A 41,398-nucleotide genomic window follows, 5' to 3' on the forward strand; every position below is an offset into this window, starting at 1 on the left:
GAATGCTGATCGCGTTCATTTCGGGCACCACCGCGGCGTAGACCGAGGTTGAAAGGATCAGGGCGTCCAACGAACCACCCTGAAGGCGGGTGACGGCGGCGTTCTGGTCACCACTGAAGCTGGTCCCGTTCGGAACGACGGTGACAACCACCGATCCGTTGGAGGTTTTCTTCACCTGGTCCGCGAAGTGCTGGGCAGACACGCCTACTGAGGAAGTGAGCGGATCAGGAATCGACAATTGGATCTTGGCGACCGGTGCGGCCTGGCCGCCGCTGGATGCGCCGGCGGCGGCACATCCGGCAAGGGCAGTTGCAGCCAGGCTGCAGGCTAACACTCCGGTGATGGCGCGGGTCTTGGTGTTCATGCGATGCCTTTCTTCATTGGAAGGATGCGATCCGGATGACGGAAGCAAGGGGTTGGTCAGGCGCCGACGGGGGCGGCCTGGGCGATGAACGCTTCGGTTTCGCGGCGCAGCTCAAGGGCCTGGGACAGCGAGTCATCAATGATGACGTCGTCCCAGCGGACGAACGCTCCCTTCGCGACGTCGTTGCGCAGTTCCACGTGGTGGGCCAAGGCCACCGGCAGGGCCCCGGTAGCCACCGAATGCTTGGCCGAAACCAGCTTGCCCCACACCGTGAATCCGCCCTCGCCGTCGAGGAACTCGCCGGCTCTGAGTTCCTTCTTTGCGGTGGCGACCACGTCGCCGAAGAAACCCACGGGTGCGCCGGTCGCAATTCCCCGGAGCGCCGCATTTGCGATCGATACGTTCAGTTCGAGGCCGACGTAGTGATACGGGCGGTACAGGGCTGCGTACTGGCCGGTCGGGTCCGGGTGCCACGGATATTCGTTGAAGCAGCCGGAAACGTAAGCGTTTGTCGCCTTGACGACGACGAAGACGCCTTCCTGGGTGTTGTGGCTGATCCAGCTGCCATCACGGTTCACGCTGGACATGACATCCACGCTGCCTTCATGGGCGAGGGAACCCCCGACCTCGTTCGGCCGGCAAATCGTGGCGATCTCCTCGACGTTGCCCGGCGTGAAGCTGAGCCCGGAGTCTGACGGCGCCAGGCCCGCACCGTTGGCGACGGCGGCCATCTCAATTGCCGCTTTCGTACCGTCGCGGAACGAGGTGTGCATGTACGGGTTGAGCTGACCGGAATCCGTGAGTTCCTTCGAGAATTCCCAGTTCTCCCAGACGTTGTCCGGATTCATCTCATGGTAGTGCTCAAGGTACTTGGCACCCTTGCCCGCGCAGACCACGTCGAATCCGCTGGTACGTGCCCAGTCCACCAACTCCATGATGAGGGCCGGCTGGTCGCCGTAGGCCATCGAATATACGACGCCGGCAGCTTCTGCACGCTTAGCCAGAGCCGGGCCCGCCAACGCGTCAGCCTCAACGGTCACCATGATGATGTGCTTCTTGGTTTCGATGGCGCGCAGGGCGTGCTTGATTCCCACGATCGGGTTGCCTGTGGCCTCCACGATCACGTCAATGTCTACGTCGAACAGTTCGTCGGCGTTGGCCACAATTGCCGTGGTGCGGTCCTTGAGTGCCGTGGCAATGTCCGGGGCGATCTGCTCGGCCGGCCATTCGACAAGGGCGAAAGCGCCTTCCGCGCGCTTCACGTTGATGTCGGCGATGGCCACCACGTGGATCCCGGGAATGTTGTTGGACTGGGCAAGATACATCGTGCCGTAGCGCCCAGCGCCAATGAGGCCAACCCTGATGGGACGGCCTTCCTGCTCGCGGTCGACAAGGAGTTTGTGAAGGTTCACTGGAGTCTCTCTTCATAGGAGTGCGATGAGAAGGAAACCTGGCCGCTTGAGCGGCGGGACAACTTCTTTGTCGCGTTTTGCGTGAAAACTATCCGGAGTGGAACCGGTTCCACTTTTGTACCACCCGGTGCTAAGCTGTGTCAACGACTCCAAGCAAAGTGCCTTCATGAAGATGACGGCGGGCGGTAAGGAGCCGAAGCATAAGACTTACGCCCAATGGATTCCCTCAAGGAGGAGCGGTGAAGAAGGCCCCGACCATTCGCGATGTCGCGGCGACCGCGGGCGTTTCCGTCTCCGTGGTGTCCCGGGTATTGAACCCGGACTCAGGACCCGTGGCGCCGGCCAAGCGACAGGACGTCCTCAGGGTGATCGATGAACTGGGTTACCGTCCCCGGGCCGCAGCCCGCGAACTGAGCGCAGGACACGCTCTCACCATTGGCCTGGTGGTCACCGACCTGTCCAATCCGTTCTTTGCACGGCTCGCGGACCGCATTGTCTGGGAGGCCCGCAGTCACGGGATCCAAGTGGTGTTGATGACAACCCAAGAGGATCCGCACCTGGAAGCCGATTCGCTCGACACCCTCCTCGACCGTTCCGTCAGCGGGGTCATAGCAACTCCCACTGGAGGAAACATCGAAAAGTGGGCGCGCCTGCAGGACCTGGGCGTGAATGTGGTGTTCGTTGACCGCACCATAGACGAACTCGCCGATGTGGACGTCGTCAGCATCGAGAACTTTGACTCCGCCAAGCGCTCCACGGAGTACCTCATTGGCCTCGGTCATAGACGGATATCCCTGGTGACAGGTCCGCTTAGCACGTCGACGGGACGGGCAAGAATCAACGGCTACAGGGCCGCGCACGAGGATGCGTCTCTCGCTGTCGATCCGCTCCTCATCCGAGATGTGCCGTTCCGCGGCGACTCGGGCGGGGACGCCGTCGGATCCCTCCTTGCCATGCCCCAGCCACCAACGGGCCTCATCGTGGCGAACACTGCCCAGGTCCAAAGCTCGATCCGGCGGCTGGTCCAAGTCGGCATCCGAATCCCGGAGGAACTCTCCGTGATCGTCTTCGATGACAACCCTTGGACCGAACTCATGTCACCGCCGCTCAGCGTGATCCGGCAGCCCTTGGACATGCTCGCAGTACACTCCCTCGAACTGGTGCTGGGCAGGATGCAGGGCAAACTGCCAGACGGCCCCCGGCTCATCGAAGTCAAAGCAGATTTCCTGGCCCGCAACAGCTGCGCGCCTCTCGCCCAAACCGCCATTCACTAAGGAGAACCCATGCCCGTCGTCGTCACCGCCACGTTCACCCCCAGGGAAGGATCGTTCGACCAGGTCGTCGCCGCCCTGTCCCCGGCCATCGCGGAAGTCCACCAGGAGCCCGGCTGTCTGCTCTACGCCATCCACGACTCACCGAACGGCCAGATCCTCATGATCGAGAAGTGGGAGTCCGCCGAACTGCTCGACGCCCACGGCGACGGCGAACCGGTCAAAAGACTTAACGCGGCCCTGGACGGGCTCCTTGAACGCCCGGTCGACGTGATGCGCCACGAGCCGATCCCTGCGGGAACGCCGGCCCAAGGCGCCCTCTAGGAAAAACGAGGAACACGAGACGACGACGGCGGGAGGCTCCCGCCGTCGTCGTCCTGCTTTAACATGCGCGCTACAGCGCTGACCAGCCGCCGTCGGACACGAGGATGGCCCCGTTGACGTTGGTGCCGTCGTCGCCGAGCAGGAAGGTGATGGATGCCGCCAACTGCGCGGCTGTCGCCGGAGCGGGGACGGTGGCTTGCACGCTTATTTTCCTCTGGGCCACTCAATTTTCCGCTTCGGACCACTCAATTTCCCTCTTCGGGCCACTCAATTCGGGAACATCAACCTCCTAATGGCCGATTCAGCCCGTAGCCTTGCTCACACGCCGGTTATCTCTCTTTCGGTTTGAGACCTGTCCGGTCGCTGGTGCTCGGCTGCCCAATGGACGCCGAGCAGATGTGGAAAGACATCTCTTATTCGAATTGAGGGGATTTCAATGAACATGAAGAAAGCATTGGCCGGACTCGCGCTCACCGGAGCGCTGTCCTCCCTCGCCGGAACCGCTGTCGCGGCCACGCAATACCCGGTCCAGGGCGGCCAGTGGAACTACGGCTTCAATGGCGTCGGCATTTACTCCGACTACTTCCATGGTTCGCGGTGCCACGGATCTTCGGTTTGGAACGACTGGGGAAACAATCGGAGCGCCGATATCGCCGCCGGGCAGTGGTCAAATTCTTGGCTCGGGGCAACGCCCTGGACACATAACAAGTATTACTACCGGGTCTGTTAGGACCTCAACCGCGCCAATCCAGTTGAGTTCCACCCAGTGGGCCTCGTTCCAGGACCCCACTGGGCGAAACTCAACGCTCTGTGAGGAACCGCCGTAAATGCTGAAAATCCTGGTACGAGTCACATCGTTTGGACTTGCCATATTCCTGTCCGTGCTCGCGGGCATATACATACAGACCACTGAAGAGGCGTTTCCGCGCGACGCCGAGTTCAGGGCAAGCCTCGATTTCTCCCAGACTCGGTTGCCCAAAGCCCAAATCATTTCGGAGCTGGATGCGCTTGCGGATGCCTCAGGGCTTCATCTGGCCAAAATAGTGGCCGATCCTGAAGACTTCTACAACGCTCGCTCACTGTATGCATTCGGTAAGGACGCGACCGACGCGCCGCGGGGGCTCGAGTGGTTCGACGCCGGGATGCACGGAGAGCTACGCTCCGCCCACGAACTTGGCAGCGCCAATCTCAACGGCCCCTACGTCTATTCAGGGCCAGAGACTGCGGTGGCGCAGCTCGCGAAATGGTTCGATGCTCGTGGGTCAAGAACGCTGTCATCGCCAAGGTCCCCGCCGCGGTGCTCCAGCAGGCGGTGTTTTCTACCGGAGCTTGGTTGACGTTTCTGACCTGTCTCGTCCTGCTCATCGCGCTCGTCATCTCGTGGTACGCCCTCCGGGCCCGGGCCCGGTCCCTCAAGCTCTTGTGCGGAGCAACGGCGGCCAAAGTAGTTGGTGAGGACCTTCTTTCGCTCGTCCAGGTCGTGGTTCTCCCCGCAAGCGGGGGCCTTCTCACGGCCCTCGTGGTGGTTGCGGTCCAAGGCAAGGCGTCCTACCTACTGCCGTTCGCCCTCGCGAGCGCGTTCTTCCTAGCCTCGGCTTTGGGTGTGATGCTGCTCTGCGCCTTGATCGTCAGTGCCATAACGTGGCCGTCTGTCTCCGAAATCGCCTCCCGCCGGCCCCCGGAGAAACACTTCCAGTGGATTAGCGAGGTACTCAAGGGCGCAACACTTGTCCTCATCACAGTCACGCTGCCGATCGTCGGGGCATCGATCGCCGAAGCGACGAATCTTTCAAACAAAAACGCCCAGTGGGAAGTCCTGAAGAACAATGTCTCGGTCCGGATCAGCACTGGCTCAGAGACTGAATTCGAACGACGGCTAGCGGAAATGCGCGATTTGGCCGTCGCAGCATCCCGCGCCGGCAAGTTGACATTCTCCTATTCCTTCAAACCCGCGAATATCATTTCGCTGAACGAAGGAGCGTCCACCGACCTTGGCGGATATGACGGCACAGTCCTGGTGAACCCTAGCTACTTGAGGGCGATTTCAACCCTCATTGATTCAACGCCCTTAGCCGGGAATCCGTTAGGCACTCGTGCAGAGCGGATTTCCCCAGATCAGCTGCCAGCCGCACTCAGGGAGCATCTGGAGGGTCAGTACCCGCTCTGGACCAGGGTGGGCACTCTTGACGGATTCGCGAACGCGTTCAAGACGTACCGCTACACCGGCCACAAAAACTTTCCTGGGTTGCCTCCCAGACTTGGAGAAATGGCCCACTTCGAGAACCCACTCATTGTTCTAGTTGATGATCCGGCAGAAATCTTCGATGACGGCACAATTGGCGCCTTCCTCACCAGCGGAAACCTCACATTCAGCGATGCTCGCTGGGTACGGGATTACCTCGCTGGCCACCCCTTGGGGAACGTCGTCCTTTCGGTGGATCGTATCTCCGACGCTGGCTTGTACAACAGCCAGCTTCAGAACCAGTCTGCAGGCATGAAAACCCTCTCCTTCACGCTGGTCCTGCTGGCCCTGACCATGAGCACTGCCGTCTCGGCGCTCGTCTACGCCGTTACCAAGGGCCGTCGCCACTTCGTGCAGCGCACTGCCGGGTGGCCCTGGGCCAAGTCGCTCGCGCGACGGCTCGCATGGGAAGGCACGCTGGCTGTCGTCGTCGCCATGGCGATGTTCCTGGCTCTTGGAGCGGGAAGCGGAGGCGATGCCTGGTGGGCCCTGGCGGCAGTCCCGCTCTACGCGGTCATAAGCGGCCTCCTTCACATCACGTCTGCCAACGGAGTCTTCGCACAACTACTCGCCCGCCGAGCGTAGGCCAACGAAGGTATTGGGGAAGGGAACTCAATGGATATCAAAGCAGAGAACATCACAGTGACCATCGACGGCAAGGACGTTCTCAAGGGACAAAGCGTCCACGCGACCCCCGGGGAAACCCTAGCGTTTGTTGGGCCCAGCGGGTGCGGGAAGACAACCCTCCTCAATGTCCTGGGGCTCCTGCGCCGTGTCGACGGCGGGCAGGTGCACGTCGGGGGCCTGGACGCCACGCGCTGGGACGACCGGCGTCGTCGTCGGTTCTGGCAGCAGCACGCCGCCTTTGTCTTCCAGGATTACGGCCTCATCGATGAAGAATCCGTCGAGTACAACGTTGCCCTCTCGCAGATGCCCATCTTCGGACTTTCGAAGCGCCACAGGGCGGGCATTGAAAGTGCGTTGGACCGGGTGGGACTTGCAGGCCGGGCCCGCGAGAAGGTTTCAACTCTGAGCGGCGGCGAGAAACAACGCGTCGGCCTAGCGCGGGCGATGTTCCGCTCCGCCGATGTCATTTTTGCGGACGAGCCGACCGCGTCCCTCGACCTCGACAACCGCAATCTCGTGACACGCTTCCTGCTGGAAGAGGCAGCCCGCGGTGTCGCCGTCATCATAGCCACCCACGACGAGGCGCTGATCAAGGCATGCGACGTGTCGCTCCGACTTGGCTCTGCGGTCGAACCGCTCCCCTCCGGCTGAACCCCTCCTCGCGAAGATCCGTACTACAGCGCCGACCAGCCGCCGTCGGATGCGAGGATGGCACCGTTCACGTTGGTGCCGTCGTCGCTGAGCAGGAAGGTAATGGACGCCGCCAACTGGGCGGCCGTCGCCGGGTGGGGACGGTGGCCTGCATGAGCGGACCGAGGCGTTCGGCCGCCAGCTGGGATCCCCACACCGCCTCGATGTTCGTAATCGTGGGCCCGGGGGCAACGGCGTTGAAGCGTAGCCCCTTCGGTCCGTACATTACGGCCGAGTTCTTGGTCAGGCCGACGATGGCGTGCTTCGACGCCGTGTAGCTGGCACCGGCGGCGGAGCCGCGCAGCCCGGCTTCGGAGGCGACGTTGACCACGGAACCCGTGCCGGCCTCCAGCATTAAGGGCACCACCGCGCGGGTCAAGCGCATGAGGGCTGTGACGTTGATCCGGAAGACCCGCTCCCGCATGGCGTCGTCCACTTCGTGGATCGGGGCGAAGTTATCCATGATGCCGGCGATGTTGGCGAGGGCGTCTACGCGGCCGCCGGCGGCAACGACGACGGCGGCAACAGTCTCCTCGGTGGAGATGTCGCCGGCCACGGGCAGGAGGTCCAGGCTTCCGTTTTCGTCCACCAGGGCGTCCAGACGCTCCTTGCTGATGTCGGCCGCGATGACCCGCCCGCCTTCCTTCGCGACGCGCAGGGCCGTAGCCCGGCCGATGCCCGAGCCCGCCCCGGTGACGATCACTGTCTTCCCGGCAAAACGGCCATTGATGGCGGCTTCCTGCCATGCAGTCTCGTTGCCCATGTTGTTCCTCCCGAAGGTGTTGGTGGCGTTTCCTTCACCTTATGACACTCCGTGTCATTATGTAAGAGTGGATACTGGAGAGATGCCCTCAGACCATACGAAGCCCGGCGTCGGGCGCTCCACCGGACGCCCGGCGACAATTGATCCGGACGCCGTGGCCGGCGTCGCGCTCCGGCTTTTTGCCGAGAACGGCTACGAACGGACGTCAATGGAGGAGATCGCGCGCGCGGCGGGAATCGGACGGAAGAGCCTGTACCGCTACTTCCCCGGCAAGGCCGACCTCGTCTGGGGCGGCATGGAACCGGTGGTGGAAGCGTCGGGACAAGTACTCGAGAGCGCTCGCACAGCAGCCGCGACCGACGGCGACACTTCCGACAGCGGCATCCTCGCGGGACTGCGGGCGGCCGCCATCGCCGGGGTTTCGGCGATCCCGGACCTTTCCGTCACGCGCGGGCGCCTGCGCCTGATTGCAGACCACCCTGAGCTGGCGAGCAGAAGCTACGATGCCCTGGCTCCACAGCGGGAGCGGGCGCGGCTTTACCTCGTGGCGCAAGGCATCAGCGAAAGCGCGGCAGGCTATCTGTGCGCCGCCTATCTCGGGGCGACGTTCGAGGCGTGGATGCAGTGGGCCGCGGGGACGGATGCGGATCCGGTCCCCTACTTAGTCGAGGCCCTGGGAGTGCTGCGGGTTCCGACCGTCCGACCCGGCGGATAACCTATGCCTGGGAGGGCAAATGACAGTTCGAAGCGCGGGCATTCTGTTGTACCGTCGGAATTACGCGGCGGAATTGGAAGTGTGGATAGCCCATATGGGCGGACCCTTCTGGGCGCATAAAGATGCACGTGCCTGGTCCATTCCCAAAGGCGAATACCTCGAAGACGAGGATCCCCTGGTGGCCGCCAAACGTGAATTCGCCGAGGAGATAGGCTCTCCCCCGCCCGTCGTCGAATATCACCAGCTGGGCATCTTCCGGCAACCGTCGGGCAAACTCGTGGCGGCGTTCACGGCGGAGTCGGACTTCGAGCCCGAGAGAATCGTGAGCAACACCTTCGAGCTGGAATGGCCGCGAGGATCCGGCATTGTCCGGAGCTACCCGGAGATCGACGACGCGGTTTGGGCCACGGAGGACGTTGCCCGCGCCAAACTGGTTGGCGGGCAGGTGCCGATCCTCGACGCGTTGATCCAGCACCTCGGGAGCCACTAGGCCTGGACGATCGACTCGATCGTCCGCGCGGAAAGTATGGGATCCGCGTGACGGTGGAGGACCTTCCACTCACCTTCTTCCCGGCGGAAAATCGTCGTCACCCGAAGGGGTATCGGGGACACCTCATCAGATCCGCCAACCTTGGCCCGTGCCCATTCAATTTCGACGATGTACGCAAGCTCCGTCCCGACATACCCGGAGATTCGCTCGAATCTGATGGGCTCGCCCTCCCTCAGCCCGGAAGACGCCCGATCCATGGTCGCCTCGACCGCATTCGAGCCCCGCGCAGGCGGGCCGAGAGGATTAGCGAGAGTGACGTCGTCGCTCTTTGAGAACAGCTTCTTCTGCTGCTCCGGGTCTCCCCTGACGAACGCATCGAGCGCTCGATGGTACGTCTCCACCATCAGATCGAGATCGGAATCCGACATTGGTTCCTCCAGCCTCGCTTCGCCCTGGCGCGGTACGCCAGGGGCCATGTTCGGCCATCGTGGCACCGCTCAACAGGGATGTCCATAGAACGAATCTCCCGGCCCCAGACCGGTCAGGAATGGAGAAGCGCCGCTTTCGGGCCGCGCCTAGAATGGCGGTCATGGACAACACCGTCCACGCCAGCTTCGTCCCGTAATGACTTCAGGAGTGATCATGAGCGACTCTTCCAACGAGGGAATCAAGACAGTGCTGCATCCCGTTTCCGACCTCGCCGCGGCGAAGGCTGTGTACACGGCTTTGCTCGGCATACCGCCGCAGGCCGACGGGCCGTATTATGTCGGCTTCGACGTCGCGGGTCAGCACATCGGGCTCGTTCCGGGAGGCGGACCGCAGGCCATGACCTCGCCCGTTGCTTACTGGCACGTTTCGGACATCGAGGCGAAGCTGGCCGAGGTGACTGCCGCCGGCGCTACCCTGAAGGAAGCAGCCCGCGACGTCGGGGGCGGCCGTCTGGTTGCCACCGTGACCGACCCCGACGGCAACGTCCTCGGGCTGCTTCAGGATCCTCAATAGCCAACCAGACGCCGACGAAGACCGCGAAGACAACCCCGCGTAAAAGATGGAGACACGATGAGCACGGCCACGAGCACGGACACGCAGTCGCCTGAGCTGCATACTGCCGACACCCACGATCTGATTCGCGTCCAAGGCGCACGGGAGAACAACCTCAAGGACATCAGCATCGAGCTGCCGAAGCGCCGGTTGACCGTGTTCACGGGCGTCTCCGGTTCGGGCAAGAGCTCCCTCGTATTCGCGACGATCGCCGCGGAGTCGCAGCGCATGATCAACGAGACGTACAGCACCTTCGTGCAAGGGTTCATGCCGACCATGGCGCGGCCGGATGTGGACCTGCTCGAAGGACTCACGACGGCGATCATCGTCGACCAGGAGCGGATGGGCGCGAACACCCGCTCCACCGTCGGGACCGCCACCGATGCGAACACCATGCTGCGCATGCTCTTCAGCCGGCTTGGCCAGCCACACATCGGATCGCCCCAAGCGTTCTCGTTCAACGTCGCTTCGGTCTCGGGCGCGGGCGCGGTCACTTTCGAGCGCGGTGGCACGACGACGAAGGAGCGGCGGAGTTTCAGCATCACCGGCGGTATGTGCCCGCGCTGCGAAGGGCGCGGCTCGGTCACCGACTTCGATCTGACCGCACTGTACGACGGCGGCAAGTCGCTCGCCGAGGGCGCCCTCACCATCCCCGGCTACAGCATGGACGGCTGGTACGGCCGCATCTTCAGCGGCTCCGGCTTCTTCGACATGGACAAGCCGATCAGCAAGTACACCAAGAAGGAACTCCACGACCTGCTCCACAAGGAGCCAACTAAGATCAAGGTCGAGGGAATCAACCTGACCTACGAGGGCCTGATTCCCAAGATCCAGAAATCCATGCTTTCCAAGGATCCGGAGGGAATGCAGCCGCACATCCGCGCGTTCGTGGAGCGGGCCATCACCTTCACGATCTGTCCCGATTGCCACGGCACCCGGCTTACCGAGGCGGCCCGCTCGTCCAAGATCAAGGGAATAAGCATCGCGGACGCGTGCTCGATGCAGATCAGCGATCTTGCCGAATGGGTGCGCGGCCTCGACGAACCCTCCGTGGCACCGCTCCTCAAGGGACTGCGGCACCTCCTCGACTCCTTCGCGGAGATCGGGCTCGGCTATCTATCGCTCGACCGGCCGGCAGGAACGCTCTCAGGCGGTGAAGCGCAGCGCACCAAGATGATCCGGCACTTGGGCTCCTCGCTCACCGATGTCACCTACGTCTTCGACGAGCCCACCATCGGCTTGCACCCCCACGACATCCAGCGCATGAACAAACTGCTGCTGCAGTTGCGGGACAAGGGCAACACCGTGCTCGTCGTGGAGCACAAACCAGAGGCAATTGCGATCGCCGACCACGTCGTCGACCTCGGTCCCGGTGCGGGCACCGCCGGAGGCGAAGTGGTCTTTGAAGGCACCCTCGAAGGGCTGCGTTCCAGCGGCACACTGACCGGGCGCCACCTCGAGGACCGCTCAACCCTCAAGAAGACGGTTCGGGCAGCTGCCGGCGCACTGGAGATCCGTGGCGCGAACGAGAACAACCTGCGCGACGTCGACATCGACATTCCGCTCGGGGTCCTGGTTGTCGTCACGGGCGTCGCCGGATCCGGCAAGAGCTCGCTGATCCACGGCTCGTTGTCCAAGCGAGACGGCGTCGTTTCGATCGACCAAGGGGCAATTAGGGGCTCCCGGCGGAGCAACCCCGCGACCTACACCGGACTCCTCGAGCCCATCCGGAAAGCGTTCGCGAAGGCCAATGGCGTGAAGCCTGCGCTGTTCAGCGCAAATTCCGAGGGCGCATGCCCCACCTGCAACGGCGCGGGCGTCATCTACACGGATCTCGGGTTCATGGACACCGTGGCCACTCCGTGCGAGGAATGCGAAGGCAAAAGGTTCCAGGCATCGGTGCTCGAGTACCGCCTCGGCGGCCGCAACATCGCGGAGGTGTTGGCGATGTCGGTGAAAGAGGCCGAGGAGTTCTTCTCCGCGGGCGAATCCAGGATCCCGGCAGCCCACGCGATCCTGCAGCGGCTGGCCGACGTCGGACTCGGCTACCTCAGCCTCGGCCAGCCTCTCACCACCCTTTCGGGCGGCGAGCGGCAGCGGATCAAGCTGGCCACCCACATGGGCGAAAAGGGCGGCGTGCTGGTTCTCGATGAGCCCACCTCGGGCTTGCACCTCGCCGACGTCGAACAGCTGCTCGGCTTGCTCGACCGGCTCGTGGACTCCGGGAAGTCTGTCATCGTCATCGAGCACCACCAGGCGGTCATGGCGCATGCCGATTGGATCGTCGACCTCGGCCCGGGCGCGGGTCACGACGGCGGCCGGATCGTTTTCGAGGGCACACCCGCCGATCTGGTTGCCGGGCCTTCCACCCTCACCGGAGAACACCTGGCGGCCTACGTCGGCGGGTGATCTGTCGGGACGGCTGGCTAGCTTTTAGCAGCGCCCGGTGAGTGGATAAATAGGCTCGCGAGCGCGGTGAGAAGAAGGAGTGACGCCGCGATGATGAAGCTGGTCTGCATTCCGTGGACGAAGTTGCTGCGGTCGGCGATGAGGGCACCGAAGACTGCGATGGCGACGGCGCCGCCCACTTGGCGGAAAGTATTGAAGACTGCGCTGGCCGTGCCCGCCTTTTCGCTCGGGACGCTCGCGAGCACGACGGCGGTGACCTGCGGCATCGCGATCGATCCGCCGGAACCCGTGAAAATCAGGAAGGTCCCGACGAGGAGCGGCGATCCCAACGGCGCCGTGAGAAGCATCGCGGAGAGTCCCACCACCATGGACGTCAAACCGACAACCACCGGCACACGCGTCCCGAAGCGGTTCGAGAGGGTTCCGCTGACGATGTTGCCGACGATGCTGAACGCCGCGGACGGCAGGAACGTGAAACCGGCCTGAAGCGGTGTCAGCCCGAGGTGCTGTTGAAGGAAGAGACTGACCACAAAGACGGTACCGAAGTGGCCCACCATGAACGCGAACCCCACCGAGAGCGAAATTCTCATGCCAGTGGAGCGAAACAGCTCGAGCGGCATCATCGGGTGCCGGCCGCGCGCCTGGATCAAAAGGAAAGCCGCGAGGCTGACGGCTGCCAGAACCAGGCTAGCGATGACGGGCACCGTGCCGAAGCCTTCGGTTCCTCCCGTGATGAGGCCGTACATCAAAGCGGTCAGGGCAACGATCGCCGCTGCCTGGCCTGCCCAGTCGAAAGGCGTCGGCCGCCGCGCGGATGTGGCAACGGAAGCCAGGAGCACCAGCATCGCGATGCACACGGGAAGGTTGATGCCGAACACGAGCCGCCAGTCCAACGTGGTGAGGAGGCCGCCAACAAGCGGTCCAACGGCTCCGGCAACTGCCCCGCCGACCGCCCAGATCCCGAGGGCATGTGCGCGACGGCGAGGATCGGGAAAGGCTTGCCGAATCAGCGCCATCGACGCCGGCAGCATGATCGATGCCGCACCTCCCTGGAGGAAGCGGGCAGCAATGAGGACCCCCGACGTCGGCGCGAGTGCGCACGCGACCGACGCGACGAGGAACAGTGCGATACCCCATCCCAGCGCCCTTTTCGCGCCGATCCGGTCCGACAAGTTCCCTGCGAAAAGCAGCAACGCGGCGAACATCAGCGTGTAGCCGTCGATCACCCATTGCAGGCCGGCTGTTCCGCCCCCGAGTTCCTTGCCGATGCTGGTGAGCGCGACGTTGACGATCAGGATGTCGAGGGTGATCAGGAAGAATCCCAGCGACGCAATCATGAGCGTGAGCCGTGCCCGGGGCGCATCAGCCATAGCCGAGGGAGGAACCGGAGCCGGCAAAGTGGTTTCGGGGCGAGTCATGGTTTAAGGAAACAGCGTGTTGAGAACATCAGGGAGTCTCTGTCTTGAGGGGTACTGGCAGTGACCCTCAACGGAAATGTGGAACGACACCGGCGCCACCCGACGATGCGCTAACCGGCAAGTCCAAGGAACACCAGCAAAGCTCTTTCAATCTCTACGAGCTGTGCGGATGTCAAACGGCCGACGCGGCTTTGCACGTTGGAACGCCGGACCGTCGTCAACTTGTCGATCATCACGTGGCTTTCCTGCCGCAAGCCGGACAGCTCTGAGGCTGAGACACTGACCCGAAGGAGGGGTGCGTCGATGAGGGTTGTCGTCAGAGGAAGAACCGTGACGGAATCGGTGACGTCGAATCGGTCATCCTGGATCACAAGCGCTGGCCGTGGTTTGGAGGCGTAGACGCCGCCGGCCACGGTCCAGAGTTCGCCACGGTTCACTCTTCGTCCCAAGGCGCTGACACAGCCTCGATGAACTCTTGGTCATCGGACTGGCGATCAGCGGCTGCTGCGGCAGCAGCCTGCCGGTGTGCTTCGGCGTCGAAACCGTCGGCCCGAACGTCCGGTACCCACACCTGGATTGGGCGGAAGCCGTGTTCGCGCATCCGCTTACGGTACTCACTGACCCGATCTCGAACTGCCATGGAATCAATGTTACATGTAACGTCACTGGGGCGACAGGTTCAGAGATGCCCTCACTCGAAGTCCCGCCACCGCGAAACTTGAGCGCCGCCGTCGGGCACCCGCCGTCGAGCGCTTACGCCACCAGCTCTGCGGCAGCGCTGTCCATGTGCTCGAGGATGGTCTTGCGCGCCAGGGATGCATCCCCGGTCTCGATGGCGGCCACGATGTCGTGGTGCCGCTCGACACTCATGTTCTTGACGCCCTTTTCAAGACCGGCGAACATGATGGACATCCGGATGGATCCCTCCAGCGACTCCCAAGAATGGAGCAGGGTCTCGTTGCCGGTGAGGCGGCACATGGTGCGGTGGAATTCCAGGTCGGACTCGATCCGTTCCTCGAGGCTTCCCTTGGCGGCGGCGGCCATGGCGTCAATGGCGGAGCGCAGCGAAGTGATCACCTGTTGGCGGTCCGGCAACTCGCAGAGCGTACGCGCGGCGAGGGATTCCAAGGCGGCCCGCACCGAGTAGATATCGCGGATTTCCTTGGCATCGAGGTGGCGGACGGAGAGCCGGCCGCGGGGACCGGCAGACAGCAGGCCCTCTTGCTCGAGTTGCCGCAAGGCTTCCCGGAGCGTTCCGCGGCTGATCTGGAGCATGTCCGACAGCTCGGTTTCCACCAAGTGCCGTCCAGGTTCCAACTCGCCGCTCGTGATGGCGGTACGCAGGGCGGAGAGCGCCTGCTCGCGGAGGCTCTTCTTTTCCAGTCCCAGAAGGGGTGCTGTTGCTCCGGCCATCTTGTCCGTCCTCAATGTCAGTGGTCGACTGTTTACAGTCGGTGTGTTAACTGTTGATCTTACGTTAGGAGCGCGGAACCGGCCCGCGCCTGCTCCGCGCTCCTGCCAAGGAATTACCAGGCTCAGTCGAGTTCCGCCAGGACCTTCGCCACGATCCGTTGTACCGACAATCCGTAGCGCTCGTGCAGGGTAGGCAGCGCGCCGGCGTCGAGGAACTCATCCGGAAGCGCCACGGGCACCACGCGCTTGCCCAGCCCAGCCGTGACCACGGCGGAGGCCACGGTTTCGAACAAGCCGCCCACCACGCTGTGGTTCTCCAGCGTGACGGCCAGGCGGTCGGTGTTCAGTTCCGCGAGGACGGTGGCGGCGTCGAACGGTTTGATGGTGGGTGTGTGCACGACGGCGACGTCCACATTGTGCGCGGCGAGCGCCTCCGCTGCCTGCAGCGCACGCATGGTCATCAACCCGCTGGAGACGAACACAACGTCGTTGCCACCACGAAGCACCTTCGCCTTGCCTAGTTCGAAGGTGTAGTCGTACTCGTCCAGCACAGTGGGCACGTTGCCGCGGAGGAGGCGCAGGTAGGTGGGACCGTCGCTGGCGGCCAGTTGTGGCACTGCTTGTTCGATGTCCACGGAGTCGCATGGATCGACGATGGTCAGATTCGGCATGCCGCGGAATATCGCCATGTCCTCCGTGGCCTGGTGGCTCGGGCCGTAGCCCGTGGTGAGGCCCGGGAGTCCGCCCACGATGTTCACGTTGAGGTTCGGCTCGGCGACGTCGAGGCACAGGAAGTCGTAGGCCCGGCGCGCGGCGAACACGGAATAGGTTGAGGCGAACGGCACCAAGCCGGTCTCGGCCAACCCTGCGGCCGCACCGAAGAGCAACTGCTCAGCCATGCCCATCTGGAAAAACCGCTCCGGGAACGCCTTCGCGAAGATATGCATGTCCGTGTATTTGCCTAGGTCGGCGGTGAGCCCGACGATTCGAGGGTCGGCCTCGGCAGCCTTCACCAGCGCATGGCCGAAAGGCGCTGAAGAAGTCTTCTGGCCCGGGTCCGCGAAGGACGCGATCATGGCCGAGGTTTTCAGCTTGGGGGTTGCGCCCTTCGAAGCGGTGACGGTGCTCATCGGCCGGCCTTCCCGTTGGGTCCTGCGGTCAGTTGCTTGCGGCATAGCTGCCATTCGTGTTCTTCGATGCGCATGAAGTGCGCCTTTTCACGTTCCTCGAGCAGCGGCACGCCGCGCCCCACTTTCGTGTCGCACAGGATGACGGAAGGACGCCCGACGGCGGCGGCCTGGGCGGCTGCGTTGTCGAACGCGGCCAGCAACGCACCGACGTCGTTCCCGTCCACCCGCTGTGTGTACCAGCCGAAGGCTTCCCACTTCTCCGTCACGGGTTCGGTCCGGAGGACGGTGTCCGTCTTGCCATCTGCCTGCAGGGCGTTGATGTCCACCATCGCGGTGAGGTTCCCCAGCTGGTGGTGGCGCGCGCCCATGGCGGCTTCCCACGTGGACCCTTCGTCAAGCTCACCGTCCGAGAGGAAGTTGTACACCCTCGCACTGGAGCCCTCTCCCGATTGAGCACGGTGCCGGAGGCCAAGTGCAATTCCGACAGCGATGGAGAGCCCGTGGCCAAGCGACCCTCCGGAGATTTCCATGCCCGGCGTGTACGTCGACATCCCGGACATGGGGAGGCGGGAATCATCCGAGCCGTAGCTTTCAAGCTCCTCGACGGGAATGATCCCGGCCTCGGCCAGGGCTGCGTAGTGGCCGATTGCGTAATGGCCCGTGGAGAGGAGGAAACGGTCCCGGCCCTCCCACTCGGGATCATTGGCGCGGTAGCGGAGCTGGTCCGCATAGACCGCGGCGAGCATGTCCGCCGCACCGAGTGCCTGGCCGACATAGCCCTGCCCCTGGACTTCGCCCATGTTGAGGGCGTGGTGCCGAATCCGGTGAGCGGCTGCAGCTACCCGTTCGATGCGTTCCATCGCAGTTTCTCCGATTCGTCCTGCCGTACTTTGGTCCTGCGCCACCGTCATCAGACATTCACCGACTGGGGAGTGCTTTTGGTGGCCTCATCGGCCAACTGGCGTTCCCGCTTGCCCCAGGTTTCACGGGTAGCCAAAGCCGCCCAGAGGCCGATGGCGGCGTACAGGCCGAAGAGCAATGCCGGCCCCATCCACCCCATGGCGACGAAGAGCAGGGTGGTGATGAAGGGGGTGAAGCCGGAGATCGTGGCCGAGATCTGGTAGGCCAGTGAAGCACCGGAGGCACGGGTCTTCGCCTGGAACAACTCGGGGAACCAGGCACCCTGGGCGCCGGCGAGGGAGTTCTGGCAAACGCCGTAGGAGACGGCGATCGTGGCAATGATGAAGATGAACAAACCGGTGTTGACCAGCAGGAACATCGGGATGGCAAAGAGGACCGCAAAGGCGCAGGACCAAATGTAGACGGGACGCCGTCCGATCCTGTCCGTCAGCCGCGCCCAGGCCTGGGTTGCGAAGATGCCGATGGCCGAAGCGATGCAGAGGGCCACCAGGGTCTGGGTCTTATCGGCCAAGTGCTGGCCGTTCAGGTAGGAAATCATGTACGTGATGGAGACGGCGTAGCCTGCGGTCTCGGCAATGCGGAGGCCGATTCCCTTGACGATGTTGCGCCAGTCGGTCTTCAGGACCTCGACGATGGGCGACTTCACGATTGCGCCGCTCTCCTTGACTTCGTCGAAGACCGGGGATTCCGGGACCTTGGAGCGGATGATCAAGCCGACGACAACCAACACCATGCTGGCGAGGAACGGAATGCGCCAGGCGAGTTCGCCGCCAAGCTGGACGCTGACAAGGAACGTCAGGTTGGCCAGCAGGAGTCCCACGGGGAATCCGGCCTGGACGATGCCCGTGTACTTTCCCTTGGATTTCCACGGTGCGTGCTCGTAGCTCATCAGGATGGCGCCGCCCCACTCGGCTCCGAAGGCCAGGCCCTGGACGATGCGGACGAACACGAGCAGCGCCGGCGCCAAGAGGCCCACTTGGCTGTACGTGGGAAGAAGGCCGATCAGGAACGTGGCCACGCCCATCAGGATGAGGGAGGCTACGAGGACCGGCTTGCGTCCCAGCTTGTCGCCCAGGTGGCCGCCGATGATGCCGCCGATGGGACGGGCAGCGAAGCCGACGCCGAGGGTCGCGAAAGCGGCGAGGGTACCGGTCACGGGATCGCCGGTGGGGAAGAAGGCCGTTCCGAAGTACAGGGCAGCCGCGGTGCCGAAGCCGATGAAGTCATAGGTTTCGATGACCGCGCCCACACCGGAGCCGATGGCGACGCGTCTGGCGTCCTTGGTGCCGTGGACCGGACCGCGCATGGTCAGAGCTTCTTTGCTCATTGGTGAATCCCTTTCGAAGAGCGACTGAGGCATAGGTGCTTCAGCACTGTCGACTGTTAACACATGATATGCCAGTGTGACCTGCATCATCTACTTCTGTCAACAGTCAACTTCAAGGGTTGACTGTTAACAGTTAACCTAGCTACTGTGGTTCCCATCACTACTGCCTTCGGGCACGACTGGAGGAAACGAAGATGTTCAACTCCCGACTCGGTTGCTCGTCCATCAGCTTCCGGCACCAGGATCTACCCACGGCATTGCGCACCATCAATGGCCTGGGCTTTGAGGAAATCGACCTCGGCGCACTGCCAGGCGTCTGCGATCACGTCCCCTATGAGCTTGATTCCGACGCCGTCGCGGCCGTTACTGCGGAGGTCGCCGCCTCTGGGTTGCGGGTCCGCTCAGTCAACGGCGATATAGGCGACCTCAACGCAGTGCTCGACGCCGGCCAGCGCGCCGCCCGCCAGAGCCACCTCGATGGGCTCCTGACCCTTACCGCCAACACCGGCGCGAAAGCACTGGTCCTCCCCTGCGGCGCCTTGGGACACGATCCTGTCCTCAGCCTCGACGAGGACCTGGACACCATCGCCGCCCAACTCATCGGTGCCGGACAGCGCGCGGCGGAGTTCGGCGTCGAGCTCTGGACCGAATCCCTGCACTTCCTCCGTTTCTGCTGGAACCTGGAACGCGCCGAACAGCTCGCCGCGCGACTGGCGGGCTCCGGCGTCGGGATTGTCATGGACTTCAGCCACATCGTCGCCGCAGGCGAAGACCCGCTCGAGTACATCGAACGCCATCAGGGCCGGATAGCACATGTCCACCTGCGGGACGCGGTACCGGGCAACATCAACCTCAGCATCGGAAACGGCAAGGCGGACTTTGCAGCCGGACTCAGCTCGCTGGCAGCCACCGGCTACAGCGGCCACTTCTCGCTCGAGCTCGAAACCCGCGACGTCACCCACGACGAACGCCCGGCAGCCGCCGCCAAAGCCGCCAGCTTCATCACAGACCTCATCTGACTTTTACAACAACAAACCCAAGGAGCATCATGACCACTACCATCCAGCGAACCGCCGTCCTCACCGGGGCAACCTCGGACCGGGGCATCGGCATCACCACCGCACGCCGCTACGCCAGTAACGGCTGGGCCGTGGTGATCCTGGACCTCGACGGCGAGAAGTCGGCCAAGGTCGCAGCGGAAATCGGCAACCAGTTCAACGTCCCTGCGTTCGGTTACGAGATCGACGTCGCCAACGAAGCTTCCGTCAACGCGGCGTACAACGCAGTCGCCGCGGAAATCAGCGCCGGCACCCTTCCCGCCGTCGGCGCCCTCGCCAACATCGCGGGCATCACCTCCCCTGTGCCGTTCCTTGAAACCACGCTGGAACTCTGGCACAAGATCATGGACGTGAACGCCACCGGCACCTACCTGGTGACCAAGGCTTTCCTGCCTGACATGATCGCCAGCGGCTGGGGCCGCATCGTCAACATGTCCTCCGTCTCCGCCCAGCGCGGCGGCGGCGTCTTCGGCAAGGTCCCCTACTCCGCCGCAAAGGCAGCCATTCTCGGCTTCACCAAGGCGCTGGCGCGCGAAATCGGCGCAACCGGCGTCACCGTGAACGCCATTACTCCGGGCGCCGTGGACACCAACATCCGCGTCGGCAGCACCGACGAGCAGGAAGCCGCCATCAACGCAGGCATCCCCCTGGGCCGCAATGCCACCACCGAGGAAATCGCCGCCGTCATCACGTTCCTGTCTTCCGAGGAATCCGCCTACCTCACCGGCACCACCATCGACATCAATGGTGGAAGCCACATCCACTAGCAGTCCCCACATCCGTAGCCGAAAGAGCCCACGATGACCAAAATCTTCAACGATCCCGCCGATTTCGCAGACGAAGCCCTCACCGGCTTCTGCGACCTCCACTCCGGCCTGGTGCGCCAGGTTCCCGGCGGCGCAGTGCGCCGCCACCGTCCCGAGCAGCCCAAGGTCGCGGTCCTGGCCGGCGGCGGATCCGGACACTACCCGGCTTTCGCCGGACTCATCGGCGCGGGACTGGCCGACGGCGCCGTCGTGGGCAACATCTTCACCTCGCCGTCCGCACAACAGGCTTACTCCGTGGCCAAGGCTGCTGACAGCGGTGCCGGAGTGGTCTTCACTTACGGCAACTACGCCGGGGACGTCTTGAACTTCGGCATGGCCAGCGAGCGCTTGGCTGCGGAAGGCATCGCCGTGGAAAACGTGCTGGTGACGGACGACATCGCGAGCGCGCCGCCGTCGGAATCCGCCAAACGCCGCGGCATCGCGGGTGACTTCACGGTCTTCAAGGTCATGGGCGCCGCCGCCGAAGCGGGGGCCGGGCTCGCCGACGTCGTGCGCTTGGGCCGGAAGGCCAATAGCCTGACCCGCACCATTGGCAGCGCCTTCCACGGCTGCACCTTCCCTGGCGCCGAAGCGCCACTGTTCACGCTCAAGGACAAGCAGATGGGACTCGGCCTGGGCATCCACGGCGAGCCCGGATTGTTCGACACCGATCTTCCGCCGGCCAAGGAACTCGGCCAGGAGCTCGTTGCGCGGCTGTTGGCGGAGACCCCGCACGGAGCGGGCAACCGCATCGCGGTCATCCTCAACGGACTCGGCTCCACCAAGCACGAAGAACTCTTCGTCCTGTGGCTGACCGTGGCTCCGTTGCTGCGCGCAGCCGGGTACACCTTGGTCATGCCGGAGGTCGGCGAACTGGTCACGAGCCTGGACATGTCCGGCGTTTCCCTCACCATCACCTGGCTCGACGAGGAACTCGAACCGCTGTGGACGGCGCCGGCTGAAACGCCCGCTTACCGGCGCGGCAACGCGGCGCTGTTGACGGGGGGCCAGCTTGCGGAGGAAGCGTTCGACGGCGGCCCTCTCGCCGTAGAGTTTGCGGCGACCCTCGACTCGCGCAACTACGCCGCGAGCTGCGCAAACGCGCTCGAGGCGGCCCGGAAAGCACTGCACGACGCCGAATCCCACCTTGGAGACATGGACGCGGTAGCGGGCGACGGCGACCACGGCCGCGGGATGGTCCGCGGAATCGACGCCGCCACTGCCGCAGCCGCGAAGGCCCTGGCCAATGGCGCCGGAGCCGGCGATATGTTGGCAGCCGCCGGCGACGCCTGGGCGGATAAAGCCGGCGGAACGTCGGGCGTCCTGTGGGGCGCGGGCCTCCGGGCATTCGGCGAATCGCTTGGCACTGACGAGGCGCCGGAACCGGCTGAACTTGCCGCGGCCGTGACGGCGTTCGCTGCACGGATCACTGATCTGGGCAAGGCCGAGATCGGCGACAAGACCATGGTCGATGCCTTACTCCCCTTCGCCGAAACCTTCAGCAAGCGCGCCTCCGAGGGTGTCCTTCCGGATGTTGCCTGGGCTGAAGCTGCCGCAGCGGCCACCTCGGCTGCGCAAGCCACGGCTTCTCTCCGGCCGCTCAAAGGACGGTCCCGGCCGCTCGCCGAGAAGAGCGTGGGCACAGCCGACCCCGGAGCCACGTCGCTGGCAATGATCTTCACAGTCATGGGCCCGCACCTTGTGAGTGCTGGGAAGGTCGCGGCATGACCACGAAAGGTTTCCGACTCATCCTGGGCGCCGACGAAGCAGGCGTGGACTACAAAGACCGGATCATGGCGGACTTGCGGGACGATCCGCGGGTCAGCGAAATCATCGACATCGGCGTCAACCGCAGCGACTCCTTGGAAGACTTCACCACGCCCTACCCCTACGTCGGGATCAAGGCCGGTGAACTCATCCGGGACGGCCATGCAGACCGGGCCATCTTGTTCTGCGGAACTGGAATCGGCGTGGCCATCGCCGCGAACAAGGTGGACGGCATACGCGCCACCACGGCCCACGATTCCTTCTCCGTGGAGCGTTCCATCTTGTCCAATGATTGCCAGGTGCTCACCATGGGCCAGCGCGTAGTCGGGGTGGAACTAGCCAGCAGGTTGGCACGTGAATGGCTCGGCTACGCCTTCGACCCTGGCTCGGCGTCGGCAGACAAGGTCAAGGTGCTCACGGATTTCGAGGGCTGCTGAGTCCTGTCCCCGGCCCAACTGACTGGCAGTTGTTGTCGTTCTGGAGGCTCAAAACGACAACAACTGCTAGCTAGTTGGGTCGTGCAGCGCCGGGGGTGGGCCTGAATTTGGGCTAGGCGTAGGGTGGATTTGGACGATAGGAGCACTTCATGAAGAAAATCCTCATGGTACTGACCAGCGTTTCCGAACTCGGCGATACGGGAAAAAAGACCGGCTACAACGTGGCCGAGGCTGCACATCCCTGGAAGGTCTTCAAGGATTCCGGACACTTCGTCGACTTCGCATCCATCAAGGGCGGCCAGCCTCCGCAGGATGAAGTGGACCCTCAGGATCCCATCCAGGTTGCCTTCACGAAGGACGAGACTACGCGCGCAGGTCTCTACAACACGGCCCGCGTGGACGTCGTTGATCCAGGCCAGTACGACGCAGTCTTCCTCGTGGGTGGCCACGGCACAATGGGGGACTTCCCGGACAGCGAAGGCCTGCAGAACCTGGTTGCGAGCGTCTACGACGCCGGTGGTGTGGTTGGCGCTGTCTGCCACGGACCGGCGGGTTTGGTGAACGTGGACCTGGCCGACGGGTTCCGGCTCATCGGGGGCCGGGAAGTGGCGGCATTCACCAACGACGAAGAAGTTGCCGCAGGTATGGACAAGGTCATCCCGTTCTTCCTGGCCGACCGGCTCAAGGAACAGGGCGCGATCCACGTGTTCGCCGACGTCTTCGCAGAGAAGGTCGCTGTCTCCGAGCGGTTGGTGACCGGGCAGAACCCAGCCTCCGCCGCTGGCGTTGCGAAAGAGATGGAGAAGCTCCTGGCGGTGGTCATCCGCCAGGAAAAGGCCGAGGAGCAACACGAGGCCGAGGCCCTTCGCGCAGAGAAGGACGCCAAAAAGGCTGCTGCGGCAGACACAGAGCAGTAACGACTGCAGCTTATTGATACTGGCGGCCGCCCCGATGACGGGGCCGGCCGCCATTTTCGTCGGAGCTGCCGCCAGCGTCGCCGACTGCCTAGAAACGACCCGCAAATACCCGCCAATTTCTTGTTTGCTCTTGACAATGACCGCCTGAACCGGTTCAGTAGAGATAACAAAACCGGTTCAGTGATCCCAATCACCAAGTGGCAATGAGGCAGACATGACAGTGACCATCAACGACGTTGCGCAGGCAGCCGGCGTGAGCAAGGGTGCCGTCTCGTACGCGTTGAATGGGCAGCCCGGCGTCAGTGATGACACCCGGGAGCGCATTCTCAGGGTAGCCCGGGAATTGGGGTGGAAGCCGAATCTTCGCGCCAAGAGCCTGTCTTCGGCCAAAGCTTTCGCCGTCGGGCTCGTGGTGGCAAGGGACCCCCGACTTTTGGGAACGGACCCGTTCTTCCCCGCGTTCATCGCCGGGATCGAGACCACGTTGGTTGAGCACGAATACGTCTTGGTCCTCACGGTCGCCGCCAGCGCCGACGCCGAGGAGTTGGGCTATCGGAAGCTGGCTGCCGACAGCCGCGTGGACGGCGTCATCCTTACGGACATGAGGGTTGATGACTCCCGGATCGCTTTGTTGAAGAGCCTCAAGATTCCGGCCGTCACCCTTAACCGGCCCGAAACCCCCTCGCCGTTCCCTGCTGTCTGCATGGACGATACCGAAGGCATCGCGGCCGCCGTCGAACACCTCGTTTCGCTGGGACACACCAAAATCGGGCACGTGGGCGGACCGCAGAGTTACATTCACGGCCGAAGCCGGCGCTTGGCTTGGCAAAATGCCATGTCGAAAGCCGGGCTCGAGGCCGGTTCCTTCATTGAGGCGGACTTCACGGCAGCCGGCGGATTGGCGGCTACTGCGGAACTGCTTCGCTCGGACCAGCGGCCCACGGCGATCATCTACGCGAACGACCTGATGGCCACTGCCGGACAGTCCTACGCCCAGTCCCTCGGACTGGCTGTTCCGGGTGATTTATCCATCACGGGCTACGACGACACCGAGCTCGCCAGGTACCTCAACCCTCCGTTGACCACTGTCCCGGCCGATCCCTTGCTCTGGGGCCGTGTTGCCGCCCAGCAGTTACTGAGCCTCCTCGGCGGAGCTCCTGCGGAAGACGTCTATCTGCCCTCCCCGAAGCTGGTAGTCCGCGCCTCCACCGGGCCTGCCCCCGGCACGCCGAATAACTAATCCTTACGAATACAGATTTACCCGCAATTGGGTGGGGTTATTTGCCATTCCCGTTTGAAGGCAATGTCGCCGCCGCATATTCAGTTTTCACCGCCATTGCCGATACTTCCGGCGGTAGCGCCAATGTCCAGAACGTGAGCCGCGCCCAAGCCCGCACCAACCTGGAGGGTGTCTTCGCCACCCTCCAGGGCGAGTCCGTTGCACGGGTGGTGGTTGGTTCCGGAGGGATCGACACCGCCGAAGACGCGAACGCACTGAAGGAACTGATCCAGCCGTTGGCTCCCGACGCCGTTGGCTGCCGCAGGATTCGGCACTGGAATCGCAGTGATCGCCGGCACCGGATCGGCGGCCTGGGGCACCAACGGCGAGGACCAAGCGCGTGCGGGCGGCTGGGGCTACTTGCTTGGCGATGAAGGCAGCGGTCTGGTTCGGTCGTGAAACGGTGAGGTACAGCCTCGAACGCATGAACAACGGGCTACGCCCCGACGAGTTGACGAAAGCTCTTGTGAAATCGTGTGGACTCCTCGGCCCGGAGGGTTTGATTGCCCTCTTCCATGGAGACGCGGGACGCGAGTTTTGGGCTTCCAAATCTCCGATTGTCTTCGAGTGCGCGGCCTCGGGGCATACCGCCTCCTTGGACATGATCCTCCAGGCAGGCGCCGATCTTGCCTCCTTGGCGGCGAAGTGCGCTGAGCAACTGAACATCGCGGGACCTATTGTCCTCGGTGGAGGCCTCGGGATGAACCAGCCCACCTTGCAGACAGCCATGCGGATAGCCCTTGCCGCTCGGGGCTTCGACAATTTGCAGGTCCTTAACCAGGATCCGGTCTTTGGCGCACTGCAGCTTGCATCCCACTAGACACCGCTGTGATGAGTCTCACTTGCAACAAACGCCGTTCTGGCTTGAGCAGTCCGTGCCTCGCTGTGCACTATGGAAAGGCTTGTACGGCGGCTTTCGCACTGGCGCGATAGCCGGATATCCGGATTCATGAATGGAAGCACTGAACAATGACGTTTGAAACTGCCGACTCCGTAACCCTCAAGATTTGGGACCGCTCAACCACCCACCACACGCTGGACGCGCTGGTGCACGACTTCTCGGTGCGCCACAACACTTCCAAGGCCAGCATTGCGGTCACCTGCAGCGGGCCCAACACCTTCACTGTCAGCCTGAATGGCAGCGCGGCCAAGGCCACCTCCTTCGACGCGCAGTCCCTGTAACAGCGACCTTTCAGGGCGCAAAGCGACGACGACGGCGGGAGTCACCTCCCGCCGTCGTTCCCGTATCCGGTGTTCTCCGTCCGGAGCGGCGGGTCAGGCGCGCGAGTGCTCGGAAAGGAGCCCGTCGATCTGGCCGGCCGCCTCCTGCATTCCCTCTTCCATACCCATGTCGATCATCTTCTTCATCTGCTCTTCTGATTCGAAGGTGGACAGGATCGTCATGCGGGTGCGGTCGCCGATCTCTTCGAGGGTCACGGTCGCATGGCCGGCCCCTATCTCCTCGACGGGAGCTCCGTTTTCGTCGGCAAAGCCATCGTCGAACTCCAGCCTGTTCGGAGCTTGCACGGCCGTGATGCGCCACCAGCCGCCGGCTTTCTCGCCGTCGGGACCGGTCATGTAATAGCTGGCGTTCCCGCCCGGCTCGAACTCGAACTGTTCGAACGTCGCGGGCCAGGTGGGCGGACCCCACCAGCGCTCAAGCTGGCGTGGGTCTTCCCAGATTTGCCAGACCTGTTCGGGGCTGGCATCGAACTCGGCGACGAGCGTCAAGCTCAATGCTTCGGGATTCTTGGTGGAACTGATAACCGTCATTGCGGAACCCTTCCTATTTTTCGGCGAGGATGTCTGCGATCCGATCGACGCGCTGCCGCCAGATCGCCTCGTACTCATCGAGCAGCTGACGGGCTTTCTGCAAGCCATCATGGTTGCCCCGCACGATCTGCTCCCTTCCACGCTTCTCCTTCGTTACAAGGGACGCGCGCTCCAACACCGCCACGTGCTTTTGAACGGCGGCAAAACTCATGGCGTAGAGGGCTGCCAAACCGGACACCGAATACTCCCCGACCGTTACCCGACGGACGATGTCCCGGCGCGTGGCATCGGAAAACGCCTGAAAGAGGCGGTCAAGTTCGGTTTCGCTGAGCTGATCTACAACCATTTGGTTGTAGGATATGCCAATGGCGAAACGGAGTCAACGGGCATAGATACCTCGCACTAGTCGAACTTCAGCGGAGTCCAACCGAACGGAATCGGGCCGCGTACCCGTGCCCGTTCGCGGTCGGATTCGGCGGACCAACCCTGCGCCGAGCTTGCAGCCGGAACACCACAGGCGCCGCGTGCCACCCGGAAACCCACATCTTCCAGGATGGCATCGGGAGCACTGCCCCGCCGTACCGACGCACGCACATTCCAGGCTTCGTCAGCCCACCCACCGCCACGGAAGGTCCTGTACTCGCCGTATCTCGCCGGATCCGCATAGTCCCAGCACCACTCCCAGACATTGCCGAGCATGTCGTAGGCGCCGAAATCGTTGGGTTTCTTGAGTCCGGCCTCGCCGGGTGCCGCGGCTCCGTCCTTCGCGGTCCATGCAATCTCGTCGAGCGGACCATAGTGCGGACCATCCGATCCGGCGCGGCAGGCATATTCCCATTCCGCTTCGGTGGGTAGCCGGTAACCGTTGGCCGCGACGTTCCATTCGACGTTTCGTCCGGTGCGGGCATATGCCGGGCTGAGCCCTTCGGCTCCCGAGGCCGCGTTGCACCAATCGATTGCCTCAAACCACGTGACGGCGTGTGCTGGCGCCCGTGGAAGGTCCACCAGCTCAGGCCCGGCAATTGCAGCAAACTCTGCCCCCGTTACTGCTGTTCTTCCAATCTCGAAGGCAACAAGGTCCACCAGATTGGTGCGGCCGCTGCGAGCGTCCCGGAGTTCAATCTGCCCACCAGGCAGGCTGAGGAGCTGTGGCGGTTTGACGTCCATGGGATCCAAGCCTAGTCCGCGCCGTCTTTACCGCTTCCGAGCAACAGCGAGTGTCACGCCAGGCAGGTTTTTGGCCGCTGCGGGCATCCGAACTCCCGGATTTCCGGACTTCTCTCTGATCCACGGCCCCAAAAAGTTGCTCAGCGTGACACGGCTACGCCGCCGGACGGCCAATTTTCCCGCGACCAAGCACCGCAAGAACCTCCGCAACCATGGTTTCCGCCTCATGGACCACGTCGGAGTAGTAGTACCGGAGCACCGTGTAGCCCTGAACCACGGACGAGTTGTTACGGCGATGGTCTTTCTTCACCTGCCGCCACTCCGCATGGTGGCGGCCGTCGAGTTCCACCAACAGCCGCCCATCCAGCAAAAGGTCCATGTAGCCCACGCCGTCGAGATAGAACTGCGGCTGGACATGGATTCCGGCCTTCCGGAAGTAGGTCCGGGCCAGCGTCTCCAACATCGATTCAGCCCCGCGATCCACCCAACGTAGAACCTCGCGTGCCTTGCCGTTGCGCTTTCCCGGCAGCCGCTCCCGCAGGAATCCCACTGTCATGTCACCCCGGGCCACAGCACACTCCACCATGACCAAGGATTCCTGCCAGGGCAGGCAGCGCAATGCGTGAATCAGGACATCGGCCAGGGCGGCCACTGGTCTGAGCGGATGCGCGCGCCGCACTGATGCAGGTCAGTATTCGGTGGTTTCGGACCAAGGCCACATCGGCGACGGATGCCGAAGCCAGCGCGTAGACGCCACGCGCCGGTTGGTCCACACCACTGCGCACCGCCCTCCTCAGCTGGCCGTCGGTGATGCCAAGACGCCAAAAAGTTGCTCAGCGTGACATGCCACGCCGCGCGAACCATATAATCCTCAGACCTCCGCCACAGGCGCCGCGAACTGGGCTTCGTACAGCCTCGAGTAGGCGCCCCCGGCGGCCAGGAGCTCCGCATGGGTGCCTTGCTCCACGATCTGCCCGGACTCCATCACCAGGATGAGGTTGGCGTCGCGGATCGTGGAGAGGCGGTGCGCGATCACAAAGCTCGTCCGGTCAGAACGCAGGGCATTCATGGCCTTCTGCACCAGAACCTCGGTCCGCGTGTCCACCGAGCTCGTGGCCTCGTCAAGAATCAAGACTGACGGACGGGCCAGGAACGCCCGGGCGATAGTGAGCAGCTGCATCTCACCCGCGGAAACGTTACTGCCCTCGTCGTCGAGCACGGTGTCGTAGCCCTCCGGGAGGGAGTGCACGAAGCGATCCACGTACGTTGCTTGGGCGGCCTCCAGAATCTCGGCCTCGGTAGCGTCGGGCCGTCCGTAGGCGATGTTGTCCCGGATGGTGCCGCCGAACAGCCAGGTGTCCTGAAGCACCATGCCCATCCGCGAGCGCAGCTCGTACCGGGACATCGAGGCGACGTCGACGCCGTCGAGCGTTATCCGTCCGGCGTCGAGCTCGTAGAAACGCATCATCAGGTTCACCAGGGTGGTCTTGCCTGCTCCGGTGGGCCCGACGATCGCCACGGACTGTCCGGGCTCGGCCACGAGGCTCAGATTCTGGATCAGCGGCTTGTCTGGTGAGTAGGAGAAGGAGATATTCTCGAACACCAAGCGCCCGCGCGTCACTTCGGGGACAGCCGAGGGCTCAGGATCAGCGCTTTGCTCCTCGGTATCGAGCAGCGAGAAGACGCGTTCTGCGGAGGCCACGCCCGACTGAAGCAGATTGGCCATCGAGCCGAGCTGGGCCAAGGGCTGCGTGAACTGCCGTGAGTACTGGATGAAGGCCTGGACATCGCCCAACTGCATGGCGCCTGAAGCTACTTGAAGGCCACCCACCACGGCGATCCCGACATAGACCAGGTTGCCGATGAATGTCAGTGCCGGCATGATCAAGCCGCTGATGAACTGGGCACCGAAGCTGGCCGAGAACAACTCTGCGTTCTTCTCGCGGAACCGCTCCTCGACTTCGCGCTGGCGTCCGAACACCTTCACGAGCGCGTGGCCGGTGTAGGTTTCTTCGATCTGCCCGTTCAGCTCGCCGGTGTTCTTCCACTGGGCCACAAACAGCTTCTGCGAGCGCTTGGCGATCAGCACCGTGGTGACCAGCGTCAACGGCACCGTGACCAGGGTGATAAACGCCAGGATCGGCGAGAGCAGGAACATCATGAAGATGACGCCGGCCACTGTGAGCAGGGACGTGACCGCTTGGCTGATGGACTGTTGGAGGCTTTGCGAAATGTTGTCGACGTCGTTCGTCACGCGGCTGAGCAGTTCGCCGCGCTGCACGGAGTCGAAGTAGCGCAGCGGAAGCCTGTTGATCTTCGCTTCGATCTGCTCGCGGAGCCTGTACACGGTCCGCTGCACGACGCCGTTGAGCACGTAGGCCTGAATCCAGCCGAACGCTGAGGCCAGGACATACAGGACCAGCACCCACAGCAGGATAGAGGACAACGCCCCGAAGTCGATTCCGACGCCGGGAGTCAGGTCCATGCCCTTCAACATGTCCGCTTTGGAGCCCTGGCCGGAAGCGCGCAGTCCCTCGATGACCTGTTCCTTGCTCACCCCGGCGGGAAGTTGCTTGGATACGACGCCGGAGAAAATCAGGTTGGTGCCCTGGCCCAGAAGCCGGGGGCCGATCACGGAGAGGGTCACGCTTGCCACGGCGAGGAAGAGAACCAGGGTCAGCCACAAGCGCTCGGGCCGCAACGTGGCCAAGAGACGCTTGGCCGAGGGCAGGAAGTTCATGGCCTTTTCTGCTGGGATGCTCATCCCCGCGAAAGGTCCGCCGCGGCCTGGCCCCATCGGGGGACGCTGCGGGCGGTTGGCGGTGCTGGGTGCGCTGCTCATGCCGCCTCCTCCGCTGCCAGTTGCGAGGAAACTATCTCCCGGTATGTTTCTGAAGTCTCCAACAGCTCTTCGTGGGTTCCGCGCCCCACGAGCCGCCCGTCGTCGAGCACTAGAATTTGCTCGGCATCCGCGATGCTGGATACCCGCTGCGCAATGATGACCATGGTGGCGCCCGAAGTGTGGCGCTTGAGGGCTTGGCGGAGCCTGGCATCGGTAGCGGTGTCCAGGGAGGAGAAGGAGTCGTCGAAGATGTAGAGCTCGGGTTGCTTCACGAGTGCCCGGGCGATTGCGAGGCGCTGGCGTTGGCCGCCGGAAACGTTCGTGCCGCCTTGCGAGATCGGAGCGTCAAGCCCACCCTCCATTTCCTCGACGAAATCCTGGGCCTGTGCAATGGAGAGCGCCCGCCAGAGTTCTTCCTCGGTGGCGTCGGGCTTGCCGTAAAGAAGGTTGCTGCGGACCGTGCCGGAGAACAGGTAGGGCTTCTGTGGGACCAGTCCGATGTGCCCCCACAAGAGGTCGGGGTGTAGTTCGCGGACGTCGACGTCGTCGATCCGCACCGAGCCGCTGCTCGCGTCGAAGAGCCGTGGCAGCAAGTTCACCAAGGTGGTCTTGCCCGCGCCCGTGCTGCCGATGATCGCCGTCGTCTGGCCCGCGCGTGCCCGGAAGCTAATGCCGCTCAGGACAGGCTGCTCGGCACCCGGATAGGCGAATCCGACGTCGAGCAATTCCAGTTCACCACGGCCGGCGGTCTCCGTCACCGGGTTCGCGGGAGGCCGCACGCTCGATTCGGTCTCCAGCACCTGTCCGATGCGGTCCGCCGAAACAGCAGCGCGCGGGATCATGACAGCCATGAACGTAGCCATCATGACGGACATGAGGATCTGCATGAGGTAGCTCAGGAAGGCGATCAATGTGCCTACCTGCATGGATCCGTCGTCGATCCGGAACGATCCAAACCAGATCACGGCAACGCTGGAGACGTTGAGCACCAGCATCACCACCGGGAACATGAGGGCCATGAGCCGCCCGGCGCGCAGCGCCATCTCCGTGACGTCCTGGTTGGCCGAGGCGAAGCGTTCCGTCTCCATGTCCTCGCGCACGAACGCGCGCACCACGCGGATGCCGGCGAGCTGTTCGCGGAGCACGCGGTTCACGGTGTCGATCCGGACCTGCATCTTGCGGAACAGCGGGACCATCCGGCTAACGATGAGGCCCACCGCAACCAGCAACACGGGGACGCTCACGGCAATCAGCCAGGACAACTGTGCATCCTGCCGGACCGCCATGATGACCCCGCCGATGCTGAGCATGGGCGCCGCAACCATGAGCGTGCAGGACATCAGGACGAGCTGCTGGACCTGCTGCACATCGTTGGTTGAACGCGTGATCAGCGACGGCGCGCCGAAGCGGGTGACCTCCTGCTCGGAGAACTCCCCCACCCTGGTGAAAATGGCCCCGCGCAAGTCCCGCCCCAGTCCCATGGCGGCTTTCGCGCCGAAGTACACAGCCGTGATCGAACACGCGATCTGCAAGAGGGTGATGAGCAACATGAGGCTGCCGGTGCCCAGGATGTACCCGGTATCCCCCTTGGCCACGCCTTCGTCAATGATGTCGGCATTCAGCGTGGGCAAGTACAGCGACGCTATGGACTGCGCCAACTGGAAAATGACGACGGCGATCAGCAGCCGCCGATGTGGCCGCAGGTACTGAACGAGAAGTTTCCAGAGCATCGTTCTCCAACTCACGTAGTGATTCGAAGGCCAGTCTACGACTGGTTGCTGGGGGCAACTAGAGCTTTCCCTCAGGGCGAAGCGTGGCGCGGGGGGTGCCGCCTTGGTACCCGGACAGTAGGCTGGAAACGCTCGGCAAGATCCGCTACGAAAGGACCGTAGTCATGGCTTACATCACCGTCGGAAATGAAAACAGCTCCGAGATCGAGATCTACTACGAGGACCACGGGACCGGCCAGGCAGTGGTCCTTATCCACGGCTATCCCCTGGATGGTTCGTCCTGGGAGAAGCAGACCGCTGCCCTGCTCAACGCCGGCTACCGCGTCATCACGTACGACCGCCGCGGCTTCGGCAAGTCCAGCAAGCCGACCGTCGGCTACGACTACGACACCTTCGCCGCGGACCTGAACACCCTGCTGGAAGCACTGAATCTCAACGACGCCGTACTGGTGGGCTTCTCGATGGGAACGGGAGAAGTGGCCCGCTACCTTGGCACGTACGGCTCGGCCCGGGTCGCGAAAGCCGTGTTCCTTGCATCCTTGGAGCCGTTCCTCCTGCAGACTGCCGACAACCCCGGAGGCGTCCCGCAGTCCGTGTTCGACGGACTTTCCGAAGCCGTCATTTCCGATCGCTACGCTTTCTTCACCGAATTCTTCAACAACTTCTACAACGCTTCCACTTTCCTCGGAACGCACCGCCTGAGCCCTGAAGCAGTCACCGCCAGCTGGAACCTGGCAGCCCAGTCGGGGGCCTATGCCTCGGTGGCCGCGCAGCCCACGTGGCTCACCGATTTCAGGGCCGACATCCCGAAGATTGATGTGCCGGCCTTGATCCTGCACGGCACCGAGGATCACATCCTCCCCATCGACGTCACCGGCCGGAGGTTCGCCGAAGCACTCCCCGGCGCCGAATACGTGGAGATCGACGGCGCCCCGCACGGCTTGCTGTGGACGCATGGCGCTGAGGTCAACCAGGCCTTGCTCGGCTTTCTTGCGAAGTAGGAGAGATTCCTGACAAAAAATTAGGACGAAACTAACTGAATATCGCGGGAACCTTAACTCCTCTGGTCCAGTCTTAATGCAAGCACAGGCGGAACCCACCCGCCGGCGAAAGCACCAAAGCTGCAAGGGGAGCAGGACCGGCCATGAAGACAACAACAGCCCTGGACGAGGTTACCGCCATCAATGGCGTGATCACCGATCAGCAACCCGTTGACTTCCATGCTCTGGGGCTCGCGGGCTGCATCGACCGATTGGCCGCACCGCTCCGCCGCCAAGGGACCGAAATCCACTGGGAGACGCCTCATCATGGTGTCGAAATCTCGTCCGGCTCCGCTTCCTTGCTCTACCACGCCGCCAAGGAAGTCCTCAGCAACGCCTTCAAGTACGCGCATGCCCACGACGTCACCGTCCGGCTCGCCGCCGTCTACCACGGGATCCGGCTGACAGTCACGGACAACGGCGCGGGCTTCGACGGCAAGGCAACGCCCGCGGGCGCACACCACGGATTCGGGCTCCGCCTGATGTCCATCGCCGTCAGCGAAGTGGGCGGCGATGTCTCCATCGTCTCCAGTCCAGGCAACGGAACCTGTGTAACCGTCACCCTGCCACTCGACTGATACGGGTGGGTGCCCGACGGCGGCAGGCACCTCCCGTCACGCCACGCAATCTTTTGGCGGCTTCGGCATCCGAGCGCCCCGGAATTCCAGGGCGGAGCGCCGGTCGCGCCTCCAAAACCCGGCTCAGCGTGACGCCTGACACGTGACTCCTGAGAAAGCTCCTAGGAAAACTCCTTCAGCGCCTCGGTGAGCAGCCCACCCGGAGAACCCAGCCGAACATGGACGCCGTTTGAGGCCACCAGTTCTCCAGCGATCACGACGGCGGTGACGTCGCTCGCCGTCGCGCTGAACGCGAACTGCTGCGGCATGGAACCGGCTGTCCGCACCGAGTCCGGAGCCACTGCCATGAGGTCGCACACCGCACCTACCTCAAGTGCAGACGCTATGGGCGTAGCCATGGATGCGGTCGCGCCGATGGTGGCCGCGTGCAGCAGTTCCTGGGGTGAGAACCTGCCCCGCTGGCCGGAGCCTAGACGTTCTCCGTGTTCCAAGGTGCGCATTTCAATCCAGGGATCGATCACCGCGTGTTGGTCGGTGCCGAGCGCGATGGTCGAGCCGGCGTCGGACAATGCGCGAGCCGGTCCGATCCCGTCGGCGAGATCGGCCTCAGTGCTGGGACACATCACCACAGTGGCTCCCGCATCCCCGAGAAGCTGGACGTCGTCCAACGTTAGGTGGGTCGCGTGGACGGCCGAGAGCCGCCGGGACAGCAGGCCGTGGCGGGCAAGAAGCCCGGCTGGCGTGACGCCATAGGCCTCCACGCAGGCTTCGTTTTCAGCCGGTTGTTCGCTGAGGTGGATGTGCAGCGGAATGTCGGTGGGCAACTGCCGGGAGACAGTCTTGAGCGCCTCTTCGGGCACTCCTCGGACGGAATGCAGGGCGGCCCCCACGCCGACCATTTCAGGCGGAAAGCTCCGCGCCACCTCGGCCCGCAATGACGCGAGCCGGTCCAACCAGGCTTGGGCATCGGCGTCGCCAAACCGTGCCTGTTCCGGGCTGAGCGGAGTCCCGATCCCTCCCGCGAGGTACAGTGTGTCCAGCAATGTCAGGCGGATCCCGGCCGCCACGGCTGCCCTGGCCAACGCCAATTCCATCGCGTGCGGCTCCAGGTACGGCGTTCCTTCCGGCTGGTGGTGGACGTAGTGGAACTCGGCCACGCTACTGAAGCCCGAGACCACCATTTCGGTGAAGACTGCCGCGGCGAGCTTCTCGTATTTCTCCGGGGTAAGTTCCGCAGCGCTCCGGTACATTTGCTCTCGCCAGACCCAGAAATCACCGCGCCCGTCGTGCGTCCTTCCGCGCAGGATCCGGTGAAAAGCGTGCGAATGGGCGTTGGCCGCGGCGGGGAAGACGACCCCGTTCAATATCCGGTCACCCGTTTCGGGCTCGACGCCGGTAGCGATCCGGGAGATGTGCCCCTCGTGCACTTCCAGCCGAACGCCGGTGGCGACAACCGCGCCGCCCGGGACGGGACCGCCGTCGACGTTTACAAGCGCCGCCTCGCACCAGAACCCGCTCACAGGAGTCCCTCCAGAACGTCGGCGAGGGCAACCGCGCCGGCGGAGGCATCCTCGTCGGCGACGTACTCTTCCGGGGAGTGTGAGATTCCGCTCGGGTTGCGGACGAAAAGCATCGCCGAGGGGACATGTCCAGCCAAGACTCCGGCGTCGTGCCCAGCGCCGGTCGCTAATACAGGCGCGTCCGGCAGGAGCTCGCCGATGCGTCGGCTCAGCTCGGGATCGAAATGCACGGTGTCGCTGTAGGACTCCTCGGTGAGGGTAACGGTGCATCCTTCGCCCGCCGCGATTTCCCGCGCCGCGCGGTAGATCGATTCGATCAGTTGTGCCGTCACGGCGTCGTCGGGGTGCCGGGCGTCGAGCCATAGATCGACGCGGGAGGCAATCACGTTGGTGCCGCCGGGAACCGGGGTCAAGCGCCCCACGGTGGCCCGCGCATCCGGCTGCCTCGCCGCGGTGTCGCGGACGGCAACGACGATCTGCGCGGCCGCGACCATCGGATCGGCACGGTCCGCCATGAGAGTGGTTCCGGCGTGGTTGCCTTGGCCGCTGACGCTCAGCTTCCAGCGGCCGTGGCCCAGAATGGAGCTTCCGACGGCGATGGCCGGCCCGCCTTGGCCCAGCCCCTTTCCCTGTTCCACATGCAGTTCAACGAAGTCGCCGATTCGCGCCATGGTTTCCGGATCGGGACCGATGTGCCCGGGATCCAGGCCATTGCTCCGGGCGATGTCGGCGAAAGTGTTGCCATCGACGTCGCGCAGGTTCAGCGCCTTGTCGACGTCGATGGCACCCGTCAATAGCCGCGAGCCCAGGCAGGCTACGCCAAAGCGGGATCCTTCTTCTTCCGGGAAGACTGTGATGGCCAGGGAACGCCCCGGCTCTAGACCGCGGGAAACGAGGACATCGACGGCGGCGAGTGCGGACGCGACGCCGAGCGGCCCGTCAAAGGCCCCTCCTCCCGGGACGGAGTCGAGGTGGCTGCCAGTGACAAGCGCACCGTCCTGGGGCTTTCCCCACCAGGCCCAGATAATGCCGTTGCGGTCGGTCTCGACGCCGAGGCCGCGCTGTTGGGCTTGTTCGATGAACCAGTGCCTGAGGTCGAGCTCGGGCGTCGAGTAGACGGCCCTTGAGTATCCTCCGCGCACCGCATCGCGGCCCACGTCCTTGATCGAGTCAAGGAGCTGATTGACGGTTTCCACGTGTTCCTCCGATTAATGAAGACTGCCACCAAGTAAAAACCACTTGTCACCCCATGACAAGACCCTGAGGCCAGAACCACGACAATTAACAGGCCTGAAACACCCCCGAAACGGCTTGTTCCCACCGAGCGTCTCAAATCCCGGAATCTCAGGTAATTTCACGAAATCTATTGCCATTCGATGAAAGTTGATTTTTACTAAGTGGCAAGACATGGTGATTCGGACCACTTGAAAGCAGGTCAGTCAGTGGCAGCAGACCCTTCCACCCGGACGGTCGAAAGAGCGTTGGCCCTCCTGAGCGCGGTCTGTACGGATGGCGCCATCAGTTTGAGCGACGCCGCGCGCGTTGTTGACTTGTCAGCCAGCACCGCGCTCCGCCTCCTCCGCACGCTGGAGGGCAGCGGCTTCGTGAAGCGGGACCCGAACGGAAACTTCCGGCCCGGTGCCAGTGTGATCCAGTTGGGAGCACTCGCGCTTGGACAGGAATCCCTCGTGTCTCTGTGCACACCGCATATGAAGAGGCTGGTGGCCGAAACGGGCGAGTCCTGCTATTTGAGCATTCCTGGTCCTGGGGAAACCGGAATCTACATCGCCATTGTCGAAGGTACGCACTCTGTCCGGCACACCAGCTGGGTCGGCAGGAGCATTCCGCTGGAAGGATCCGCCGCCGGGAAGGTCCTGACTGGCGGGCAGAACGGCCGCGGCTTCGCCATCGTGCGAAGCGGCGTAGAAGACGACATTACGGCCGTCGCCGCACCCATCGTGATCGGCGGCCGCACCGTGGCGGCCCTCAGCATCGTCGCACCGAGCTACCGCTTGGGCGAAGCGAAGGCCCAGACATTTGGCGAGGAACTGGCGAGGGTGGCGAACAGCATCCTCGTGGAACCCTCCGGAGACCATGAAGTGCCCCAGGAAAGCATGGAAAAGAAATGATCAAGTTTGAAAATGTCACCAAGGCGTACCCGGACGGGACGGTCGCCGTCGATGGCTTGAGCCTCGAGGCGCCCACCGGCAAGTTGACCATCCTGGTAGGGCCGTCCGGTTGTGGCAAGACAACATCGCTGAGGATGATCAACCGCCTCATCGAGCCCACCAGCGGCACCATCTACCTCGATGACGAGCCGACGTCGGGCATGGACGCAGCCTTGCTGCGCCGCCGCATCGGCTACGTCATCCAGCACGCAGGCCTCTTCCCGCACCGCACCATCGTCGACAACGTGGCAACGATGCCCGTGCTGCTCGGCGAGAGCAGGCAGAAGGCCCGCATGAAAGCCCTCGAGCTCATGGAGCGCGTCGGACTCCCCGCGAGCTTCGCCAAGCGCTACCCGTGGCAATTGTCCGGTGGCCAGCAGCAGCGAGTGGGCGTGGCCCGGGCTTTGGCTTCGGATCCGTCCTTCATGCTCATGGACGAACCCTTCAGCGCCGTTGACCCCGTGGTCCGGGCGCAGCTCCAGGAGGAGTTCCTCCGGCTTCAGCGCGAGATCGGCAAGACCATCATCATGGTCACCCACGACATCGACGAGGCCCTCAAGCTAGGCGACCAGGTTGCCGTGATGCGCGTCGGTGGAAAGCTCGCCCAGATGGCGACGCCCTCGGAGCTGCTGACCTCCCCGGCTGACGAATTCGTGGCCGACTTCGTGGGACGCGACCGTGGCTACCGATCCCTCGGTTTCACCAACGCGGCCGGCACGGTCGCTGTTGCCGAAGAAGCTGTGGTCGCCCTTGGCGCCTCCGCCGCCGAGGCACAGAGCAAGGCCACAGGAGCCTGGGTGCTGGTGGTCGACGGCGGCCGGAAACCCCTCGGCTGGGCACAAGCGGATCTCATTCGCGGCGAACTCAAGAGGGAGCACCTTAACCTCAGCGGCACCTCCGCATCATCGTCCGGGACCATGCGCCAATTGCTCGACGCCGCACTTTCCTCCCCCAGCCGTCGCGGCGTCGTCGTCAATGAACACGGAGAGCTCATCGGCACAGTGACCGCCACCGACATCGTCAAGGCGATCGAGGCGGAACCGCACCTGGAGACGGCGCGATGAACTTTGAATGGCTGGGCCGCCAGTCCGACAACATCGTCTTCCTCCTCGGCTGGCATGTGCTGCTCGCCGTCACTCCCCTCATCCTCGGCCTGCTGATCGCACTCCCCCTTGGTTGGTGGGCACACCGCAGCCGCCGGATCTATCCCCTTCTGGTGGGCGTGGCGGGCCTGCTGTACACGGTCCCGTCCCTCGCCCTGTTCGTCTTGTTGCCGCTGGTCCTTGGCACCAAGATCCTGGACCCGCTCAACATCGTGGCAGCACTGACCATCTACACCGTGGCGCTGCTGGTACGCGTCGTGGCTGATGCACTCGATTCCGTACCGGAAGACACGGTCCAAGCGGCCAAGGCCATGGGCTACCGGGGATACCAGAGCCTGGTGAAAGTGGAGCTTCCTGTAGGCGTCCCGGTCATCAGCGCAGGGCTCCGCGTCGCGGCGGTCTCCAACGTGAGCCTCGTTTCCGTGGCAGCGTTGCTAGGCATCCCGCAGCTCGGCTCGCTCTTCACCCAAGGCTTCCAGTTGCGGTTCTTCACCCCGATCATCGCCGGCATCATCCTCTGCGTGGTCCTCGCCATGATCCTTGACGGACTGATCATCCTCCTCAACCGGTGGCTGACACCGTGGACCCCCAAGGTGGTGGCATCATGATCAACTACTTGTTCAATCCCGCACACTGGAGCGGCGCCGACGGCATCCCCACCTTGATCGGTGAGCACCTCCTCTACTCCCTCATCGCCTTGGTCGTCGCGGCCATCATCGCGGTTCCGCTTGGCATCTACATCGGAGTCACGGGCAAGGGCGTCTTCATGATCGCGGGCCTCGCGAACGCCCTCCGCGCCCTCCCCAGCGTGGGCCTTCTGATCCTCCTGGTCCTGCTGATCTCGCCTGCGTTCCCGTCCAAAATGGGCTACATCCTGCCGAGCCTCATCGTCCTGGTGCTGCTCGCGGTCCCGCCCATCCTGACCAACACCTACGCCGGCGTCCGCGCGGTGGACGCTGCCGCCGTCGACGCCGCCAAGGGCATGGGCTTCCGCACCATGAAGATCCTCACGGACATTCAGCTCCCTTGCTCGCTCCCGCTCATGCTGTCCGGTGTCCGCAGCGCGCTGCTGCAGATCATCTCGACGGCGACCATCGCCGCGTACATTTCGCTAGGCGGCCTTGGACGGCTGCTGATCGACGGCAAGGCCCAGAATGATTACAGCCAAATGGTTGTCGGGGCCGTGCTGGTCGCCCTGCTGGCCCTGTTCTTCGACCAATTGCTCGCCTTTATCACCCGCAGGGTCGTCTCACCCGGACTGACCCGGCGCACCGTCAAGGCTGCCGCCCCGGCCGCAGCGGCTGACTCAGTGAAAACCCCCGTCACGGTCTAAGCAACTCCTCGCTTCATCGCCGTCGAGCGCCGTGCCCGACGGCGGCAACACCGTTCAATCGACCCCCACTTGGCCACGGCATGCCCTGCAACGGCCCTCCCCAGAGAGAATTGACATGAAAAAGTACCTGACTGGTTTCGCCCTGGCGGCAGCCACCGCCATCGCCCTGAGCGCTTGTGGCGGTGGGGATCCCTTGAGTTCCACCAACAACAACTCCCAGGCCGCAGGATCGACGGACAGCATCATGGTCGGCTCCGCGGACTTCCCGGAAAGCCAGCTCATTGCCAAGATCTACGCCGAGGCCCTCAAATCGAAGGGCGTCCAGGTCACGGAGAAGCCCAGCATCGGCAGCCGCGAAGTCACCATCCCGGCGCTGAAGGACGGTTCCATCGACCTCATGCCGGAATATGGCGGAGCCCTCCTCCAGTACCTTGACGCTTCCACCAAAGCGGTCACCTCGGATGAAGTCACGAAAGAGCTGAGCGCCAAGATTCCGTCCGGACTCACGCAGCTGACAGCATCCAAGGCACAGGACAAGGACGTGTTGGCGGTCAAGAAGGAAACCGCCGACAAGTACAACCTCAAGTCCATCAGCGACCTCCAGCCTGCTGCCAAGGATCTCGTTCTCGGCGGCCCGCCGGAGTGGAAGACCCGCATTAATGGTGTTGCGGGCCTGAAGTCCGTCTACAACCTCGACTTCAAGGAATTCTCAGCGCTCGACGCCGGCGGCCCGCTCACGCTGAACGCCCTCCTTTCCGGTCAGGTACAGGTTGCGGACCTCTTCAGCACCGATCCCGCAATCGCCGCCAACAACCTGGTTGCCCTCGAAGACAACAAGAATCTCTTCTTGTCCGAGAACATCGTTCCCGTCATCAACCAGAAGAAGGCCAGCGACACCGTCAAGAGCGTGTTGGACAAGGTGTCCGCCGCGTTGACCACCGATGACCTGATCCAGATGAACGGCAGGACCGCCAAGTTCGAGGACATGGGACAGATCGCCCAGGACTGGCTCAAGTCCAAGAACCTGGCCTAGTTCGAGCAAGAAGCAACTAGTCCAGCATTACCTAAGGAGTACGAAGAATGGCACCCGCCGATTTCACTACCGGAGCCCGCCCTGTCCGGGCCGCGCGCGGCACGGAGCTGACCGCGAAGAGCTGGCAGACCGAAGCGCCGCTGCGGATGTTGATGAACAACCTGGACCCGGAGGTCGCCGAGCGCCCGGATGACCTGGTCGTGTACGGCGGCACGGGCCGGGCCGCCCGGTCCTGGGCCGCGTTCGACGCGATCACCCGGACCCTGGAGACCATGGAGAAGGACGAGACC

44 protein-coding genes and 3 pseudogenes (1 of these 47 running past the window's edge) are annotated in these 41,398 nt (G+C 63.6%); 27 read left to right on the forward strand and 20 right to left on the reverse strand.

The genetic code is table 11. The features are described from left to right. Together AB4074_RS12645 and AB4074_RS12650 are read right to left on the reverse strand one after the other, a co-directional pair. On the reverse strand, positions 1-364 hold the beginning of the coding sequence (locus AB4074_RS12645; protein ID WP_441413685.1) for a DctP family TRAP transporter solute-binding subunit. Its footprint begins 674 nt before the window's first position; 364 of the gene's 1,038 nt are visible here — the first part of the coding sequence; its start codon is at positions 362-364; the stop codon falls past the left edge of the window. Positions 365-420: 56 nt separating this feature from the next. Then, the gene (locus tag AB4074_RS12650) at positions 421-1,776 is read right to left on the reverse strand and encodes an NAD(P)H-dependent oxidoreductase (protein ID WP_441413686.1); all 1,356 of its coding nucleotides are present in this window, start codon (positions 1,774-1,776) and stop codon (positions 421-423) included. A gap of 239 nt (positions 1,777-2,015) precedes the next feature. Here AB4074_RS12650 and AB4074_RS12655 point away from each other — a divergent pair, with 239 nt between their 5' ends. Further along, positions 2,016-3,050, forward strand: a complete 1,035-nt coding sequence (locus tag AB4074_RS12655) for a LacI family DNA-binding transcriptional regulator (RefSeq protein ID WP_441413687.1) — start codon at positions 2,016-2,018, stop codon at positions 3,048-3,050. Between the two features lie 9 nt (positions 3,051-3,059). Next, positions 3,060-3,371, forward strand: a complete 312-nt coding sequence (locus tag AB4074_RS12660; protein ID WP_441413688.1) for a putative quinol monooxygenase — start codon at positions 3,060-3,062, stop codon at positions 3,369-3,371. Between the two features lie 70 nt (positions 3,372-3,441). Here the strand turns inward: AB4074_RS12660 and AB4074_RS12665 are convergent. After that, positions 3,442-3,558 (reverse strand): annotated as a pseudogene (locus tag AB4074_RS12665) (short-chain dehydrogenase); the annotation flags it as partial. A 249-nt stretch (positions 3,559-3,807) separates the two neighbouring features. Between AB4074_RS12665 and AB4074_RS12670 the strand changes: the two are divergent. From AB4074_RS12670 to AB4074_RS12685, 4 genes are all read left to right on the forward strand, one after another. Further along, positions 3,808-4,101 (forward strand): lactococcin 972 family bacteriocin, encoded by a 294-nt coding sequence (locus tag AB4074_RS12670; protein ID WP_441413689.1) that lies wholly within the window; start codon positions 3,808-3,810, stop codon positions 4,099-4,101. A gap of 97 nt (positions 4,102-4,198) precedes the next feature. Further along, the gene (locus AB4074_RS12675; protein WP_441413690.1) at positions 4,199-4,708 is read left to right on the forward strand and encodes a hypothetical protein; all 510 of its coding nucleotides are present in this window, start codon (positions 4,199-4,201) and stop codon (positions 4,706-4,708) included. Further along, positions 4,705-6,198 (forward strand): hypothetical protein, encoded by a 1,494-nt coding sequence (locus AB4074_RS12680; RefSeq protein WP_441413691.1) that lies wholly within the window; start codon positions 4,705-4,707, stop codon positions 6,196-6,198. The genes AB4074_RS12675 and AB4074_RS12680 overlap by 4 nt, the downstream gene beginning before the upstream one ends. A gap of 30 nt (positions 6,199-6,228) precedes the next feature. Further along, positions 6,229-6,891, forward strand: a complete 663-nt coding sequence (locus tag AB4074_RS12685; RefSeq protein WP_441413692.1) for an ABC transporter ATP-binding protein — start codon at positions 6,229-6,231, stop codon at positions 6,889-6,891. Between the two features lie 23 nt (positions 6,892-6,914). Here the strand turns inward: AB4074_RS12685 and AB4074_RS12690 are convergent. Next, positions 6,915-7,693 (reverse strand): annotated as a pseudogene (locus AB4074_RS12690) (SDR family NAD(P)-dependent oxidoreductase). Positions 7,694-7,775: 82 nt separating this feature from the next. Here AB4074_RS12690 and AB4074_RS12695 point away from each other — a divergent pair. Both AB4074_RS12695 and AB4074_RS12700 read left to right on the forward strand, forming a co-directional pair. Further along, entirely contained in the window at positions 7,776-8,408 is a 633-nt protein-coding gene (locus AB4074_RS12695; RefSeq protein WP_441413693.1) for a TetR family transcriptional regulator, read from the forward strand. A 19-nt stretch (positions 8,409-8,427) separates the two neighbouring features. Beyond that, positions 8,428-8,898 (forward strand): NUDIX domain-containing protein, encoded by a 471-nt coding sequence (locus tag AB4074_RS12700; RefSeq protein ID WP_441413694.1) that lies wholly within the window; start codon positions 8,428-8,430, stop codon positions 8,896-8,898. Here AB4074_RS12700 and AB4074_RS12705 read toward each other — a convergent pair. Continuing rightward, the gene (locus tag AB4074_RS12705) at positions 8,895-9,326 is read right to left on the reverse strand and encodes a YybH family protein (RefSeq protein WP_441413695.1); all 432 of its coding nucleotides are present in this window, start codon (positions 9,324-9,326) and stop codon (positions 8,895-8,897) included. The genes AB4074_RS12700 and AB4074_RS12705 overlap by 4 nt on opposite strands. 214 nt (positions 9,327-9,540) lie before the next feature. On the opposite strand from AB4074_RS12705, the gene AB4074_RS12710 reads away from it, so the two are divergent. Then, positions 9,541-9,900, forward strand: coding sequence for a VOC family protein (locus AB4074_RS12710; RefSeq protein ID WP_284984128.1), 360 nt, complete (start codon positions 9,541-9,543; stop codon positions 9,898-9,900). A 57-nt stretch (positions 9,901-9,957) separates the two neighbouring features. Further along, positions 9,958-12,348: an ATP-binding cassette domain-containing protein gene (locus AB4074_RS12715; protein WP_441413696.1), complete on the forward strand. Its 2,391-nt coding sequence runs from the start codon at positions 9,958-9,960 to the stop codon at positions 12,346-12,348. Between the two features lie 17 nt (positions 12,349-12,365). Here AB4074_RS12715 and AB4074_RS12720 read toward each other — a convergent pair whose 3' ends face one another. The 7 genes from AB4074_RS12720 to AB4074_RS12750 form a co-directional block, all read right to left on the reverse strand. Beyond that, positions 12,366-13,766, reverse strand: a complete 1,401-nt coding sequence (locus AB4074_RS12720; protein WP_441413697.1) for an MFS transporter — start codon at positions 13,764-13,766, stop codon at positions 12,366-12,368. Positions 13,767-13,876: 110 nt separating this feature from the next. Continuing rightward, positions 13,877-14,203 (reverse strand): type II toxin-antitoxin system PemK/MazF family toxin, encoded by a 327-nt coding sequence (locus AB4074_RS12725; RefSeq protein WP_345447215.1) that lies wholly within the window; start codon positions 14,201-14,203, stop codon positions 13,877-13,879. After that, positions 14,200-14,406: an antitoxin MazE family protein gene (locus tag AB4074_RS12730; protein ID WP_059389418.1), complete on the reverse strand. Its 207-nt coding sequence runs from the start codon at positions 14,404-14,406 to the stop codon at positions 14,200-14,202. The genes AB4074_RS12725 and AB4074_RS12730 overlap by 4 nt, the downstream gene beginning before the upstream one ends. A gap of 113 nt (positions 14,407-14,519) precedes the next feature. Next, on the reverse strand, positions 14,520-15,179 hold the full coding sequence (locus AB4074_RS12735) for a GntR family transcriptional regulator (protein WP_437771484.1): 660 nt from the start codon (positions 15,177-15,179) through the stop codon (positions 14,520-14,522). A gap of 122 nt (positions 15,180-15,301) precedes the next feature. Further along, positions 15,302-16,309, reverse strand: a complete 1,008-nt coding sequence (locus AB4074_RS12740; RefSeq protein WP_441413698.1) for a transketolase family protein — start codon at positions 16,307-16,309, stop codon at positions 15,302-15,304. Then, positions 16,306-17,169, reverse strand: a complete 864-nt coding sequence (locus AB4074_RS12745) for a transketolase (protein WP_441413699.1) — start codon at positions 17,167-17,169, stop codon at positions 16,306-16,308. The genes AB4074_RS12740 and AB4074_RS12745 overlap by 4 nt, the downstream gene beginning before the upstream one ends. A 50-nt stretch (positions 17,170-17,219) precedes the next feature. Continuing rightward, entirely contained in the window at positions 17,220-18,557 is a 1,338-nt protein-coding gene (locus AB4074_RS12750; protein ID WP_441413700.1) for an MFS transporter, read from the reverse strand. A gap of 194 nt (positions 18,558-18,751) precedes the next feature. Here AB4074_RS12750 and AB4074_RS12755 point away from each other — a divergent pair, with 194 nt between their 5' ends. The 9 genes from AB4074_RS12755 to AB4074_RS12795 all read left to right on the forward strand — a co-directional run bounded on the left by AB4074_RS12755 (position 18,752) and on the right by AB4074_RS12795 (position 26,003). After that, positions 18,752-19,576, forward strand: a complete 825-nt coding sequence (locus AB4074_RS12755) for a sugar phosphate isomerase/epimerase family protein (protein ID WP_441413701.1) — start codon at positions 18,752-18,754, stop codon at positions 19,574-19,576. A gap of 29 nt (positions 19,577-19,605) precedes the next feature. Then, positions 19,606-20,382: an SDR family NAD(P)-dependent oxidoreductase gene (locus AB4074_RS12760; RefSeq protein ID WP_441413702.1), complete on the forward strand. Its 777-nt coding sequence runs from the start codon at positions 19,606-19,608 to the stop codon at positions 20,380-20,382. Between the two features lie 33 nt (positions 20,383-20,415). Next, entirely contained in the window at positions 20,416-22,149 is a 1,734-nt protein-coding gene (locus AB4074_RS12765; protein WP_441413703.1) for a dihydroxyacetone kinase family protein, read from the forward strand. Next, positions 22,146-22,625, forward strand: a complete 480-nt coding sequence (locus AB4074_RS12770) for an RpiB/LacA/LacB family sugar-phosphate isomerase (RefSeq protein WP_441413704.1) — start codon at positions 22,146-22,148, stop codon at positions 22,623-22,625. Before AB4074_RS12765 ends, AB4074_RS12770 begins: the two co-directional genes overlap by 4 nt. 149 nt (positions 22,626-22,774) lie before the next feature. Then, positions 22,775-23,542 carry a type 1 glutamine amidotransferase domain-containing protein gene (locus AB4074_RS12775; RefSeq protein ID WP_441413705.1) on the forward strand — a complete coding sequence of 256 codons (768 nt, stop codon included), beginning with the start codon at positions 22,775-22,777 and terminating at the stop codon, positions 23,540-23,542. 214 nt (positions 23,543-23,756) lie between these two features. Then, complete coding sequence (locus tag AB4074_RS12780) at positions 23,757-24,782, forward strand: LacI family DNA-binding transcriptional regulator (protein WP_441413706.1); 1,026 nt, start codon at positions 23,757-23,759, stop codon at positions 24,780-24,782. A gap of 41 nt (positions 24,783-24,823) precedes the next feature. Then, complete coding sequence (locus AB4074_RS12785) at positions 24,824-25,195, forward strand: hypothetical protein (RefSeq protein WP_441413707.1); 372 nt, start codon at positions 24,824-24,826, stop codon at positions 25,193-25,195. Positions 25,196-25,245: 50 nt separating this feature from the next. Next, positions 25,246-25,641 (forward strand): hypothetical protein, encoded by a 396-nt coding sequence (locus AB4074_RS12790; RefSeq protein WP_441413708.1) that lies wholly within the window; start codon positions 25,246-25,248, stop codon positions 25,639-25,641. 149 nt (positions 25,642-25,790) lie between these two features. Beyond that, a complete protein-coding gene (locus tag AB4074_RS12795) occupies positions 25,791-26,003 on the forward strand; it encodes a hypothetical protein (RefSeq protein WP_441413709.1) in 213 nt (70 codons plus the stop codon). A gap of 93 nt (positions 26,004-26,096) precedes the next feature. Here the strand turns inward: AB4074_RS12795 and AB4074_RS12800 are convergent, their stop codons facing one another. From AB4074_RS12800 to AB4074_RS12825, 6 genes are all read right to left on the reverse strand, one after another. Then, entirely contained in the window at positions 26,097-26,594 is a 498-nt protein-coding gene (locus AB4074_RS12800; RefSeq protein WP_441413710.1) for an SRPBCC family protein, read from the reverse strand. Between the two features lie 13 nt (positions 26,595-26,607). Further along, a complete protein-coding gene (locus AB4074_RS12805; RefSeq protein ID WP_441413711.1) occupies positions 26,608-26,940 on the reverse strand; it encodes an ArsR/SmtB family transcription factor in 333 nt (110 codons plus the stop codon). A 56-nt stretch (positions 26,941-26,996) separates the two neighbouring features. Continuing rightward, positions 26,997-27,761, reverse strand: a complete 765-nt coding sequence (locus AB4074_RS12810; RefSeq protein WP_441413712.1) for a formylglycine-generating enzyme family protein — start codon at positions 27,759-27,761, stop codon at positions 26,997-26,999. 154 nt (positions 27,762-27,915) lie between these two features. Next, a complete protein-coding gene (locus AB4074_RS12815) occupies positions 27,916-28,413 on the reverse strand; it encodes an endonuclease domain-containing protein (RefSeq protein ID WP_441413713.1) in 498 nt (165 codons plus the stop codon). 219 nt (positions 28,414-28,632) lie between these two features. Beyond that, on the reverse strand, positions 28,633-30,603 hold the full coding sequence (locus AB4074_RS12820; RefSeq protein ID WP_441413714.1) for an ABC transporter ATP-binding protein: 1,971 nt from the start codon (positions 30,601-30,603) through the stop codon (positions 28,633-28,635). Then, the gene (locus AB4074_RS12825) at positions 30,600-32,333 is read right to left on the reverse strand and encodes an ABC transporter ATP-binding protein (protein WP_441413725.1); all 1,734 of its coding nucleotides are present in this window, start codon (positions 32,331-32,333) and stop codon (positions 30,600-30,602) included. Before AB4074_RS12825 ends, AB4074_RS12820 begins: the two co-directional genes overlap by 4 nt. 164 nt (positions 32,334-32,497) lie before the next feature. Here AB4074_RS12825 and AB4074_RS12830 point away from each other — a divergent pair, with 164 nt between their 5' ends. Beyond that, the gene (locus AB4074_RS12830; RefSeq protein WP_441413715.1) at positions 32,498-33,334 is read left to right on the forward strand and encodes an alpha/beta fold hydrolase; all 837 of its coding nucleotides are present in this window, start codon (positions 32,498-32,500) and stop codon (positions 33,332-33,334) included. 143 nt (positions 33,335-33,477) lie between these two features. After that, positions 33,478-33,951: a sensor histidine kinase gene (locus tag AB4074_RS12835; RefSeq protein ID WP_441413716.1), complete on the forward strand. Its 474-nt coding sequence runs from the start codon at positions 33,478-33,480 to the stop codon at positions 33,949-33,951. 161 nt (positions 33,952-34,112) lie between these two features. Here AB4074_RS12835 and AB4074_RS12840 read toward each other — a convergent pair whose 3' ends face one another. Together AB4074_RS12840 and AB4074_RS12845 are read right to left on the reverse strand one after the other, a co-directional pair. Next, positions 34,113-35,471 (reverse strand): formimidoylglutamate deiminase, encoded by a 1,359-nt coding sequence (locus AB4074_RS12840; protein WP_441413717.1) that lies wholly within the window; start codon positions 35,469-35,471, stop codon positions 34,113-34,115. Continuing rightward, positions 35,468-36,667, reverse strand: coding sequence for an allantoate amidohydrolase (locus tag AB4074_RS12845; RefSeq protein ID WP_441413718.1), 1,200 nt, complete (start codon positions 36,665-36,667; stop codon positions 35,468-35,470). The genes AB4074_RS12840 and AB4074_RS12845 overlap by 4 nt, the downstream gene beginning before the upstream one ends. Before the next feature lie 201 nt (positions 36,668-36,868). On the opposite strand from AB4074_RS12845, the gene AB4074_RS12850 reads away from it, so the two are divergent. The 6 genes and pseudogenes from AB4074_RS12850 to AB4074_RS12875 all read left to right on the forward strand — a co-directional run. Continuing rightward, positions 36,869-37,600, forward strand: coding sequence for an IclR family transcriptional regulator (locus AB4074_RS12850; protein WP_441413719.1), 732 nt, complete (start codon positions 36,869-36,871; stop codon positions 37,598-37,600). Next, complete coding sequence (locus AB4074_RS12855; protein WP_441413720.1) at positions 37,597-38,703, forward strand: ABC transporter ATP-binding protein; 1,107 nt, start codon at positions 37,597-37,599, stop codon at positions 38,701-38,703. The genes AB4074_RS12850 and AB4074_RS12855 overlap by 4 nt, the downstream gene beginning before the upstream one ends. Further along, positions 38,700-39,350 carry an ABC transporter permease gene (locus AB4074_RS12860; RefSeq protein WP_059389395.1) on the forward strand — a complete coding sequence of 217 codons (651 nt, stop codon included), beginning with the start codon at positions 38,700-38,702 and terminating at the stop codon, positions 39,348-39,350. Before AB4074_RS12855 ends, AB4074_RS12860 begins: the two co-directional genes overlap by 4 nt. Beyond that, positions 39,347-40,075 (forward strand): ABC transporter permease, encoded by a 729-nt coding sequence (locus AB4074_RS12865; protein ID WP_441413721.1) that lies wholly within the window; start codon positions 39,347-39,349, stop codon positions 40,073-40,075. The genes AB4074_RS12860 and AB4074_RS12865 overlap by 4 nt, the downstream gene beginning before the upstream one ends. A 115-nt stretch (positions 40,076-40,190) precedes the next feature. Beyond that, complete coding sequence (locus AB4074_RS12870) at positions 40,191-41,108, forward strand: ABC transporter substrate-binding protein (RefSeq protein WP_441413722.1); 918 nt, start codon at positions 40,191-40,193, stop codon at positions 41,106-41,108. A gap of 47 nt (positions 41,109-41,155) precedes the next feature. Continuing rightward, positions 41,156-41,398: pseudogene (locus tag AB4074_RS12875) on the forward strand (urocanate hydratase); the annotation flags it as partial.

Origin of the sequence: Arthrobacter sp. 2MCAF14, assembly GCF_052115645.1 — a bacterium.
In the GTDB taxonomy this organism is placed as follows: domain Bacteria; phylum Actinomycetota; class Actinomycetes; order Actinomycetales; family Micrococcaceae; genus Arthrobacter.

Bases quoted from the DNA above. Each gene is read 5' to 3' on its own strand.
- AB4074_RS12660 (WP_441413688.1), top strand. From the start codon at position 3,060: ATGCCCGTCGTCGTCACCGCCACGTTCACCCCCAGGGAAGGATCGTTC.
- AB4074_RS12670 (WP_441413689.1), top strand. From the start codon at position 3,808: ATGAACATGAAGAAAGCATTGGCCGGACTCGCGCTCACCGGAGCGCTG.
- AB4074_RS12675 (WP_441413690.1), top strand. From the start codon at position 4,199: ATGCTGAAAATCCTGGTACGAGTCACATCGTTTGGACTTGCCATATTC.
- AB4074_RS12685 (WP_441413692.1), top strand. From the start codon at position 6,229: ATGGATATCAAAGCAGAGAACATCACAGTGACCATCGACGGCAAGGAC.
- AB4074_RS12695 (WP_441413693.1), top strand. From the start codon at position 7,776: ATGCCCTCAGACCATACGAAGCCCGGCGTCGGGCGCTCCACCGGACGC.
- AB4074_RS12700 (WP_441413694.1), top strand. From the start codon at position 8,428: ATGACAGTTCGAAGCGCGGGCATTCTGTTGTACCGTCGGAATTACGCG.
- AB4074_RS12705 (WP_441413695.1), bottom strand. From the start codon at position 9,326: ATGTCGGATTCCGATCTCGATCTGATGGTGGAGACGTACCATCGAGCG.
- AB4074_RS12710 (WP_284984128.1), top strand. From the start codon at position 9,541: ATGAGCGACTCTTCCAACGAGGGAATCAAGACAGTGCTGCATCCCGTT.
- AB4074_RS12715 (WP_441413696.1), top strand. From the start codon at position 9,958: ATGAGCACGGCCACGAGCACGGACACGCAGTCGCCTGAGCTGCATACT.
- AB4074_RS12720 (WP_441413697.1), bottom strand. From the start codon at position 13,766: ATGACTCGCCCCGAAACCACTTTGCCGGCTCCGGTTCCTCCCTCGGCT.
- AB4074_RS12730 (WP_059389418.1), bottom strand. From the start codon at position 14,406: ATGGCAGTTCGAGATCGGGTCAGTGAGTACCGTAAGCGGATGCGCGAA.
- AB4074_RS12735 (WP_437771484.1), bottom strand. From the start codon at position 15,179: ATGGCCGGAGCAACAGCACCCCTTCTGGGACTGGAAAAGAAGAGCCTC.
- AB4074_RS12740 (WP_441413698.1), bottom strand. From the start codon at position 16,309: ATGAGCACCGTCACCGCTTCGAAGGGCGCAACCCCCAAGCTGAAAACC.
- AB4074_RS12745 (WP_441413699.1), bottom strand. From the start codon at position 17,169: ATGGAACGCATCGAACGGGTAGCTGCAGCCGCTCACCGGATTCGGCAC.
- AB4074_RS12750 (WP_441413700.1), bottom strand. From the start codon at position 18,557: ATGAGCAAAGAAGCTCTGACCATGCGCGGTCCGGTCCACGGCACCAAG.
- AB4074_RS12755 (WP_441413701.1), top strand. From the start codon at position 18,752: ATGTTCAACTCCCGACTCGGTTGCTCGTCCATCAGCTTCCGGCACCAG.
- AB4074_RS12760 (WP_441413702.1), top strand. From the start codon at position 19,606: ATGACCACTACCATCCAGCGAACCGCCGTCCTCACCGGGGCAACCTCG.
- AB4074_RS12765 (WP_441413703.1), top strand. From the start codon at position 20,416: ATGACCAAAATCTTCAACGATCCCGCCGATTTCGCAGACGAAGCCCTC.
- AB4074_RS12770 (WP_441413704.1), top strand. From the start codon at position 22,146: ATGACCACGAAAGGTTTCCGACTCATCCTGGGCGCCGACGAAGCAGGC.
- AB4074_RS12775 (WP_441413705.1), top strand. From the start codon at position 22,775: ATGAAGAAAATCCTCATGGTACTGACCAGCGTTTCCGAACTCGGCGAT.
- AB4074_RS12780 (WP_441413706.1), top strand. From the start codon at position 23,757: ATGACAGTGACCATCAACGACGTTGCGCAGGCAGCCGGCGTGAGCAAG.
- AB4074_RS12790 (WP_441413708.1), top strand. From the start codon at position 25,246: ATGAACAACGGGCTACGCCCCGACGAGTTGACGAAAGCTCTTGTGAAA.
- AB4074_RS12795 (WP_441413709.1), top strand. From the start codon at position 25,791: ATGACGTTTGAAACTGCCGACTCCGTAACCCTCAAGATTTGGGACCGC.
- AB4074_RS12800 (WP_441413710.1), bottom strand. From the start codon at position 26,594: ATGACGGTTATCAGTTCCACCAAGAATCCCGAAGCATTGAGCTTGACG.
- AB4074_RS12805 (WP_441413711.1), bottom strand. From the start codon at position 26,940: ATGGTTGTAGATCAGCTCAGCGAAACCGAACTTGACCGCCTCTTTCAG.
- AB4074_RS12810 (WP_441413712.1), bottom strand. From the start codon at position 27,761: ATGGACGTCAAACCGCCACAGCTCCTCAGCCTGCCTGGTGGGCAGATT.
- AB4074_RS12820 (WP_441413714.1), bottom strand. From the start codon at position 30,603: ATGAGCAGCGCACCCAGCACCGCCAACCGCCCGCAGCGTCCCCCGATG.
- AB4074_RS12825 (WP_441413725.1), bottom strand. From the start codon at position 32,333: ATGCTCTGGAAACTTCTCGTTCAGTACCTGCGGCCACATCGGCGGCTG.
- AB4074_RS12830 (WP_441413715.1), top strand. From the start codon at position 32,498: ATGGCTTACATCACCGTCGGAAATGAAAACAGCTCCGAGATCGAGATC.
- AB4074_RS12835 (WP_441413716.1), top strand. From the start codon at position 33,478: ATGAAGACAACAACAGCCCTGGACGAGGTTACCGCCATCAATGGCGTG.
- AB4074_RS12855 (WP_441413720.1), top strand. From the start codon at position 37,597: ATGATCAAGTTTGAAAATGTCACCAAGGCGTACCCGGACGGGACGGTC.
- AB4074_RS12860 (WP_059389395.1), top strand. From the start codon at position 38,700: ATGAACTTTGAATGGCTGGGCCGCCAGTCCGACAACATCGTCTTCCTC.
- AB4074_RS12865 (WP_441413721.1), top strand. From the start codon at position 39,347: ATGATCAACTACTTGTTCAATCCCGCACACTGGAGCGGCGCCGACGGC.
- AB4074_RS12870 (WP_441413722.1), top strand. From the start codon at position 40,191: ATGAAAAAGTACCTGACTGGTTTCGCCCTGGCGGCAGCCACCGCCATC.